Source organism: Enterobacter cloacae complex sp. 2024EL-00214, assembly GCF_043945575.1.
Lineage (GTDB): Bacteria > Pseudomonadota > Gammaproteobacteria > Enterobacterales > Enterobacteriaceae > Enterobacter > Enterobacter cloacae_P.
Map to the genome: position 1 here is coordinate 56,248 of NZ_JBIMRC010000009.1, position 55,983 is coordinate 112,230.

A 55,983-nucleotide genomic window follows, 5' to 3' on the forward strand; every position below is an offset into this window, starting at 1 on the left:
GCAGGAGAGTTATCGCGTGACGTTCTGGTGGCGCGACCCGGCCGGCACGCAAAAATCATCGGCGGTGAAGCGCGTCTGGCTCTATATCACTGGCGTGACCGATCACCATCAAAATGCCTGTCCGCAATCCCTTGAACGCATTCCCGATACTGACGTCTGGCAGTGGCAGGGTGAGTTCAGCCCGCGGTGGCGCGGCAGCTACTGTTTTATCCCTTCCGGGAATGAACATGATTTTGCCGATGCGGTCTTTCACGGTGAGCAGCCCGACCGCATGGCGCTACGCGAAGGCTGGGGCAGGCTGCTGTCACACGCGGTTTCCGACCCGCTGAATCCCCAAAGCTGGCGCGGCGGGCGCGGCCATGCGGTGTCGGCGCTGGAAATGCCTGAGGCACCGGTACAGCCTGGCTGGAACCGTCCTGATGCGCCGTACAGCCCACCGGCTTGTATTGAATGGAACAGCGATCGGCTGGGTAATCGTCGCTGCGTCTGGATTTTTACCACCGGCGATGCAAACCCGGATCGCCCACTGGCGGTGCTGCTCGACGGGCAGTTCTGGGCCGAAAGTATGCCCGTGTGGCCCGCGCTGACGGCGCTCACTGACGAAGGCAAACTGCCGCCTGCGGTTTATGTCTTAATCGACGCGATCGATATTGCGCACCGCAGCCGCGAGCTGACCTGTAACCCCGATTTCTGGCTGGCGGTGCAGGAAGAGCTTCTCCCACTTGTGAAAACGACCACGCCATTCAGTGACCGATCTGACCGGACGGTGGCTGCGGGCCAAAGCTTTGGCGGACTCTCTGCGCTCTATGCTGGCCTCAACTGGCCGCAGCGCTTTGGCTGTGTGCTCAGCCAGTCTGGTTCGTACTGGTGGCCACAGCGTGGCGCGCCGCAGGAGGGGGTGTTGATTGAACAACTTAAAGCGGGTGAAAAAACTGCACACGGGCTGCGCATTGTCCTTGAGGCCGGGCGCAATGAGCCGCTTATCTTCCGCGCAAATCAGGCGATTTACGCCGAACTACAACACACTCAGCAACCGGTTATCTGGCGTCAGGTTGACGGCGGACACGATGCACTTTGCTGGCGCGGTGGGCTGACGCAGGGGCTGATGACGCTCTGGCAGCCGCTTACTCAATAACGGAGTCTGTATGGAATTCAGTAATCCTTTCGATGATCCGCAAGGACAGTTTGCCATTTTGTGTAACGACCAGGCGCAGTACAGCCTGTGGCCGCAGCAGTGCGCGTTACCTGCGGGCTGGCGTGTGGTCTGTGAACCGCAATCCCAGGACGCGTGCCAGCAGTGGCTGACAGAACACTGGCAAACGCTTGAACCGTCTCATTTTGCGGGGGAGAACGCATGAGCCAACATCTTCCTCTTGTTGCCGCCCAGCCGGGGATCTGGATGGCGGAGCAACTTTCCATGTTGCCAAACGCCTGGAGTGTAGCGCACTACACTGAGCTGAAAGGTGACATAGACGCACCGTTGCTGGCAAAAGCCATTGCGGCGGGCATGATGCAGGCTGATACGCTGCGCATGCGCTTCATGGAAGATAACGGTGAAGTGTGGCAGTGGGTCGATGAATCTATGACGCTGCCGGAGCCGTCTGTTGTGAAGGCGGGCTCCCACGTTGCCGCTGTGGCGCTGATGGAAGCCGATCTCCGGCAAAACCTGCGCGTGGACAGCGGTCAGCCGCTGGCGTTTCACCAGTTGATTCAGGTGGGTGAACGCCACTGGTACTGGTATCAGCGTTATCACCACTTAGTGGTCGATGGCTTCAGTTTCCCGGCCATTACCCGTCAGATAGCCGCCATCTACACCGCATGGGAAAATGGCGAAACCCTGCCATCTTCTCCGTTTACCCCGTTTGCTGAGGTGGTGGAAGAGTACCAGCGCTACCGCAACAGCGAGGCGTATCCGCGTGACGGTGCCTTCTGGGCAGAGCAGCGTAAGCAGCTGCCTGCTCCGGTATCGCTCTCATCCGCACCGCTGCCGGGGCGTGCGGCAACGACTGATATTCTGCGCCTGAAAATTGCCGCCGACAGTCGTGCCTTTAGCCAGCTTACCCAGGCCGCCGGGCAAGTGCAGCGCACCGATCTGGCTCTCGCGCTGGTGGCGCTGTGGCTGGGTCGTCTGACCGGACGGCTGGACTACGCCGCCGGGTTTATCTTTATGCGTCGAATGGGGTCAGCCGCGCTGACGGCTACCGGTCCGGTGCTTAACGTACTGCCGCTGGCGGTCAACATCTCCCCGCAGGAAAGTCTGCCGGAGCTGGCGCTGCGCCTGGCAAACCAGCTCAAAAAAATGCGCCGTCATCAGCGCTACGATGCCGAGCAGATCGTCCGCGACAGCGGGCGCGCGGCCGGAGATGAAGCGCTGTTTGGCCCGGTGCTGAACGTTAAAGTGTTCGATTATCAGCTGGATATTGACGGCGTGGAGGCCACCACCCATACGCTGGCGACCGGCCCGGTAAACGATCTTGAACTGGCGCTGTTCCCGGACGAACAGGGCGGCCTGAGCATTGAGATCCTCGCCAGTCAGCAGCGTTACGATACCACCACGCTGACCCGTCACGCGGCGCGTCTGAATGCGATGCTGGCACAGTTTGCCGCCAACCCGGATCTGCGTTGTGGCGAGGTTGAAACGGTATCCGGAGATGAATACCAGCAGCTTGCGCGTATCAACGATACGGGCAAAGCATTGCCTGTCACCACGCTGGCCGGGCTGGTGGCGGAACAGGCGCATAAAACGCCGGATGCCCCGGCGCTGGCCGATGCGCACATTGAGCTGAACTATCGCCAGATGCGCGAGCAGGTGGTGGCGCTGGCAACCTTGCTGCGTGAACGCGGCGTGAAGCCGGGTGACAGCGTGGCGGTAGCACTGCCGCGCTCGGTATTTCTGACGCTGGCCCTGCACGGTATCGTGGAGGCGGGGGCCGCGTGGCTGCCGCTGGACACCGGCTACCCGGACGATCGTCTGCGCATGATGTTGGAAGATGCAAAACCGTCGCTGCTCATCACTACTGATGAACAACGCTCGCGCTTTCACGATCAGCCCGTAGAGATATTGAGTTACAACACACTCTTGCCTGCGACGGACGGTAAGCCGCTGAACCTGGCAAAACCAGAGCAGACGGCCTATATCATCTTCACGTCTGGCTCGACCGGTCGCCCGAAAGGGGTGATGGTAGGACATACCGCCATCGTTAACCGCCTGAAGTGGATGCAGGATCACTACCCGCTGGATACGCACGACGTGGTGGCGCAGAAAACGCCGTGCAGTTTTGACGTGTCGGTGTGGGAGTTCTGGTGGCCGTTTATCGCCGGGGCGAAACTGGTGATGGCCGGGCCGGATGCTCACCGCGATCCGCAGGCGATGCAGAGCTTCTTCGCGCAATACGGTGTCACCACTACCCACTTTGTGCCGTCGATGCTGGCAGCGTTTGTCGCCTCGCTGACGCCGGAAAATGCCGACTGCTGCAAAACGCTGAAACAGGTATTCTGCAGTGGGGAAGCGCTGCCCGCCGAACTGTGCCGCGAGTGGGAGCAACTGACCCGCGCGCCGCTGCATAACCTCTACGGCCCAACGGAAGCGGCGGTGGACGTGAGCTGGTATCCGGCGTTTGGCCCGGAACTGGCGGCGACAGAGGGTAACAGCGTGCCGATTGGCTTCCCGGTGTGGAACACGGGGCTGCGCATTCTGGATGCGATGATGCGCCCGGTGCCGTTTGGGGTGGCAGGCGATCTGTATCTCACAGGGGTCCAGCTTGCGCAGGGCTATCTCGGACGTCCGGATTTAACCGCCAGCCGTTTTATTGCCGATCCTTTTGCGCCAGGTGAGCGCATGTATCGCACCGGTGATGTGGCCCGCTGGCTGGATAACGGCGCGGTGGAGTATTTAGGGCGCAGTGACGATCAGCTGAAAATTCGCGGCCAGCGTATTGAGCTGGGTGAAATTGACCGGGCGATGCTTTCATTACCGGACGTGGCGCAGGCCGTGGCGCATGCCTGCGTGTTTAATCAGGCTGCGGCAACGGGCGGGGATGCGCGTCAGCTGGTGGGGTATGTGGTGTCTGAATCGGGATTACCTCTGGACAGGGCCGCGCTGCTTGAGTCGCTCAAAGCGCAACTGCCGCCGCACATGGTGCCGGTCGTGCTGCTGCAAATCAGTGCGTTGCCTTTAAGTGCGAACGGTAAGCTCGACCGAAAAGCATTGCCGCTGCCAGAGCTGACCAGCAAAACCTCCGGTCGTGCGCCACAGACGGAAACCGAAATGGCGGTGGCTCAGGCGTTTGCCGGGCTACTGGGCTGTGAGGTGAACGATATCGAAGCCGATTTCTTTGCCCTCGGCGGCCACTCGCTGCTGGCGATGCGTCTGGCCGCTCAGCTCAGCCGCGCATTCACCCGCAAGGTGACACCGGGGCAGATTATGGTGGCATCAACGGTCAGCAAACTCAGCACATTGCTGGACTCGCCGATAAGCGACGAGCAGGCGCAGCGTCTGGGTTATGAAACCATTCTGCCGCTGCGTGAAAGCCATGGCCCGACGCTGTTTTGCTTCCATCCGGCGTCCGGTTTTGCCTGGCAGTTTAGCGTGCTGGTGCGCTATCTCAGCCCGCGCTGGTCAATCACCGGCATCCAGTCTCCGCGACCAGAAGGGCCAATGCAGCAGTGCGCCGATCTGGATGGCGTGATTGGGCATCATCTGGCGACACTGCGCAGGGAGCAGCCGCGCGGGCCATATTATTTGTTGGGTTATTCTCTTGGCGGCACGCTGGCGCAGGGGGTTGCCGCGCGTCTGCGTGAGCAAGGTGAAACGGTCGCATTCCTCGGCCTGCTGGATACCTGGCCACCGGAAACGCAAAACTGGGCGGAGAAAGAGGCCAATGGTCTTGACCCGGCAGTGCTGGCGGAAATCGAACGTGAGCGCCAGGCGTTTATCGCCGCGCAGCAGGGGCAGGGTTCCGGCGAGTTGTTTAACGCCATCGAAGGCAACTACGCCGATGCGGTACGCTTGCTCACCACGGCACACAGTTCACGCTTTGACGGCAAAGCGACGCTGTTTGTTGCCGGGCGCACGCAAACGATGGATCCACAGGTCGCCTGGGCACCGTGGGTGGGTGGGCTTGAGGTTTACAGCCAGGATTGCGCCCACGTGGATATCATTTCGCCGCAGGCGTTTGAGAAGATTGGGCCGGTATTGAAGGACATATTGGGATAGTGTAAATCCTCCCCTCACTCTAACCCTCCCCCGATAGGGGCGAGGGGATAGTTTGCTCCCTCTTCCTGTGGGAGAGGGTTGGGGTGAGGGCATCAGACCGCACGTTTCCCTAGCGGAACCACCAGCGGCGTACCCGCCACCGGATCGTCAATAATCATGCAGCGCATGCCGTAGATCCGCTCGATCAGCTCCGGCGTCACAATCTCTTTTGGTGCGCCCTGCGCCACAATCTCGCCGTCGCGCAATGCAATCAAATGCGTGGCATAACGGCACGCCTGGTTCAAATCATGCAGTACTGCCGCCAGCGTGTAGCCCTGCGTACGGTTCAGGTCGCTCAGCAGTTCCAGCAGGTCAATCTGATGGCTGATATCCAGCCACGTGGTGGGCTCGTCCAGCAGCATAATGGCGGTTTCCTGCGCCAGCACCATTGCGATCCACGCCCGCTGACGCTGGCCCCCGGAAAGGGTATCCACGCTTTGTAATGCGAGGTCGGTGATGCCTGTCGCCTGCATCGCCCGGTTCACCGCGTCATCGTCCTCTTTGCGCCAGCGGGTAAACAATGGCTGGTGCGGGTAGCGCCCGCGGGAGACCAGCTCCTGCACGGTGATGTCTCCCGGCGTGGTGGCGTTTTGTGCCAGCAGCCCGATACGCCGCGCCACCTCTTTGCTGGCAAAGCGCTGGATCTGCTCGCCGTCGAGAAACACGCTGCCGTCAACCGGTGTCATCAGGCGGCTGAGGGTGCGCAACAGTGTCGATTTGCCGCAGCCGTTCGGGCCGATGATCGCCGTGAAATGGCCGTCAGGAATGGCGACGCTCAGGTTGTGGGCAATGATTTTTTTGCCATAGCCGAGGGTTAAGTTTTCGCCGCGCAAGCGGGTTACTGAGTCGGTCATTTCTTGCGTGACTCCTGAACTAACAAAACGATGAGGTAAATACCACCGAGGCTGACGGTCACCACGCCTACCGGTAGCTGATACGGCATAAACAGCTGTTGGGCGCAGAGGTCGGCAGCCAGCAATAACAGGGCACCGCACAATGCTGCCTGGGTTAACCCCCAGCGCGCCGTCCCGCTGAGGCGTCGCGCAATATGGGGAGCCACGAGGGCGATAAATGAGATCGGTCCGGCGATGGCGGTGGCGGCAGCGGTCAGTAAAACGGCCACCAGCATCAGCATCAGGCGCGAACGCTCAACGCCCACGCCGAGCGCGCAGGCGCTGTCGTCGCCCATCTCCAGCAGGCGCATGCGTCGCACCAGCAGGATCGCGCCAATAAACATCAGCAGGATCAGCGGCGCGGCGGGCCAGGTCTTGCTCCACGTCAGGCCGTTCAGCGAACCGGCGTACCACAGCCCGGCGGAGAGCGCGGTTTCCAGCGAAGCCTGCAGTAGTAGCCAGGTGTTGAAGGCCATCAGCATGGCGCGCACGCCGATACCGATAATGATCAGGCGGAAGGTGTCGATACCATTTCGCCACGCGAGCGCCCAGATGAGCAGGGAGGTCAAAATGCCGCCAGCCATCGCCGTAACGGTAATGGCCGTCAGGTGCTGACCAAACAGCACCATCGCCACCAGCACACCGCTCCATGCGCCAGTATTGAGGCCCATCACGTCCGGGCTGCCCAACGGGTTACGCATCAGCGACTGGAATATCGCACCACTGACGCCAAGCGCCGCGCCCACCAGAATGGCCATCGCCACGCGCGGCAGCCGCCATTCGGTGACCACCATCGTGATATTGCGTGGCGCACTGCCGAGCAGCGCGTGAAAGACCTGGGTAAAATCGAGCATCACCGCGCCGCTGCGCAGGCTCCAGACCGCCAGCAGTACAATGGCGAACGCCAGCAGGGAGACGCTGGTGACTAAACGACGGGATGGAGCCATCATGCGCCACCTCCGCGTTTACGTCGTACGAGGAAAATCAACACAGGGGCACCGATAAAGGCGCTGACCACCGAAACGCGCAATTCACCGGGAACCAAAAGACGACCGAGAATATCGGCAAACAGCAACAGAGCAGGCGTGGCAAGCAGCGTAACGGGCAAAGACCAGCGGTGATCTGCCCCCACCAGCCAGCGCGCCATATGCGGCATCATCAGGCCGATAAAGGCAATCGGGCCGACCACGGCGGTTGCACTGCCGCACAGAACGGTGATCGTCAGTAAACCTGTTAACTGCGTGCGCGCCACGCGGTTACCGAGTGCGGTGGCTGTGTCGCTGCCGAGGCTCAGGCTGTTCAGCGCCCGGCTTAAAAACAGCGCCACGGCGGCGGCGATAATCACCGGGATCATCACCACTTTTAAGGTGTCCAGCGTGCGGATATCCAGTGAGCCGGCCTGCCAGAAACGCAACTGATCGTAGACGTCCGGGTTGAGCAGGGCGATGCCGTTGGATAACCCTTCCAGCACGGCGGCAAGCGCCACGCCTGCCAGCGTTAAGCGTACCGGACTAAGTTGTCCGCCGCCCTGGCTGCCGGTAAAGGCGACGACCAGTGAGGCTGCCAGCGCACCGCAAAAGGCCATCATCAGCTGCTCCGACGGCGAACTAAACCCGAACAGCGCTGCGCCGAGCACAATCGCAAAGCTGGCTCCAGAGTTGACGCCGAGAATACCGGGGTCAGCCAGCGGGTTACGGGTGAGGGTTTGCATCAGGGCACCCGCCAGTCCCAGTGCGCCACCGGCCAGTAATCCGGCAAGCGTGCGGGGTAAACGGGCGTCCAGCACGATGGTGCAGTCGGCGCTCTGGCAGGTGCCGGAGAGTGCATCGACAATAACGGACGCGGGCAGCGGCTTCGCGCCAACCAGCAGACTGAGTGCAATCGCAAGGATCAACAGTAGCAATAAAACGGGCACCGCAACGGCGCGCACCGCAGAAGAGGAAAACGACATAGCAACATCCATGATTTGATAATGATAGTAATTATCGTTATCTATCTTATTTGGCTATGTTAGCATGTGCGCCCATGAAATTGGTAGATCGTTAGACCTCAGGGCCTTGTCATGAATCAAAAATCCTGGCTGATCAACCTCAGCCTGCTTAAAACGCATCCGGCGTATCGCGCTGTTTTTATCGCCCGTTTTATCTCCATTTTATCCCTCGGCCTGCTCGGCGTGGCCGTGCCGGTACAGATCCAGACCCTGACTCACTCCAGCTGGCTGGTGGGGTTATCCGTTACGTTAACGGGTGGGGCGATGTTTATCGGTCTGATGATTGGCGGCGTGCTGGCGGACAGGTACGAACGTAAAAAACTCATCCTGCTGGCGCGGGGTACCTGCGGCGTGGGGTTTGTCGGGTTGTGTCTGAACGCCATGTTGCCGGAGCCATCATTAATGGCGATTTATGCCCTGGGGTTGTGGGATGGCTTTTTCGCATCGTTAGGCGTGACGGCGCTGCTGGCGGCTACGCCTGCGCTGGTGGGGCGTGAAAACCTGATGCAGGCGGGAGCGATTACGATGCTCACCGTGCGCCTGGGATCGGTGATTTCACCGATGGTCGGTGGTTTATTGCTGGCAACCGGCGACGTGGCGTGGAACTACGGGCTGGCGGCGGCGGGAACCTTTATCACCACGCTCACGTTGCTGCGCTTACCGCTTCTGCCACCACCGCCGCAACAGCGCGAACATCCGCTGAAATCACTGATGGCGGCGATCCGTTTTCTGTTCAGCAACCCGCTGATTGGCGGCATTGCGTTGCTGGGTGGTTTGCTGACGATGGCGAGCGCCGTGCGCGTGCTCTATCCGGCGCTGGCGGGTGAGTGGCAGATGAGCGCCCCGCAGATTGGCGTGTTATATGCGGCAATCCCACTTGGCGCGGCGTGCGGCGCGCTCACCAGCGGTAAGCTGGCACAGAGTGCGCGTCCGGGGTTGATTATGCTGGTGGCGACGCTGGCCTCGTTTATCGCTATTGGCTTCTTCAGCCTGATGCCGGTGTGGGCGCTGGGCGTGCTCTGCTTGGCAATCTTTGGCTGGCTGAGTGCGATCAGTTCATTGTTGCAATACACCCTGATCCAGACCCAGACGCCGGAAGGGATGCTGGGGCGCATTAACGGTCTGTGGACGGCGCAGAACGTGACGGGTGATGCCATCGGCGCGGCGATCCTCGGCGGGCTGGGCGCGATGATGACGCCGGTGGCGTCAGCGAGCAGCAGTGGGTTTGCGCTGGCGGTTGTCGGGGGGATTTTGTTGCTGGTGTTGGCGGAGCTGCGACGGTTCAGGCAGGAAGTTGTGTTGAACGACAGTGCGGCCTGATGCCTTCATTCCCGTCCTCTCCCACAGGGAGAGGACGGGTTAATGCCCTACTTAAACAACGAATCCAGTCTGTCTAATACCCGCATCGCGCTGTAATAATCCAGGCGGAATGTCTCCGTTCCCAATGCCCAGACGCGCTTGTTCTGCACCGCAGGCAGGTGTGCCAGCAGCGGGTTGGCGTAAATTGCGTCCACATCCTTTTGGTCACCGGCAAACAGGAACAACCCTTCACCGTTCAGACCCGTCGCCAGGTTTTCGCCACCCAACTGGATGATGTCGTGGCGTTGGCCCTGGCTTTTGGAGGTATGTAACCCGGCGGGCAGCTCAGCCAGCGTAAAGCCCAGCTGGTGTAGCATCTGGCCCTGTGCTGATTCCGCCGTCCACAGGTTGGCGCTGTGCGCGGCGGCGGTGTAGACAATGGCGTTGACCGGCTGCGGTGGCAGCGTCATTTGCTGCTTCACCCGGGCGAGTTGCTTATCAAATTCCGCAATGCGTTCTGCGGCCTGTTTTTCCTGGCCGGTAATTGTACCCAGCTGTGTTAACAGTGCCTGCCAGCTTTTGTCGTCGTAATTGATAACCAGAACAGGTGCGATGGCGGAAAGCTGATCGTACAGCGCCAGCGCGGAATCTCCGCCGGTGGCGCTGATTAAAATCAGGTCCGGCATCCGGGCAGCGACGGCCTCGGCGCTCGGCTCACCAATATACAGCCGTGCAAGCTTGCGCTGTTTCGCAATATCACCCCACTGGCGCAGGAAGCCCTGTGCATCCGCCACGCGGTTATTTGGCGTTGTGGCTCCGCTGGCGATGACGGGGGCATCGATTGCCAGCAGGGAGCCGGTTAAGGTCACGCTGGTGGAGACAATGCGCAGCGGTTTGCTTTTCAGGGTGTGCGTACCGTGGCTGTCAGTCACCTGACGAGGCCAGTCGGCGGCGGTCGCTGAGGTTAGTCCTAAAACAAAAAGTCCGGTTAAAAGCAGGGCATTACGACAAATAGCGGGCAGTTTCACAAAGCGGCATCCTGTTTTTTATGAAGTTAATGATTCTCATTTTCACGATTGCAGCGAAGGGATGCAAGCGATAGTCGCACAAGTTGTTCTCTCTGTGGTTGACACCAGGACACTCTGCGATTAGGTTAGCCATCGAAAATATAAATGATAATCATTATTACTGCCTTTATCATTTCAGGAGGATGATATGGATACGTCCCTGGCTGAGGAAGTTCAGCACACCGCGACCACGCTGCAATCAGACAGCTTTTTCTTTATGTCGCCTTATCGCAGTTTTACCACGTCAGGTTGTTTTGCCCGTTTCTCCGAATCCGCCGTTGGCGGCGACGATCCGGCTGGCAATTTCCAGCAAAAATTAGCCCAGGCTTTCCGGAACGCGAAAGCCAGCGGCATTGCCCATCCTGTCATGGTGGGCGCTATTCCATTCGATACCCGCAAACCGTCGTCACTGTTTATTCCGCAAAGCTGGCAGACATTCTCTCGCCCGGCGCGTCAGCAGTCCGCCCGCTATTTCTCCGGCGCGCAGGCGCTGAATGTGGCAACACGGGCTGAGATCCCTCCGCAGTTGGTTTTCGAAGAGATGGTGGCACGTGCGGCGGCGCTTACCGCCACGCCGCAGGTGAACAAAGTGGTGTTGTCGCGCCTGATTGAGATTGCGACTGACGAGAAGATTGATAGCAGCGCCTTGCTGGAACGGCTGATTGCGCAGAACCCGGCCAGCTTTAATTTCCACGTGCCGCTGGAAGATGGCGGTGTGTTGCTCGGTGCAAGCCCGGAGCTACTGTTGCGCAAAGAGGGCGCGCGCTTTAGCTCGCTGCCACTGGCAGGCTCCGCACGCCGTCAGCCGGATGACATGCTGGATCGCGAAGCGGGCAACAAGCTGCTGGCGTCAGAAAAAGACCGTCACGAGCATGACCTGGTCACGCAGGCGATGAAAGCCATTCTGGAGCCGCGCAGCCATCATCTGAGCATGCCAGCTTCACCGCAGCTCATCACCACGCCGACGTTGTGGCATCTGGCAACACCGGTGGAAGGGGATGCGCGGGAAAACGAAAACGCGCTGACGCTGGCCTGTCTGCTGCACCCGACCCCTGCGTTGAGCGGTTTCCCTCACCAGGCAGCAAAACAGCTGATTGCCGAACTGGAACCGTTTGACCGTGAACTGTTTGGCGGCATCGTCGGCTGGTGCGACAGCGAAGGTAATGGCGAGTGGGTGGTGACCATCCGCTGCGCGCGTTTGCATGAGAAGTCCGTTCGCCTGTTTGCGGGCGCGGGTATTGTGCCAGCGTCCTCTCCGGTGGGGGAGTGGCGAGAAACCGGCGTGAAGCTCTCCACCATGCTGAATGTTTTTGGTTTGCATTAAGGAGCACTCATGACCATTCCCTTTACCCGCTGGCCTGAGGATTTTGCCCGGCGCTACCGTGAAAAAGGCTACTGGCAGGATCGGCCATTAACTCACATCCTGACCGATCGCGCAGACAGCGACACGGTCGCTATCATTGACGGCGACCGCCGCTTTACCTGGCGCGAATTCAACCAGGCAGTGAACAACCTGGCGTCAATGTTACAGGCACAGGGTCTGCAGCGCGGCGAGACGGCGCTGGTGCAGCTTGGCAACGTGGCCGAGTTCTACATCACTTTCTTCGCGCTGCTACAGGTGGGCGTGGCTCCGGTCAATGCGCTCTTTAGTCATCAGCGTAACGAACTGAACGCCTATGCCGCGCAGATCAAACCAGCACTGCTGATTGCCGATCGCGAGCATGCATTGTTTACGGGTGATAGCTTCCTCAATACCTTTACCGATGAATACCGCTCGGTGCGCGTCGTGCTACTGCGCGGTGATAAGGGGGATCATGCCCTGGAAGCCGCGATTGCGCGCCCGGCGGATCGTTTCATTCCCAACCCAACCCCAGCCGATGAAGTGGCGTTTTTCCAGCTATCCGGCGGCAGTACCGGCACGCCGAAGCTGATCCCACGCACGCATAACGACTACGACTACAGCATTCGTCGCAGCAACGAAATTTGCGGCATTACCGCGGATACCCGTTACCTGAATGCGCTGCCTGCGGCGCACAACTACGCCATGAGTTCGCCGGGTTCGCTGGGTGTCTTTACCGCAGGCGGCTGCGTGGTGCTGGCGAATGATCCGAGCGCCACGCTCTGTTTCCCGCTGATTGAACAGCACCAGATCAACGTCACCTCGCTGGTGCCGCCTGCGGTCAGCCTGTGGCTACAGGCGATTGCCGAAGGGGCGGGTAACGCCCGGCTTCAGTCGCTGAAGTTGCTGCAGGTGGGGGGGGCGCGTCTTTCCGCCACGCTTGCCGCGCGTATTCCGGTGGAGATGGGCTGCCAGCTGCAGCAGGTGTTTGGTATGGCGGAAGGGCTGGTGAACTACACCGCGCTCGACGATACGCCGGAACGCATTATCAACACTCAGGGCCGTCCGATGTGTCCTGATGATGAAGTGTGGGTGGCCGATGAGCACGGTAACCCGCTGCCACGCGGCGAGGTCGGGCGTCTGATGACCCGCGGGCCGTACACCTTCCGGGGTTATTTCAACAGCCCGGAACACAACGCCAGCGCCTTTGATGCCAACGGTTTTTACTGCTCCGGCGATCTGATCGCCATTGACGAGCAGGGCTATATCACCGTGCAGGGTCGCGAGAAAGATCAGATCAACCGGGGTGGCGAAAAGATTGCCGCTGAAGAGATCGAAAACCTGCTGCTGCGCCACGAGGCGGTGATCCACGCCGCGCTGGTGAGCATGGAAGACAGCCTGCTGGGTGAGAAAAGTTGCGCGTATCTGGTGGTGAAACAGCCGCTGCGCGCGGTCGAAGTGCGTCGCTTCCTGCGGGAACAGGGCGTTGCGGAATTTAAGCTACCGGATCGCGTGGAAAGCGTGGATGCACTCCCGTTAACGCCGGTCGGTAAAGTTGATAAGAAACAGTTGCGCCTGCGGCTTGCGGAACGCGCCCAGGGCTAAGGAACAGAATATGGCTATCCCAAAATTAACCGCTTACGCACTGCCAACCGTCGCAGACCTGCCGACCAACAAAGTGAACTGGGCGTTTGAGCCGGAGCGCGCGGCGCTGTTGATCCACGATATGCAGGAGTATTTCCTGAACTTCTGGGGCGAAAACAGCCCGATGATGGCGCAGGTGGTGGCAAACATCGCCAGACTGCGTGACTACTGCAAAGTGCACAACATTCCGGTCTACTACACCGCGCAGCCGAAAGAGCAGAGCGATGACGATCGCGCCCTGTTGAACGACATGTGGGGACCGGGTCTGACCCGTTCGCCCGAGCAGCAACGCATTGTGGCGGAGCTGACGCCGGACGAAGCCGACACCGTGCTGGTGAAGTGGCGTTACAGTGCGTTCCACCGTTCGCCGCTGGAACTCATGCTCAAAGAGACCGGGCGTAATCAGCTGCTGATCACCGGCGTTTATGCCCACATCGGCTGCATGACCACCGCCACCGACGCGTTTATGCGCGACATTAAACCGTTCTTCATCGCCGATGCGCTGGCGGATTTTACCCGCGATGAGCATCTGATGTCGCTCAACTATGTGGCAGGACGTTCCGGCCGCGTAGTGATGACTGATGAACTGCTGCCTTCTGTTCCTGCCTCAAAAGAGGCGCTACGTGAGCTGGTGTTGCCGTTGCTGGATGAGTCCGACGAGCCGATGAATGACGAAAACCTGATCGACTACGGTCTGGACTCGGTGCGCATGATGGCGCTGGCGGCGCGCTGGCGCAAAGTACACGGCGATATCGACTTCGTGATGCTGGCGAAAAACCCGACGATTGATGCCTGGTGGGCGCTGCTCTCTCGTGAGGTGAAATGATGGCGGGTTTCGATTTCGCCGGCAAAAACGTCTGGGTGACGGGGGCGGGCAAGGGTATCGGTTACGCTACTGCGCAGGCGTTTGTGGAGGCGGGCGCGCGGGTCACCGGGTTCGACCTGGCGTTTGGGCTGGAGGATTATCCGTTTACCACCGAAACGCTGGACGTGGCGGACTCTGCTCAGGTGAGCGACGTTTGCGGGCGCGTGCTCAGCACCATTGAGCGTCTGGATGTGCTGGTGAATGCGGCCGGGATCCTGCGTATGGGCGCGACGGATCAGATCTCTCAGGAAGACTGGCAGCAGACCTTCGCGGTCAACGTCGGTGGGGCGTTTAATCTGTTCCAGCAGACGATGGGCCAGTTTCGTCGTCAGCAGGGCGGGGCAATTGTGACCGTGGCGTCTGACGCCGCCCATACGCCGCGCATCGGCATGAGCGCCTACGGTGCGTCGAAGGCAGCGCTGAAAAGCCTGGCACTGACCGTCGGGCTGGAGCTGGCGGGCAGTGGCGTGCGTTGCAATCTGGTGTCGCCGGGCTCAACCGATACCGATATGCAGCGTACCCTGTGGAAGAGTGACGATGCCGAACAGTTGCGGATTCGTGGCTTTGGCGAACAGTTTAAGCTCGGCATTCCGCTGGGCAAAATTGCCCGTCCGCAGGAGGTCGCCAGCACTATTCTGTTCCTCGCATCAGATGCGGCCAGCCATATCACCCTGCAGGATATTGTGGTGGACGGCGGCTCCACGCTGGGGGCGTAGATGATCTGGAAGCGCCATTTATCGCTCGAAGCACTGAATGCCACCAGCCTGAATACTCTGGTGGCGCATCTGGGCATGGTCTATACCCGCATCGGCGATGACACCCTTGAGGCGGAAATGCCGGTGGATGCGCGTACCCATCAGCCGTTTGGTCTGCTGCACGGCGGTGCCTCAGCCGCGCTGGCGGAAACGCTGGGGTCGATGGCTGGTTTTCTGATGACCCGCGACGGGCAGAGCGTGGTGGGAACAGAGCTGAACGCCACTCATCATCGTGCGGTATCACAGGGGAAGGTGCGCGGCGTGTGTCAGCCGCTGCATCTGGGGCGCACCAGCCAGAGCTGGGAAATTGTGGTATTTGATGAGCAGGGACGACGGTGCTGTACTTGCCGGTTGAGTACAATGGTGTTGGGGTAATTAGTGCGGTCTGTTGCCCTCTCCCCACAGGGAGAGGGAATGGTTTGGTGCCAAATCAGAGCATTGAAACTACACGCCTGAGTAATCGAATTCGCGGTGCAATCGATGCCTTATCCAGCCACTCTGCCGGGCTGTGGAACCCGGCACCAATCGGCCCCAGGCCGTCGAGCGTCGGAACGCCCAGCGCAGCGGTGTGGTTGGCATCGCTGCCGCCGCCGACTGCCTGCCAGGTAATGGCAATACCTTCTTCTTTACCTGCGGCTTCAACCTGTTGCATCAACACCCGCGTGGCTTCGCTGGTTGCCATCGCTGGTTTGTGATTTACCCGCGTAATCGTGGTGGTCACGCCTTCTGAAAAGCCTGTTGCACATAACGCTTCCAGCGCCTGATTCACCCGGTCGTACTCGTCGTTTTCCCAGAAACGCACATCGAGTTCTGCAACGGCCTTGTCGGCCACTACGTTTGCTGCACTACCGCCCTGAATCACCCCCACGTTGAGCGTAGTACCGCGATCCCAGTCGGTTAGTGCATTGATGGCAATAATGCTGTTTGCCAGCGCGGTTATTGCCGAGCGGCCTTTTTCAGGGTCGTTACCCGCATGTGCTGCCACGCCGCTGAAGGTGAGGTGATAACCCGCCATGCCTTTACGTGCTTTCACCAGTGAACCATCAGCACGGGCAGCTTCGCACACCAGCACGCAGCGGGCACGTTTTGCCAGCTCGCCAATCCATGCGTGCGAGTACACCGAACCGGTTTCTTCGTCCGGGTTCATCGCAACGGCAATCGCCAGACGCTCTTTATCCCCGGCATTCAACTCGCGCATCGCCCACAAAATATTCAGCAGCCCACTTTTCATGTCTGACACGCCAGGGCCATACAGGCGGGTATCATCCTCGCTCATCGGGCGCTCAGCCACGGTTCCGGGGGCAAACACGGTGTCCAGATGGCCGACCAGCAGTACGTCGAATTGCTCCGCCTGTGGTTTATTGCTAACGAACACGCCGGGGCCAACTTTTTCGCCCAGATCCACCTGTTCGGTATACCAGCCTTCACGCTGCCAGAGTTTCCCGATAATGCCGGCCACGGTGGCGACGCCTGCGATGGTCTGGGTACCGCAGTCCACGTTCACCAGAGAGGTGAGTTCTTGTATGTAATTTTCGAGTTCCATTCTTCTGTATCTGCCATGTTGTCAGCTAATCGTTCAGGTATTTTGACCTGCCCGGAGAGAGAAAAAATGATGTAAATCATCGTTGCGGATCCCGCCTGGCTGAAAAAGATGAAAGTGTGATTTTTGGAACCATATCGAAAGTGATCGGCTTAACACTGTGGTGTAAATGTGTGGTTTGACCACGCATTATTGCGTTTCAAAGTTGTTAAATTTTGACTGTTGTTCTAGAAACAAAATGTAACATCTCACTGTTTCACTACAACGGACACCAATTATGAACAACTCAGGGAAATACCTTATATGGGCAGTGCTCTCCGTTGTGGGAGCACTTGCCCTGGGCTATATCGCCCTCAACCGGGGGGAACAGATCAATGCGCTCTGGATTGTTGTCGCTTCCGTCTGCATTTATCTGATCGCGTATCGTTTTTATGGCCGTTTTATCGCTACAAATGTGCTGGCGGTCGATGCCACGCGCATGACGCCCGCCGTGCGGCATAACGACGGTCTGGACTACGTTCCTACCGACAAAAAAGTGCTGTTTGGTCACCACTTTGCAGCCATCGCCGGGGCTGGCCCGCTGGTGGGGCCGGTACTGGCGGCGCAGATGGGCTATCTGCCGGGAATGATCTGGATCCTCGCAGGCGTAGTGCTGGCGGGTGCCGTGCAGGATTTTATGGTGCTGTTTGTCTCGACCCGCCGCGACGGGCGTTCGCTGGGTGATCTGGTGAAAGAGGAGATGGGCGCAACTGCCGGGGTGATTGCGCTGGTGGCGACCTTTATGATCATGGTTATCATCCTCGCGGTGCTGGCGATGATCGTGGTGAAAGCACTGACCCACAGCCCGTGGGGGACGTACACCGTCGCCTTTACCATTCCACTGGCTATTTTTATGGGGGTCTACATTCGCTATTTGCGCCCGGGGCGCATTGGTGAAGTGTCGGTGATTGGCCTGGTGTTCCTGGTGTTCGCTATTATCTCTGGCGGTTGGGTCGCCGAAAGCCCGACCTGGGCACCGTTCTTTGACTTTACCGGCGTACAGCTGACGTGGATGCTGGTGGGCTATGGCTTTGTGGCGGCAGTGCTACCGGTATGGCTGCTGTTAGCTCCGCGTGATTACCTCTCCACTTTCCTGAAAATCGGCACCATTGTGGGGCTGGCGATCGGCATTCTGATTATGCGCCCGACCCTGACCATGCCCGCGCTGACCAAATTCATTGACGGCACTGGCCCGGTCTGGACGGGTAACCTGTTCCCGTTCCTGTTTATCACTATCGCCTGTGGTGCCGTGTCTGGCTTCCACGCGCTGATTGCCTCTGGCACCACACCGAAGATGCTGGCGAATGAAAATCAGGCCTGCCTGATTGGCTACGGCGGCATGCTGATGGAGTCCTTCGTGGCGATCATGGCGCTGGTGTCGGCCTGTATTATCGACCCGGGTGTGTACTTTGCGATGAACAGCCCGATGGCGGTGCTGGCTCCGGCCGGAACCGTTGATGTGGTGGCTTCTGCCGCGCAGGTGGTGAGCGGCTGGGGCTTTGCCATTACCCCTGACACGTTAACCAGTATTGCGAATGAAGTGGGTGAGCAGTCGATCATCTCCCGTGCGGGCGGTGCGCCAACGCTGGCGGTAGGGATGGCTTACATTCTTCATGGCGCACTGGGCGGGCTGATGGATGTGTCGTTCTGGTATCACTTCGCCATTCTGTTTGAAGCGCTGTTCATCCTGACGGCGGTAGATGCCGGTACGCGTGCCGCGCGCTTTATGCTACAGGACTTGCTGGGGGTGATCTCCCCGAACCTGAAGCGCACCGATTCGTTACCGGCAAACCTGCTGGCAACCGCGCTGTGCGTGCTGGCGTGGGGCTACTTCCTGTATCAGGGAGTGGTGGATCCGCTGGGTGGGATTAACACCCTGTGGCCGCTGTTCGGTATCGCCAACCAGATGCTGGCCGGGATGGCGCTGATGCTGTGTGCCGTGGTGCTGTTCAGGATGAAACGCCAGCGTTATGCGTGGGTGGCGTTGCTGCCAACCGCCTGGCTGTTGATTTGTACCCTGACGGCAGGCTGGCAGAAAGCCTTCAGTCCGGATAATAAAGTCGGTTTCCTGGCGATTGCTAACAAGTTCCAGGCGATGATCGACAGCGGTAAGATCCCGGCGCAGTATACGGAATCACAGCTTTCGCAACTGGTGTTTAACAACCGTCTGGATGCCGGGTTGACCATCTTCTTTATGGTGGTGGTTGTGGTGCTGGCGTTGTATTCTCTGAAGACCGCGCTGGCGGCGCTGAAAGAAGACAAGCCGACGGCGAAAGAGACGCCGTACGAACCAATGCCTGAGAACCTGGAAGAGATTGTGACCCAGGCGAAAGGGGCGCATTGATCCCCCTCACCCTAACCCTCTCCCCACAGGGGAGAGGGGACAAAAACGAGAAACTGACTATGTTCGACACCCTCTCCAAAGCAGGCAAATACTTAGGCCAGGCCGCCAAAATGATGATTGGCGTGCCGGATTACGATAACTACGTCGAACATATGCGCGTCAATCATCCGGACCAGACGCCGATGACCTACGAAGAATTTTTCCGCGATCGCCAGGATGCCCGCTACGGCGGCAAGGGCGGTGCGAAGTGTTGTTAACCCTCTTTTGGTAAATAGAGGCTGATCTGTTCCTGCTTACAACCGTAGATTGCCGCCAGCTTTTCGCGGGTGCGCTTTTGTGGGCGAGAGTCGAGAGCTTCAAGCTGTGACACGGCAGACTGGCTGATGCCGAGTTTATCGGCCACTTCCTGCTGGGATAAACCGCGCAGGATACGCCAGGCGGCCTGCAGGCTGACGTCCTGCCAGGTCATGATACTGCAGACCTCCCCAGGCAATTCAACGTCATCCAAACTATCGTGTTCGACTTCAATATCCTCCAGATCGTCGTCGGTTTCGTCGTCGATCTCTGCCATCTGTAAGCACATACGAAAGTATTCGTCATAGGGAATAACCACATACTGCGTTTTCCCTTCATCGTCCTTAATTAGCTGAACAGCCATAGGGAGTATTCTCCTCGTGCAGGTAAGTTTTTGATGTTCTAAGTTTAACGGCCAAAACATAGCAATCGTTATTGGGATCACCTCGAAGCGTAATCACAATGCGGTAATCACCCACGCGTAACCGAAAAAGATTTTCTGAAACCGATATTTTTTTGATATCGGATCGGGGAGCCGAACGGTCATCCAGCTCTGCGAGCTTAACCTCAATGCGCCGATGATAACGGCCATCGATTTTGGTAAGCGCTTTCTTTGCACCATTTGACCAGACAATCTTCATCCGTACCTCCACTGTACGCCCACACAAAATATAAGGAAATAATAAGACTATTAGATAAATTCTGAATTTCTTATGGGGCACTGTAGAGCGGAGAAACTGCGGGGGGTAGAGGCAAAATGCGAACCTTCGTGACGGCTCGAAAACACCTCCGCCAGGCGACAGAGGTGTGCAGTAAATTTGCGATCAGGCGTTCAACCCCCCGTCCACGTCCAGCCCCGTGCCGGAGATCTGTCCGGCAGCCGGGCTTGCGAGGAAGGTGACGGCGGCAGCGATGTCTTCCGGCTGGCCGTAATGACCCACGGCAATCATCTGACGCTGCGCTTCAGCCTGTTCACCGTCTTCCGGGTTCATATCACTGTTTGTTGGGCCAGGATGCACAAGGTTAACGGTAATGCCGCGTGGCCCCAGATCGCGAGCCAGGCCACGGGTGAAGGAGTTAAGTGCAGATTTGGTCATCGAATAGACTGAAATGCCAGGCATTGCCACGCGGTTTGCCAGACAGCTGCCGATGTTGATAATGCGCCCGCCGTCGGACATATGCACCAGCGCTTCCTGGGTGGTTAGCACCACGCCGCGAATATTGACGTTGATCAGGGCGTCAATGTCTGCCAGCGTCATGGACTCCAGCGGGCCGCCGCGCGCAATCCCGGCGTTGTTGACCAAAATATCCAGCCCACCGAGGGAGCGTGCAGCATTCGTGACGGCATCCTGAATGGCCCGTGCGCTGGCACTGTCAGCCTGAATGGCCTCGCTATGCCGCCCGAGCGCCTTTATCTCATCGGCGACTGCATGGGCTTTATCGACGGATTTTTCATACGTAATAATCACATCGGCACCGGCGCGCGCCAGCGATAGGGCAATCGCACGACCCAGCCCACGGCTGGCACCGGTAACCAGCGCCTTTTTACCTGTTAAATCGATCTGCATGATGACCTCGTTGAGAAAGTGGTGAGAATCATCATTAGGTATAGACGGTCGACGCTATTAACGGTTGAAGGATTCTACCTTCTCAAACGCAGCGCGCAGAACGTCAGGGGTTAGCTCAACCGGTAAAAAGTGAATCGACTCTACCGGGCGCAGGGTATGGGCAATGACCTTGTCCAGTTCGTCGCGGTTGTTGATATCGACATCCAGCTCACGAAGCCGGGTCGGCAGGTTAAAGCGCTGATATGCCGCCACCAGCTGTGCCAGTACGTCGTCCTGGCCGAGCAGGGCGCTTTGCACCAGGATCCCGTAGGCCACTTTGGTACCGTGCAGGTATTGTTCCGTCTGCGGCAACACGGTTAAACCGTTATGTACCGCATGTGCAGCCGCCACGCGGGTATAGCGTTCACCCAGACCGCCGACCATACCGCCACCGGCAATAATCGCGTCCACCACATCCCTGAACGCCTGCGTCGGTTCGCCACGCTGCTGGTCGGCCAGGGCTTCTTCACTGTGCTCCAGCAGGACATCGCGGATAGTCAGCGCACCGTTGATCCCCAGACGTACGGTCAGCGGCAGCTTTTCAGGCTGAGGAGCCAGGACCACCGCTTCGTACCACTTCGCCAGCGTATCGCCGATGCCCGCCAGCAGGTATTCCGCCGGGGCGTTAAGAATGATGTGCGGCTCCACCAGCACCAGGAAATTGGCATCGTCGAAAATCTCAAACTGTAGCGCCTGACCGGCGTCGTTATACCACACGGAAAGTGGCGTCCACGCGGCGCAGGTGGCAGCGATGGTCGGAATGGCGACAACCGGCACACCCAGACGGCGTGCCACCGCTTTGGCGGTATCGAGCAGTGCGCCGCCGCCAACGCCAATCACCACACTGGCATCACCGCCGGAGCGATTCACCAGGTGGGTGACGTCACGCTCGCTGCAGTGACCTTTAAACAGCAGATGTTTTGCACCTGGTGCGTTAAAGCTCTCCGGCAGGAAGGGGCGGGCACCTTCGATTGCGCGTTCGCCGTAGATCCACACCGCGCGGGAAAGCTGTTCCGGGGTAAAGAAATCATTCAGATGCGCAAAGCTTCCGGGGTGAGAGAAGTAGTTTGCCGGGCCGGGTACGACACGGATATAGGTATTGCTCATGTGGTTTTCCTTTTTTAGGGCGCGCTAACCCGATGTTATGTCTGGACATCTAGATGGCTAATAATATTTGGCTTTATCTTATGCCTTTTCCGTCGTTGTCAGTCAACCGGAGCTGTGAAAAATTCAATAAATCAAAATATTAATGAAGGATTTTACGCGGATGGTTTCCAGTCGCCTTGAGATGCGCGGTATCAGCCTGGCCTTTTCCGGTTTTCAGGCGTTGTCGCGCGTGGACTTCACGTTAACCGGCGGTTCCGTGCATGCGCTGACCGGAGCAAACGGTGCGGGGAAATCGACGCTGATGGCGGTGTTGTGCGGGACTCACGATCATTATGAAGGAGAGATCTGCATTAACAACCAGCCGGTGACGATCCGTGAGCCTCTCGATGCAAAACGGCTGGGGGTCCACCTGGTACAGCAGGAAGTGGACGTCGCGCTGATCCCGGGGTTGAGCATTGCCGAAAATATCATGCTCGACCAGCTGGCGCAGCCGGGACACCGCTATAACTGGCGCGCTATCCGCCAGCAGGCGAGACAGGCACTGGCTCAGCTGGATGTTTCCCTTGATGTTCGCCGCGCTATCGACAGCTGCACGCTGGCTGAAAAGCAGCAGATTTTGCTGGCGCGGGCGCTGTCGCACCACTGCCGTTTTTTAATTCTGGATGAGCCTACTGCGCCGCTGGATAGCCACGAGAGCGAACGCCTGTTTGCCGTGGTAAGACGCCTGCAACAGCAGGGCATTGGCGTGGTGTTTATCTCCCACCGTATTCATGAGCTGAAAGCCATCTGCGACACCCTGACGGTACTGCGCGACGGCAGGCTGATTGAGTCCGGCCCGATGGCGGATCTCAGCGGTGAAGACATTGTTGAGAAGATGCTCGGCCACGTGCTGAGCGATATCTATCCGCCTGCGCGTCCGCCTCACAGCGAAGAGACATTGCTGCGGGTGGAAGGGCTACACGACGACGCGTTGCTGAAGGATATCTCTCTGCATCTGCGTAAAGGGGAGATCCTCGGCATTGCCGGGCTGGCGGGGGCGGGTAAAACCGAACTCTGTAAAGCGCTGTTTGGTGCCACGAAAAGCCGCGTGGCGCGCGGTGAACTGAACCATCAGCCCTGGCAGCCGCGCGACCCGGCAGACTCGGTGCTGCGCGGTCTGGCGCTGGTGCCTGAAGAACGGCGTAAAGAGGGCATCTTTATTGATGAGCCGGTGAGCGTGAATCTGGCGGTGACGGCGGATAACAGCTTCTCGCGCTGGAGTCTGTTCGGTCATCGCCAGGCGTGGCGCTGGGCGGAAGAGGTCATTGCCCGCATAGGGATACGGGCGCGAGGGCCGGGGCAGGTACTGCGGCGTCTTTCCGGTGGCAACCAGCAGAAGGTCGCTATCGGAAAATGGCTGCGTAACGATGCCAGCGTTTTAATGTTTGACGAGCCGACGAAAGGCGTGGATGTGAAAGCCAAAACCGATCTGTTCAGGCTTATCGACGGCCTGGCACGCGAGGGCAAAGGGGTGATTTACGCCTCCGGTGAATTCGCTGAACTGGTGGGGCTGTGCGACCGCATTTGTGTGCTGTGGGATGGACGCATCGTGGCGGAAATTGCCGGGGCTGAGGCCCGTGAAGAGACACTACTTTACTATTCAACCGGAGGAACGGCGTCGTGAGCAAAGCCCTTTCAGTAACGGCGGCGGCATCTGGCCGTCAGCAAATTTTTGATTTTCTCTATAAGTGGGGCATGTTGCTGACCGTCGTCGCGCTGGTGGCCGTCTTTGGCCTGGCATCGGACAACTTCCTCGATCCGAACAACATCATCAATATTCTGCGCTCGATTGCCATTGTAACGGTGATCGCCATTGGCGTGTCGGTTTCGCTGACCATCGGTGGGTTTGATCTCTCTGTGGGATCAACCGCATCGCTGGCTAACGCATTGGTGATTTCGCTGTTCGTCTGGCACGGCTTCGGCACCACCGAATCGATTCTGATCACCCTTGCGCTCTGTACGCTGGTAGGGCTGTTCAATGCGTTTCTGATCGTCATCCTGCGTATTCCGGACATGCTGGCCACGCTGGCCAGCCTGTTTGTGATTCAGGGTGTGGCGATGACCTACAGCTATGGTGGTTCGATTACCGAGAACATGGTGCTGCCGGGCGGCGATATGGCCGAAGGAACCATTCCGGCGACGTTCAGCCTGCTGGGGCAGGTACCGACCATCGTGATTATCATGCTGGTGGTGACAGTGCTGGCACAGCTCGCTCTGTCGCTGACCACCCACGGCCGCCGTATGTATGCCATTGGCGGCAACCCGGAGGCGGCACGCCTCTCCGGTATTCGCACCACGCGCTACAAAGTGGCGGCCTACGTGATTGCCTCTCTGCTGGCAGGGTTGGGCGGCATTTTGCTGGCCTCGCGCATTGGCTCGTCGCAGGTGAATGCCGGTGGCGGTTATCTGATGGATGCGGTGGCGGCAGCGTGGATTGGTTTCTCACTGGCCGGGTCAGGTAAACCGAACGCGCTCGGGACGCTGGTGGGAGCGGTCATTCTTGGCGTGCTGTCGAACGGTCTGGTGATGCTTTCGGTGCCGTACTACGCAATGGACATTATAAAAGGGCTGGTGCTCGCCGTGGCGCTGGCGATTACCTACATACAAAAACGTTAACGATTTATAACAACACAACGGGATAACAGAATGAAAAAAATCGCACTCTCATTGGTGGCATTAGGGTTATTGACTTCTCTGCCGGGTTTCGCGGCGACATCTGCGGCGGTTCCGGCCGCGATTGCAAACCACGAAGGCCCGATCCGCATTGCGGTGATCCGTAATCTTGGCTCTGATGACAACACCACGCAGTTTGTTGCCGGGGCGGTTCAGGAAGGGAAGAAGCTCGGCTTTAAAGTCAGCACCTTTTTAAGTAACGGTGATGACGCCAAATTCCAGGACTTCGTCAACCAGGCGATCAGCCAGAAATATGACGGGATTATTCTCTCTCAGGGGCGTGATCCGTATGCGACCGCGCTGGTGAAAAAAGCGGTGGATGCGGGCATCAAAGTCTCGGTGTTTGATACTGCCGTCAACGGCGAAATCCCGGGTGTGACGGTCACCCGGCAGGACGACGCGTCCCTGACCAACCTCTCCTTCGGCCAGTTAGCGAAAGATTTCAACGGCAAAGCCAATATCGTGAAGCTGTGGGTAGCAGGCTTCCCGCCGATGGAACGTCGCCTGACGGCGTATAAAGCACTGCAAAAGCAATACCCGGGCATCAAAGAGCTGGAATCTATCGGTGCGGTGTCTTCTGACGTGCAGGGCGATACTGCCAACAAAGTGGGGGCGATTCTGGCGAAATACCCGAAAGGCAAAATCGACGCCATCTGGGGAACCTGGGATGCCTTCAGCCAGGGCGCTTACAAAGCCCTGAAAGAGAACGGCCGTACCGAAATCAAACTCTACAGTATCGACATTTCCAACCAGGATCTGCAGCTGATGCGTGAATCCGGTAGCCCGTGGAAAGTGAGTGTGGCGGTGGATCCGAAGCTGATTGGTGCCACCAACGTGCGTCTGATTGCCAACAAGATTGCCGGTGAAACCACGCCTGCGACCTACGATTTTAAAGCGGCTGCTATTCCTCAGGCGCTGCTGACCGCGCAGCCAGGCGCGGTGAACGTGGCGTCGCTGGGTAAAATCATTCCGGGCTGGGGTCAGACCGAAGATTTTATCGCGCCGTGGTTTGCGACGCTGGAAGCGAAAAATAAATGAGCGTGCTTCCAGCGCCCGAATACAGCCGCAATATGCGGCTGATTGGCCATAGTGACCAGGGTGGTCGACCGGATGGCGTACAGCTGATGGTACATCGCGGTTTTGCGTACATCGGTCATATGGTGTCGCAAGGCTTTTCGATTGTGGACGTGCGCGACCCGAAAAATCCCAAAGCCGCAGGTTATGTGCCTGCGCCGCCTGGCACCTGGAATGTGCATCTTCAGGCGCACGACGACCTGCTGCTGGTGATTAACGCCCGGGATCTGTTTGCCGATGCCCGTTTCGCGGATGAGAAGGTTTACTACACCCGTCAGGTGGGGGAAACCGTTAGTGATGTCCTGGACCAGGGCTGGAGCGCCGGGCTGCGCGTATTTGATATCTCCACGCCGGATAAGCCGCGTGAAATTGGTTTTCTGTCGCTTAACGGCATTGGCATTCACCGCATCTGGTACGTCGGTGGGCGCTGGGCGTACGTTTCAGCGCTGATCGACGGATTTACTGATTACATTTTCCTGACCATCGATCTGGCCGATCCGCGTAAACCTGAAGTGGCGGGGCGCTGGTGGCTGCCGGGGATGCACCAGGCCGAAGGTGAACAGCCGGACTGGCCGGAAGGTAAACGCTATGCGCTGCACCACGCGATTATCGCCGGTGATACCGCCTATGGGAGCTGGCGCGATGGTGGGCTAACATTGCTGGACGTAAAAGACAGAACCCGGCCGAAGCTGATTAGTCATCGCAACTGGAGCCCACCGTTTGGTGGCGGCACGCATACCGCGCTGCCGTTACCGGACCGCGACCTGCTGGTGGTGCTGGATGAAGCGGTACTCGATAACCAGGAAGATGGCGAGAAGCTGATCTGGCTGTTTGATATTCGTGAGCCGTCCAACCCGGTCAGTATCTCTACTTTCCCGCAGCCGGAGGAAATCGACTACGTGGCAAAAGGCGCGCATTTTGGCCCGCATAATCTTCACGAGAATCGACCCGGAAGCTTTGTCAGCTCAACGCTGATTTTCGCGACATATCAGAATGCAGGCGTGCGCGCGTACGATATTTCGAACCCGTATCGTCCCGTTGAAACCGGTGCGCTGGTACCTGCAGCGCCGGAGAGGATGATGGATACGCGTCCGAATCGCCCGCAGGTGATCCAGTCGTGTGATGTATTTGTGGATGCACAGGGGATTATCTACAGCACGGATTATAACGGCGGGTTGTCGGTGATTGAGTATTTGGGATGAGAGCGGTCAGATGCCCTCACCCGAACCCTCTCCCACAGGGCTGAGGGTTCCCCAGTAATTTTGTTCTTCTTAAGCAATTAAACTATTTCATTGAAATATAAGACTTATAGCGACTCCATGGTCCGGCTGAAAATCGCCGAAGCGTTTCCGTAAGGCCGGGGCGAGGCGCAGGGATGCCCGACCCGAAGCCTGAAGGAATAAGCTGAGGGTACCGCGCAGCGGCGATTTTCCTGCCGGGAGCCCGGGTTGCCAGGGCGGTGGCGGTGAACCGCCCTGGCACGTTCACTTGTATCGTCGTTACAGAGTAGCAATCAACATAAAGTGAACGGAATAACCACTACTGCTTTATATTCCCCCTCACCCCAGCCCTCTCCCTCAAGGGAGAGGGGGTATTCTGTGCCAACCTGTAATTTGTGGGGATCACTCAACCCACAGGGAGAGGGAGAAAATCAGCTGTACTGACGCACCCGCGCCACCAGTTCTTCCACGCTGTCGATGCGTCCGGCAATCACAATCAGTGCTTTGCCAAGCGTAATGGCGTGGCGCAGGCATTCGTGGCGCATGGCATCGTCCTGAATGGTATCGATATCCGCCACGTGGGAAAGCCCCACGCTGCGGCGGATCAGTTCGGTACCGCAGAAACCAATCGCGTCCTTCCACACCTTTTTCAGATATTCAGAGGCATATCCCGGTGCGCTAAGCGCGGCATCACGGGTTTTCTCGTTTGCCAGCGCCAGGAAGCGTTCCGCGAAAGTATTCCACAGTACCTGAATATCGGTCAGACGCTGTTCACGGGCGGCCGCGGCATCGCGAATGCCCAGATGCCCCGGCAGGCCGCAGAAGTTCAGCAGCAGGTTACCGATGGCGGTGCCCACGTCAAAACCGATCGGGCCGAAGTAACCGAACTCGGCGTCGATAGCTTTCAGACTGCCATCCGCCACGAAAATTGAGCCGCTGTGAATGTCCCCGTGCAGCAACGCTTCAGCCTGGGAGAAGAAGCGGTGCTTCAGGGACGCCACGGCAATTTTCAGCTGGGCGTCATCGCGCAGGGTAGCGACGTCATTTTCCAGCCCGGCCGGGTAATTGTTGCGCTCGTGGAGCTGGTACGGATCGTTGAAGAACAGATCTTCGGTGATCTCGCACATCTCCGGGTTAATGAATTTCGCGACCTGCGCTTTTTTCTCGTGCGGATGCAGATAAAAGTCGCTGGTGTGGAACAGCGTCTGGGCGAGATATTCACCCAGCTGGCGTGCAGCCTGCGGGTAGTCGTTGTTGTTGATCAACTCCCCGCGCCAGATGCGATGGCTGGAAAGATCTTCCATCACCATTACCGCCAGTGCCGGGTCATAGTGGTGAATTTTAACGGTGTACTGCGGGCAGTGCTGATAGTGCTCGACCAGGGTTTGCGCTTCCAGACGAGCGCGATCCAGCGTCAGCGGCCAGGATTCACCCACGCAGCGCACATAGGGCAGTGCCTGCTTGACGATGATGCGGCTTACACCGTCATTATCGAAAATTTTGAACACCAGATTGAGGTTGCCGTCGCCCACTTCCTGCGCCTCTACCAGCGATGATGGGTTATCGAGGCCGCCAAACTGCCTGGCATACTCCACGGCGTCCTGGGCGGTAAAGGTGTGATATTGCGACATTGCCGGTTCCTCATTGGTTTTGCTGATAAAGACATTTAGACGTCTATACATCTGGACTTCATCCTGACACAATGTGCTACAACAACGCAACAGGGAATTAACGACATGCAGACATTACAGACGACCAGCCTGCGGGTGGTGGATAATCAGCTATTTATTCTTGATCAACAGGCACTTCCGCAGGAGAAACGCTGGCTGGATGCCTCCACGACAGCGGCGCTGGTCGGCCATATTCATGCCCTGCGTGTGCGTGGTGCGCCACTGATTGGTCTTTCTGCAAGCGTGCTTCTGGCCCTGTTGGCGGAAAAGGGCAACAACCGCGACGCGCTGGCGGCAGCGCTGGAGACGCTGCGCGCTGCGCGTCCGACGGCGGTGAATCTGATGAACAACCTCGACCGTATGAAGCAAGCGCTGTGGCGAGAAGATTTCGTTCCTGCCCTGGTGGCTGAAGCACTGCGCCTGATCGACGAAGACAGGCAGCTTTGCGATGCCATCGCGAAAGCCGGTAGCACACTGGTGAAGCCCGGCAGTCAGTTGCTGACGCACTGTAATACTGGCGGGCTGGCAACGGCAGGTGTGGGGACGGCGCTGGGAGTGATTGCCCGCGCGCATCAGCAAGGCAACGTCAACAACGTCTGGGTAGATGAAACCCGTCCATTGCTGCAGGGTGGCAGACTGACCGCCTGGGAACTGGGTGAACTGGGCGTGCCGTATCAGCTGATTACCGATTCGATGGCCGCCAGCCTGATGGCAAAAGGGCTGGTGGACGCCGTGTGGGTGGGCGCTGACCGCATTGCCGCCAACGGCGACGTGGCGAACAAAATCGGTACCTATTCGCTGGCGGTGCTGGCGAAATTCCACGGTATCCCGTTCTACGTGGCTGCTCCGCATACCACGCTTGACCCGGATTGCCCGAACGGTGAAGCGATCCCCATTGAACAGCGTGCGGCCAGTGAAGTGACGGGCGTGGCCGGGAGCTTCGGTTCGGTGCAGTGGGCACCGGAAAACGCGCCGGTGTATAACCCGGCATTTGACGTTACGCCTGCGTCGCTCATCAGCGCCTGGGTGCTGGATACGGGCGTCGTTACGCCAGAAGAGGTTGCGAAAGGGAAATTTGCCTGAGTCCGGCTATCCTTTAAGGGTTTCCCTAAAAAAGAGGAGCCAAACGTGACTCTTGATCCCAGTACTGACTTAAAACTGGAACGCGTGGTGGATGCACCACGCGACCTGCTGTGGCTCTGCTGGACGACGCCAGAGCACATCAAAAACTTCTTTATTCCTGTTCCCCATAAGGTGACCGAATGTGACCTCGACCTGCGTGTGGGTGGGCGGTTCAACACCGTGTTTGAGGTGGATGGTCAGCGGATGGACAACAAGGGCGTTTTCCTCGAAATTGACCCAGGCAGGAAACTGGTCTTTACCGACGGTTACACCGAAGACTGGAAACCGGCGGAGAAACCGTTTATGACGGCAATCCTGCTGCTCGAAGATGCGGGTGAAGGCAAAACCCGCTATACGGCGATTGCGCGCCATCCATCGGCAGAAATTCGTGAACAGCATGAACAAATGGGCTTCCACGAAGGGTGGGGGATTGTGCTGGATCAGCTGGTGGCGTATGTGAAGGGGCTGAAACGGTAGTGCTTCTGGACGCCCTCTCCCACTGGGAGAGGGCGCTAAAGCGTCATGCGAGTTTCGGATACCCATCCGCAATATCATCCCCGGTAAACTGCGCAATCCAGCCCTCGGGGTTATCGAAAATACGAATGGCGGTAAAGTTCGGCTCTGAACCCATATCAAACCAGTGCGGCGTGCCTGCAGGCACCGAGATCAGGTCGTTTTTCTCGCACAGCACCTGATACACCTCATCGCCGATGTGCAGGCAGAACAAGCCTGCGCCTTCAACGAAGAAGCGCACTTCGTCTTCGCCGTGGGTGTGCTCGCTCAGGAACTTCGCGCGCAATGCTTCTTTCTGCGGGTTATCGGCCCGCAGGCTGATCACGTCCCAGCTCTGGTAACCTTTTTCCGTCACCAGTTTGTCGATCGCATGCTGATAGGCATTGATCACCGTTTCGGGCGCAGGATCGCGGCCTAAATCACGATCCGCGGCCCAGCGTTCAAAACGCACACCTTTGGCGTTGAGCTGTTGGGCGATCTCTGCGGCATTGGTGCTGTGCCACTGGTGCTTGCTGGCGTCTTTATCGGAATAAATGGTTAATGCGCTCATGAAGGGATCTGCTCCGGATTAATCTCGTCAAACTGGTGTACCTGATGATGATGACTTGCGCCGTCATCATCACCGCGAATCAGCTGCAGGGTGCGAAAACCTGCCTGCTCAGCGGCGTCCAGCTCCTGATGAATATCAGACAGGAACAGGATCTGCGACGGGGGGATCCCTGTTTGCGTTGCAATAGTCTGGTAAGACTGGACGTCGCGCTTGGCACCAATGTGGGTATCAAAGTAACCGCTGAACAGATGAGTAATATCACCTTCGTCACTGTAGCCAAATAACAGTTTCTGCGCCGCGACGGAGCCAGAGGAATAAACATAGAGATCAATGCCTTGTGCCTTCCATTTTTCCAGCGCAGGGAGCACATCCGGATAGAGATGGCCGGTAAAGTCGCCGTTGACGTAGCCGTCATGCCAGATGATCCCCTGCAGGGCCTTCAGTGCGGTCGATTTACGGTCTTCATCCATAAAGGCAAACAGCGCGTCGGTAAGCTCGCTGGCGCTGGCATGCGGATTGCTGATTTCATCACGCAGGTTGTCCAGAATCGATTTGACCGGTTCGGCGTATTGCTGGGCGGTCACGAAGGCCGCCAGTCGCTCACGCGCATAAGGGAACAAAACATCATGGACAAAACGGATATCGCTGGTCGTCCCTTCAATATCCGTCACAATCGCGCGAATCATACTCTCTCCAGTTGTCGTAAACGCATTTCACATTCAAATAAGAATTCTAATCCTTCCAGATGACGGCGGGCTTCTGCCACGTCACGTCCCCAGCAGGTTAAGCCATGACCGCGCAGAAGAAAACCATAATTAAGTGGGCGTTCCTGTGCGTAATGAGCGATTCGAGAGGCGAGGGCGTCAATATCCTGGTCGTTATCAAACACCGGGATGGCAACCGTATCCAGATGGGTGGTTTGCCCGGTGAGGGATTTTTGCATTTCAAAACCGCTAATTTTTAGCTCTGTTTCTTTGACCAGCCTGGAGAGTACCGTGGCGTTAACGGTGTGGACGTGCAGAACGGCGTTGGCCTCCGGGAACAGACGGTAGATCAGCGTATGTAGCCCGGTTTCTGCCGACGGCTTACGGCCAGACGGTGCGCGGTTGGTGGCGATCTCCACCTGCAGAAAATCTCCGGTTGTGAGGCTGCCTTTGTCTTTGCCGGATTCGCTGAGCCAGCACAGGTGTTCGTCCTGGCGTACTGACATGTTGCCGCCGGTTGCCGGAGCCCAGCCTTTTGCGCCAATCCAGCGGCAGGCGTCAACCAGGTGTGTGAGTTGCAGGTTGTCTGTCATGTTCCTTTTACCCCTTTCGGTCAGGAATATTTATAGCATATAGACGTCTAAGCGTCTTGATTGCCAAAGACTAACATCGTGTTATAGTGGCAGCAACATAAGTATTACAGGCAGGCACGACACAATGAGCAATAACGCATTGATTCCGCAGAGTAAGCTTCCCAACCTGGGGACGACCATCTTTACGCAAATGAGTGCGCTGGCACAGCAGCATAACGCCATTAACCTCTCGCAGGGGTTCCCGGATTTTGACGGCCCGAAATACTTGCAGGAGCGCCTGGCATACCACGTTGCACAGGGCGCAAACCAGTATGCACCAATGACGGGGGCACAGGTGCTGCGCGACGCCATTGCTGATAAAACCGCGGAGCTGTATGGCTATAAGCCAGACGCGAACAGCGACATCACGGTGACCGCAGGGGCGACCGAAGCACTGTATGCAGCCATTACGGCCCTGGTGCGTCAGGGTGACGAAGTGATCTGCTTTGAACCATGTTACGACAGCTATGCGCCCGCCGTTGCGCTGTCCGGCGGCGTGGTGAAACGCGTGGCGCTGCAGCCGCCGCATTTCCGCCCGGACTGGCAGGCTTTTGCCGCATTACTGAGTGAGAAAACCCGTCTGGTGATCCTTAATACGCCGCACAACCCGTCCGCGACGGTATGGCAAAAAGCGGATTTCACCGCGTTATGGCAAGCCATTGCTGAACGTGAAATCTTTGTGCTGAGCGATGAAGTGTATGAGCACATCTGCTTTGCCTCTGAAGGACATGTCAGTGTGCTGGCACATCCGCAGCTGCGGGAGCGCGCCATTGCCGTTTCGTCCTTTGGTAAAACCTACCACATGACCGGCTGGAAAGTGGGGTACTGCGTGGCTCCGGCCGCAATTAGCGCAGAACTGCGTAAAGTGCACCAGTACCTGACGTTTGCTGTGAACACGCCTGCTCAGCTGGCGCTGGCCGATATGCTGCGCGCTGAGCCAGCGCATTATCGTGACTTGTCCGGGTTTTACCGCACGCGCCGGGATCGGTTTGTGAATGCGCTCAGCCAAAGTCGCCTGGAGATTTTGCCCTGTGAAGGGACGTATTTCCTGCTGGCGGACTACAGCGCCATTTCGGATCTGGATGATGTGAGCTTCTGTCAGTGGCTGACTAAAGAGGTGGGCGTGGCGGCTATTCCGCTGTCGGTTTTCAGCGCCGACCCCTTCCCGCATAAACTGATCCGTCTCTGTTTTGCGAAACAGGAGTCGACGCTTCTCGCGGCGGCAGAGCGTCTGAATACGCTCTGATTATTTCACCGTCCAGGCTTCTGAGTAGCGACGGTCTGCAAACAGTTCCAGCAGGCCGTTGATCTGCTTCAGGCGCAGGACTTCGTCGCAGTCCATACCAAGCTCTTTCCCGATTTTCTCATCGCTCCAGCCCAACAGCGCCAGCTCACGCACAATGTCAGACATGGCGTTTATCTGGTGGCGACCGCGCGCACGGTTGTGGCGAATGGTCGCAGCCATCCGGTCAATCCTCTCCTGTCGTTCTTTACGCAGACAGGTTACCGGAAGATACCCTTTAAGCTGCTTTTTAAGCGTTGTTTTCTTTTTGCCAATTTCATGACGATGAAAACCATCGACAATTTCATAATGCTGCGGTTGATCTTCTGTCACCACGATAGGCTGCGTGAAACCGTCCAGCTCCAGCGACTGGCTGAGCAGCCGTTTTTCCGGGGGCGCAACGTTGTTGGGATTGTAATCATTGGCGGTGATATCTTCCTGTTTAATCCACAAAACACAGTCAACGGGCTGATCGCGAAAAGGGCTATTTTCATGTAGCGCCTTGCGAAAGGTATTGAGCGCGTCAATGCGCTGCTCTTCCGGAAGAGACTGTAGATAGCTATTCATTTCGTTGATTAATCGTTGTTGCATAAGATCCCCCATTCCATACGTTTTGATTTTATCCGGTCGCTGTATCGCTGATAGTGCTTTGGTTTATTGGGGCTAAAAGACAATGCCCGGCACCAGTAGTCATTATTCAGAAGTACCTTGCAGATGCGCCGCCACGAGGGAATATCCTTTGAGCCAATATCCCCTTCCTGCGTTTCGGGAATATCGGGCATGCCTTTTTTGCGGTACCAGTGCAAATACACGGCAATTTTGTTGCGGTAATGTTCTGATGTGTGTTGTGGCATGCTGTCGAGCAGCAAAAGGGCGTATTCCTGCCAGCTAAGGTGGGCCGGTTTGAGAATTTTGCGGTGGCCATAGAAATGATTGTCGTGACCGGCATAGATACCTCCGCTCCTGACACCGCTGACGCGTTCGCACATGGCTGCCCACCGCTCGGGTTCGACAACATGATAGAGCCATAGCCCCTGGCGTTGCTCGGGGCCAAAAGGTTCACAAATGCGCATGTAGCGCAGGGGGACCCCAGCCTGATACATCAGGTCGTACAATGTGTTATAGCTCGAACCGGTTTTTGCAAACCATGTCCAGATATCCGCGGTTTTCCAGTCATAGATCGGGTAGACATACCAGGCGTGCCCGCCGGGTGCCACCGTGGTCCAGGGTTTATCATCGGCAAAGCGCAGCTTGCGCGCGTTAGCGATGGCCAGGAAGCGGTTGTAGGATTCATCAGCACGGATACCGATCATAACGGCGGCAGGGCGGTTTTGAGAGAACCATTCGGAAAATGCACGGACAAAGGCTTCAAACGTCATCCCCTGCTGGTAGAAATCGAAATAGCCAGGATCGGTAATGGCATCGGACGGTGGCTGCCGGACCCAGTTTGTACCCGCTTCCCAGCACTGCCATTCCGGCTGAAACTGAGACAGGGAGTTTTGTGTTGTCAGGGGAAGAGCCACCCACCAGAAATTATCTATTACATCGTGAAAGTGGGTTCGCATATTTTCAATATGCTGGATGGTAGAGGTAAATTGTGCTTCCCAGTCAATGAACAGGACGTCAATTTTTCGCCGCATCCGGCGAGCGCATTCACAGGCAAGGTAAAGCATAACAGTCGAGTCCTTTCCTCCAGAAAATGAAATACACACTCTGGCAAAATTTTCGAGAGTCCAGGTCATTCGTTCCTGCGTCGCATTGAGGACATTCTGGTTAAGCGAGAGTTTATATAATGACATTTTCATCCTCTTCCTGAGTTATGTACGCTGGGCCAACGCTGTCTATTAACAGAGGTGGATAATATCATTTATTTTTTCAATGGGTTAGAGGATGTGTGAAAGAGTCTGGAACGATAAGTTGGAGTGATATATTGGGTACCCGGCCACCACAGCTAAGTGACCGGGTAAGAGGTCACAACATATTTATGTCTTCAATGAAATTAGAAAATACCGTGCTGTTAAGTGCCGAGCGATTGTACATAATATAAATATCAATTGACGGAATGGAAATGTCTGACTCAATCATCTTCAGGCCTAAGGCTTCACCATATTGTTTGAACGCCGTAGCGGGAACAATACCAATCAGGTTTGAGACACTGAGTACGGATAATATAGAAAGATAAGAATCACTCCGATAGCCGATATCTCTTTCGGGCAATAAACGTTCAATGTCGTCCCGGTATGTTTTGGCACCCTGTTCATCGCTGATGTAGGCCGTGAATTTCTCGTTTAACAGCTCCTCCCGCGTTGCGGCCGTACCGATTCGCGGGTGATCCTGGCGGCAGACGAGGTTCATTTGCAGCTTATGGAACACGTTGCAGGAGATTGAGCGGTTGTTCAGAGGGTAAAACGAAAAGACCAAATCCGCCTTACGATAGGCCAGGAGGTCTTCCGCTGAGTCCTGTGAAACCAAAACATCCCGCAGTTCAATCTCATTGTTATGTTTTTCCATAAGCAGCTTTATGGGAGGAAGAAGGACTTCTGGTGTCAAAAATTGTGGGCAATAAATCACAAAAGTCTTCTTCATCCCGCTGTGGTGCATGATGCTGATTGTCTGCTCAAGCTGGTTAAGGTTCTGTTCAAGATGATGATGCAGGTTTACGCCGACGGTTGTTGGCGTGATCCCCTTACCTGAACGAATAAAAAGTGGGTCATTGAGTTGATTGCGCAAACGTTGCAGAGACTGGCTCACAGCTGAAGGGGTAATGTAGAGCGTTTCAGCAGCCTTACTAATGCTAAGATGTTGATAAATACACTCAAAAATGACTAAAAGATTGAGGTCAAACTTTTTAAGATCATATAGGTTAGCCATGTTTCTTCCTGATATTGATTCGTTGTCGTGTTGTTGTCACATTTGTATTAACTATAGATTGAAGCGAATCATTTACAATCCTTGTGATTAGCCTGCTTAATAATAGTTTAAAACATACTTAATGTATCATGCCGACAGATAAATAAAATAGTTCTGAAAAAGAAGTTAAGATAAATTTATCTTTAAAAGGGTGTCTGGTTTTAAATAATGATATTGAGGTTGTTTTTCGGCTGCTTATTTACTTTTTAATTTAATTAGAATTGTACTGGAAATGTCTCTCATTATTCATTTGATGAATAATGTAATGTCACGCAACCGGGTATTCGGCCTTACCTATCACAATCATAGGCAGGAACGCGGGGGAGATGGATTGCCCTGAGTGTGTACGGGTGTTGTAATCAACGCGCTATTACGGCCTGAGTACCGGGTAAGTAGAGCGCAACGCAATGCCAGCTTTGGCTGGCACTGAATGTACCTACGGGGAGTTCAGGTATCAGGGCCGCCCATTGAGGCGGCCTTTTTACGTTTGGCTTTCCTGAAACTCCTTTCACCCTATCTTCCCACCCGGGTTGTTAGGTATGGCTGATTGATTTGATAAAGCAAACGCATTAGCCCACTCAGGGAAAGTTCGTTACCTTACATCTCAACGAAAACACGGAGGAAGTACAGATGTCTTTGATTAACACCAAAATTAAACCTTTCAAAAACCAGGCGTTCAAAAACGGTGAATTCGTGGAAGTCACCGAGAAAGATACCGAAGGCCGCTGGAGCGTGTTCTTCTTCTACCCGGCTGACTTCACCTTCGTTTGCCCGACCGAACTGGGCGACGTAGCAGATCACTACGAAGAACTGCAGAAGCTGGGTGTGGACGTTTACTCTGTGTCTACCGATACCCACTTCACCCACAAAGCATGGCACGGCAGCTCTGAAACCATCGCTAAAATCAAATACGCGATGATCGGTGACCCGACGGGTGCTCTGACCCGTAACTTCGACAATATGCGTGAAGATGAAGGTCTGGCCGATCGTGCCACCTTCGTTGTTGACCCGCAGGGCATTATCCAGGCTATCGAAGTGACCGCTGAAGGTATCGGCCGTGATGCGTCTGACCTGCTGCGTAAAGTGAAAGCGGCTCAGTATGTGGCTTCTCACCCTGGCGAAGTATGCCCGGCGAAATGGAAAGAAGGCGAAGCGACCTTAGCACCATCCCTGGACCTGGTCGGTAAAATCTAAATTTCCGTCGTCTTTCGCGCCACAGCCGCGTTGGCGTCGCGTGCTCACCCCGGTCACTTACTGATGTAAGCTCCCGGGGACTCGCCCACTCGCCGCTTTGCTGTGACACGAAATACTCAGGAAATAATCCCCTTTAAAAACGGGTGCATTAGCACCCGAATTTCTTACTAGCGTCCATGATGCAAGCGCATTCAGGCAGCCGCGTGAGGCCGCTTGCATGATGATGTTTTAAGCCCAGGAGATAACAATGCTCGACACCAACATGAAAACCCAGCTCAGGGCCTACCTTGAGAAACTGACCAAACCTGTTGAGCTGATTGCCACGCTGGACGACAGCGCGAAATCGGCAGAGATCAAGGAACTGTTGGCTGAAATCGCTGAACTGTCTGACAAAGTCACCTTCAAAGAAGACAACAGTCTGGCGGTGCGTAAGCCGTCGTTCCTGATCACCAATCCGGGTTCTGACCAGGGGCCGCGTTTTGCCGGTTCTCCGCTGGGCCACGAGTTTACCTCGCTGGTGCTGGCGCTGCTGTGGACCGGTGGTCATCCGTCAAAAGAGGCGCAGGCGCTGCTGGAGCAGATCCGCGATATCGACGGTGATTTTGAGTTTGAAACCTATTACTCGCTCTCCTGCCACAACTGCCCGGATGTGGTGCAGGCGCTGAACCTGATGTCAGTCCTGAACCCTCGCATTAAACACACGGCGATTGATGGTGGTACGTTCCAGAATGAAATTACCGACCGCAACGTGATGGGTGTTCCGGCGGTGTATATGAACGGTAACGCATTCGGCCAGGGCCGTATGACGCTGACCGAGATCGTGGCCAAAGTAGATACCGGTGCAGAAAAACGTGCGGCAGACGAGCTGAATAAGCGTGATGCTTACGACGTGCTGATTGTCGGTTCCGGTCCGGCAGGGGCGGCGGCGGCGGTGTACTCCGCACGTAAAGGTATTCGTACTGGTCTGATGGGGGAACGTTTTGGTGGTCAGGTGCTGGATACCGTGGACATCGAAAACTATATCTCCGTGCCGAAAACGGAAGGTCAGAAACTGGCCGGCGCACTGAAAGCACACGTCAGCGACTATGAAGTGGATGTGATAGACAGCCAGAGCGCCAGTAAACTGGTTCCGGCAGCGGTTGAAGGCGGTTTGCACCAGATTGAAACCGCGTCCGGTGCAGTGCTGAAAGCCCGCAGCATCATCATTGCCACCGGCGCGAAATGGCGCAACATGAACGTGCCGGGCGAAGATCAGTATCGCACGAAAGGCGTAACCTACTGCCCGCACTGCGACGGTCCGCTGTTTAAAGGTAAGCGCGTGGCGGTGATCGGCGGCGGTAACTCCGGTGTAGAAGCGGCTATCGACCTGGCGGGGATTGTTGAACACGTCACCCTGCTGGAGTTTGCGCCAGAGATGAAAGCGGACCAGGTGCTGCAGGATAAAGTCCGCAGCCTGAAAAACGTCGACATCGTACTGAATGCGCAGACGACGGAAGTGAAAGGCGACGGCAGCAAAGTGACCGGCCTGGCGTATCGCGATCGGGTGAGCGGTGATGTGCATAGCGTGGCGCTGTCGGGTATTTTCGTTCAGATTGGTCTGCTGCCAAATACCACCTGGCTGGAAGGTGCTGTCGAACGCAACCGGATGGGCGAAATCATCATTGACGCGAAATGCGAAACCAGTGTGAAGGGCATATTTGCGGCGGGTGACTGCACAACCGTACCGTACAAACAGATTATTATCGCGACAGGTGAGGGGGCGAAAGCGTCGCTGAGTGCCTTTGACTATCTGATCCGCACCAAAACAGCATAATAAAAGAAAGTAAGGCTATACCTGCAATAGCAAGAGGCCACCGAAAGTGGCCTCTTTTTTTATCTGACCACCATCACCGGAATGTGCGTATGACGGATCACGCTGGAGGCGTTGGAGCCAAGCAGGTGAGTGGTAATGGAAGGATTACGTGAACCGATAACAACCACATCGGCCTTCAGCTCATTAGCCAGTTCATTAACGGCATCACGCACGCTGCCGAACCTGACGTGCGTTTTAATGCGAGAGGGATCGATGGTGAAGTGTCCTGCCATGGTTTGCAGACGTGTTTCAGCTTCGTGCTGCAGATGTTCTTCAAAGCGACGCACATCGGCGGCAAAACGGTGCAGGTTCAGGCTGGCGGAACCCGGTAACACGTGCAAAAGATGAATAACACCGTCCTGCTGTGCAAGGAACTCGGCGTGGCGTACGGCCTTGTCGCTCAGCTCCATTTCGAAAACATCAACCGGCATAATGATTCTCTGATACATACCCGTTTCTCCTTGTTTATAAACGCTAAAACCATTCAAGCACAAAATGATATTGGTTTCTGATATCTGTCTGGCACTTTTTCATACGATGACATTTTTTGTTTTTGCGAGGCAGGAAGAGAAAATGAATTACCAGTGATGCTCAAGATAAAGCACAGCCATGACGATAATCGCCATAAAAATGATGAAAAACAGTGTGATAACCATTGCATCACTCATGACCGTCCCCACGGCACCAAAACAGGTTAAGCGTGGATTAAGCGGATTTTGTGCGGTATAGGAAAATTGGGTGAATTACCGGAAAGAGGATGCAGAAGCATCCTCTGTACAATGCGGGTTGGCGCGTGTTCAGCCGGGATTAACGGAGGTAATCGCCTGCGGCTTCTGGCTGGTAGAGCAGTTCCAGCACTTCCAGATGGGTTGAGGCCCCGCCGGGTAATTCCCAGTGAATGGTATCGCCGGTGTGCAGCCCAAGCAATGCTGCACCCACCGGTGCCAGAACGGAAAGCTGCGTGCTGCTGTCGGTCATCTGAGCCGGGTAGACCAGCGTTCGGGTCAGCTCTTCGCCGGTGGCCAGGTTACGGAATTTCACCTGGCTGTTCATGGTCACCACGTCATGCGGCATGGACTCAGGCGTACACATTTGCGCCCGGTCGAGTTCTTCATTCAGCGCGTTGGCCACCGGGAGAGAAGCGAATTCTGCTTTTTCCAGAAGCCTGTCGATACGTTCTGCGTCGAGTTCATTAATGATAATTGTGGGTCTGGACATTTATTACTCCATGTCGTTAATGCTGCGTGTAACGCAGAAACCAATCCAAAAGAAAACCCTCGCCGTCTGGCAGCGAGGGTTTAACTCTCCCGATGATACTGGCTGAGCACGTAAGTTTGAAGTGATGAAGGTCACATTCATGGGTCATATGAATTTTTGGCGAAAAACGTGATCCCTCGCAAATTTGCATTATCCTTTTTAAGCGCCCTTTGTAGGCGACTATCCGCATTCAGTGTCCCTTAATCAGGAGATCTCATGAGCGATTACGACAAACTTACCTTGAAAGACGGCAGTTATTTGCATTTTAAGGACTGGGGAAGCGGGCAACCCATCGTGTTCAGTCACGGCTGGCCGCTGACGGCTGATGCCTTTGAAGATCAAATGTTGTTTCTGGGGTCAAAAGGATTTCGTGTGATTGCGCATGACCGGCGTGGGCATGGCCGTTCTGCACAGCCGTGGGACGGGCATAATATGGATCAGTACGCTGACGACCTGGCTGAACTAACGGCGCATCTGAATCTGAAAGATGCCGTACATGTCGGCCATTCGACGGGCGGTGGTGAAGTGGCGCGCTATATTGGTCGCCACGGCACGCAGCGCGTGGCCAAAGCGGTGCTGATTGGTGCAGTGACGCCGATTATGATCAAAACCGATTTCAACCCGAACGGGGTACCGAAAGAGGTGTTTGATGGTATTCGGGAGGGGGTGATTAACGATCGTGCGGCCTTTTTCTATGAGCTGACCGCCGCGTTTTATGGCTATAACCGCCCGGGGACGAAAGAGTCCAGTGCCGTGCGGGAGAGCTTTGTCGGGCAGGGGCTACAGGGATCGATCAAGGCATTGTATGACTGCATCAACGCTTTTTCGGAAACTGACCTGCGCGCAGATCTGAAAAAGATGACTATCCCTACGCTTGTGATCCACGGTGATGACGATCAAATTGTCCCGATTGATACCTGTGGCCGTGTGGCTGCGGAGATCCTGCCTGATGCCCAGCTGAAAGTCTATGCGGGTGGCTCTCACGGTATCTGCACCACCCATAAGCATCAGATTAATGACGATTTGCTGAAATTTATTCGTTCCTGATCCCTGACGGATTGCGTTACGCTGATCGTCCTGAATCAGGGCCATGAGCGAAGCGTAATTCGTGTCTGCCCTACCAATGAGAGAGCAACATGTACTTCTACCAACCTTCTCAGGGGCACGGCCTGCCGCATGACCCGCTGAACGCCATTATTGGCCCGCGTCCGATTGGCTGGATCTCTTCCTGTGATCAAGACGGTCAGCTGAACCTTGCCCCGTATAGCTTCTTTAACTGTTTCAACTACCGCCCACCGATCATCGGTTTTTCCAGCAATGGCTGGAAAGACAGCGTGCGTAATATTACTGAAACAGGCGAATTTGTCTGGAATCTGGCAACGCGCGATTTGGCCGAAGCGATGAATGAAACCTCTGCCACGCTGCCTCACGGTGAAGATGAATTCACCTTTGCCGGGCTGACGCCGGTTGCCAGCCAGCTGGTGAATGCACCACGCGTGGCGGAAAGCCCGGTGAACTTTGAGTGCCGCCTGTCGCAGTGCATCCAGCTGACGGGGGCCGATGGTACGCCGGTCGACACCTGGCTGGTATTGGGGGAAGTGGTTGGCATTCATATTGCCGAAACGTTGCTGGAAGAGGGGATTTACCAGACAGCGAAAGCGCAGCCCATTTTGCGTGCGGGTGGGCCGACGGCCTACTACTCCATCAGCGACACCCATCGGTTTGATCTGGTTCGCCCGGATGCACGCAGGGGGTAAGATGGCCGGGCGGCAGTTTTTACTGATTTGCTCAGGGGGCGAGTCTGGCGTACTCACTCACCAGCCGCAATGCCCGGCGGGTGATCAGTAACCGGCTTTATCAATAACAAACTGTTTGCCGCAGTTACCCGGATGTGGCTGTGGGGCAAAAGAGGCCGCAGAGAGCGGTGCGTTAATGGTGTCGGCTTTTAGCGAGATCTGCATTTCAGTCAGATACGCAGGGTTACCGTCGCAGCTAAGCTTAATGGCTTTCACATTCTCCTTGCCCCAGCTTTTGGCCACCGCGTCATCAAAGTCGCTACGGCTCACGGTTTTGCCGTAGTTATCCGCAAGGAATTTCCCCACGGCGCTGCTTTTAACGTCCTGATTCATGCGTACCATCGTGCCGAAATAAGCGTCGGGATCAAAACCAAAGCAGACCCCATGCTTGGCATATTCGTAACGTTCCAGGCAGGAGTTACCACCTGCGCCGGGCATGACGCTGTTCAGTTTTGCGGCACCCGAAAGCGACAGTCCGGTTTCGGCGGCTGAACATTTGCGGCCGGCTTTGACTTCCGGCATATTCGGAGCTGGCCGCGTGGCACAGCCAAAACGCATCCAGCGGCGTTCATCCACGCCAAGTGCGGCAATAGATTTAGGTAAACCCGGCCATAGCCCGTGAACGGTCAGAAAATCGGTTTTGTTATCGCTCTCTTTCTGCAGACGACACTCGTCAGGGGCGTTGCGGTTACGATCAACCATGCTCTGACAGAACCCGGTTTGCCAGGAAAGCGCCAGCACATAGCGATCGAAATCGCCGTATTGCGTTGCCTTGAGATCGTCTGCCTGTGCGGAGAATACACAGAGTGCGAGCGCCATCGCGCCAGACGGAATAACGATATCCTTCCTGAGCATTTAATTTCCTGAACGATTGAATACGATTGATTTCTGGAAATTATTAAAGCACAAAAAGCGCCCGCAGGCGCTTTTTGGTTACAACGGATTTAACTTACGGCTGTTCCTGGTACCAGGACTTCCGTTGCGATGATCACAATGATCAGGCCAACGAGTACGGGGACCGAGGTGCGTTTTACAACTTCAAACGGCGATATTTTTGCCATCCCGGCGACGGCAACGACCACGCCCGATACCGGAGAAATGGTACGACCCAGGTTTGATGCCTGCAGCATCGGAATGGAGAGGTAAGCCGGGTTAATTCCGGAGGAGTGGGCCAGTTTCGGGATCATCTCAACGAACGCGTAGAACGGTGCGTTACCGGAACCGGTGGTCATTGCTGCCAGCATGGTCAGCACCACCAGCACCAGCATCAGAATAATACTGGCAGAACCGAACGACGTGGCGATGGAAATCAGGCTCTGGATAAAGCCGATGGTGCTCAGCCCCTGGGCGAAGACGCCCGCCGCAACTAACAGCATCACGACGCCCGCGAAGGCGTCCGCCATGCCGCGGTAAGCGACTTCCAGGCCAGAAAATACCTTCTTCGTGTCGAAGCCACGCACAAACTCCAGCACGGCAGCCAGCAGCATGCAGATGACCAGAATGGTGATGATATGCAGCTGCGGACCCCATTTACCGTCAAACACCAGCACGCCGATAATCGGGGTAAATGGCAGAATGGAATAGAATGCCGGAGCAGTGGTGGTGATTTCACTCACATCCATCATCTCATGGCTGATGTTCTCTTTTTTATCGAGATAGCGCTGCCAGAAGAAGTGCGCAATTGCCATACCGATAATTGCGACAATGGAGATAGGCAGGGTGGTTTTAAAGGCGAAATCGATCAGCGACATTTCCGCTGCTTTTGCGGCCAGTACCACGTCGCCTGACGTTGGAGAAAGAATAATGGCTGCCGGAGAGGCACAGATTGCCGCCGCTGCGCCACGGCTGATGCCGACGTTGACCATTACCGGGAACAGGGTGGCCATTAACAGTACGCCAAGTCCGGTTGCAGACGAAACGGCCAGCGACATCAGGCAGGCGAGGAAATAGGCTGCAACCATCAGCAGATAGGGGGAGTTAATGTACTGAAGAGGTTTTGAGGCCAGCTTAACAACCATATCGTTGGCACCGATATGAGTCATATAAGCGGCAAAACCGCACAGCATCATGATCATCATGCCCAGGTCGCCACCACGGCTCATGAGCAGAATTTTAATATATTCAACAATATCAGTGGCGGTATAACCGGTGCTGGTTTCGCTGGCGGGTAAGACTTTATGACCCATCAGAGCGCTCACGATCAGCAGCGTCAGGCCACCGACAAATAATACCCCAGTGGCTGAATACCCTTTAATGATGTAGCGTGCTACACCGACAATGACGATGACTCCGATAAGGAGCTCGATAAACGTAAGCATGGTGTCCCCTGTATCCTTGCTGCCCGAGAGCACAAATAATTAATAAGAAAAGCAGGATGAAATGTGCCGAATTAATGGCCAGTCCTTGCTGATTAAAATCAATAAAGATACTACTAAAAGAGATATTGACGATATTTTTGCCATTGCGGTGGCATTTATGTCATGTCGATATTGACCGACTGAAACACAATTATATGTCATTAAATTGATGGTGAATTGTTAATATATTTGGTGCGATTTCTCAGCCAGTTGATAAAGAACGTAAAACTCTTTAAAAGCACTTTTCTTTCATTCTTTTGCCTGCATATACTCAGGCTACTTTTTTCAACCTGACGATACCGATATGCACGCCAACTGGACTTATCGCCTGCGTTTCCTCAAAAAACATCTTCTGATGTTTTTGATGGCGTTTGGCTGGCTGTTGCTCCAGAGTCAGGTTGCTGTTGCATCTCATCACTGCACCATTGATTTGCGTGGCGAGATGGCTGCTATCCAGCATATGGATATGATGGCAAAACCTGGCCTGCATAACGCTGTTGATGCTTCTCCGCTGTGTGAGAAACACTGCGTACCCGATCAGGTACAAAAAGATCCCGCTCAGTTGCATCTGGTGGCGCTTCCTGCCGCCATGACGCTCACCCTGAATACACCAGAATGCGCTTCTGCGAGCGATTCTGTGTGGTCTGTTACCCCTCCAGCCGTGGGGCCTCCGGCAACGATCCGCTATTGCCGGTTCAGAGAATAAAAAGACCTGTTAATCCGTTGTTTTTATTTAATTAACGTTTAACAGGAGTTTTATCATGCGTGCTTTATTCCTTTCCGCGCTGCTTGGCGCGTCCGTCTCTTTCGCTTCTTTTGCCGTTCAGGCCAATGAGGTTTCTTCTCCGTCTGCACAACGCTGGCAAGGTCACGGGGTGGTTCAGTCGTTTTCTGCTCAATCCGTCATGCTCCGGCATGATGCCATTCCCGAACTGAAATGGCCGGCCATGACCATGCCATTTACCTTATCTGCCGGTGCAGTGCTGAATGGCGCTAAACCCGGCGATGAGGTGACCTTCACGCTTGAACGTGCGGGTGCCGGCTTCCAGATTGTCTCGCTGACGCCGCAGCGCTAAGCGAGGACACCATGAAACAACACACACTGGGCCTGTGGCTCGGTGGGGTGCTGTTCGGTCTTTTCAGCTCCGTCGTACAGGCGGAGTCGTGGACGCTCGAACAAACCCTGACCGAAGCACAGCGCTATTCAGCCGAGTTATCAGCCAGCCGCAACGAAGCGCAGGCGCTGGACGCTATGGCGGATTCCGCCACCCAATTACCTGACCCGAAGCTAAAGTTCGGCATTGAAAACGTGCCGGTGCAGGGCAATAACGACAGACGACTGACGCGTGAAGGCATGACCATGCAGAAGATAGGCATCATGCAGAGTTACATCAGTTCAGAAAAACGTGAGCGTAAGGCGCAGACCTTCCAGGCGCAGGCGCGCGGAGTATTGGCAAAGTCAGAGGCCATTCGCGCCGTTCTTCAGCGTGATACCGCGCAGGCATGGCTGGATTTGGCGCTTGCACAGCAGGCGTTAAACGCGGCCAGAACGCTGGTCAGCGAAACAGAGCATCAGCGCGGCGTGCAGAAGGCGAGCGTCGGGGCGGGAAGCTCAACCCCGGACAGCGTGCTGGCGCTGCAGATGACCCTGAGTGCAATGCGCGATAAAGAGACGCTGGCTCAGCGGGATGTGCAACTGGCGCAAAGCCGCCTGCTACAGCTGACGGGGCAAGCTATTCCTGATGTACGCGGGCCGTTGCCGCGTTATCAACGTTTGCCCGCCGATGAAAAAACGCTGGAAGAGGGGATTACCCGCCACCCTGAAGTGGAGGCGGCTCGTCGCGAAGCAGAAACGGCCAAAGCCCGTTCAGCGCAATCGGAAGTAGCCGCGATCCCTGATGTGGATGTGGAGGTGTTTTATGCCCATCGTGCCGAGGGATATGACGATATGGCAGGGGTGATGTTCAGCGTGGATCTGCCCATTTTCCAGTCTAAACGACAGGACAAAGATTATGCCGCCGATGTCTCCCGTTCGATGCAGGCCGTCGATCAGTTAACGCTTATCAAACGTGAGCATATTGCGCAGGTTCAAACCCTGGTTGCGCAATATCAGGCGGCGCAGATCTTGTGGCAGCGCCAGCGGGATGAGGTGTTGCCTTTGCAGCGTCAGCGGCTGGACGTGCTGACGGCGCAGTATCGTTCCGGACAGTCGGATCTTCCGACACTTCTGGAGGCACGTCGTGGCGTGCTGGACACGGAACTGGCGGTGAATCAGGCCGAGCGCGAGATGGCGCGTACCTGGGCTGCCGTGAACTGGCTGATACCGCAGGAGCTGGCACAATGAAAAAAACAACCTTAACTGCCGTCGCGATTGCCGTCGTTGTGGCCGCCAGCGGTGGTTATTTCGTGGGGAAAAAACAGTCCAGGCAACCGGCGACGACTGCGCAACCCACCGAACGTAAAGTGCTTTACTGGTACGACCCAATGATGCCCGGCCAGCGTTTCGATAAGCCGGGTAAATCTCCCTTTATGGATATGGATCTGGTGGCACGCTACGCCGATGAAGAGAAAGCGGCGACCGGCGTCGGGATCAGTACACAGCAGCAGCAAAACCTGGGGATGAAAACAGCCAAAGCACAGATGCGCCAGCTGGTTTCACCGTTCTCCGCCTTTGCCACGGTATCAACGGATGAGCGTAGCGTGTCGGTGGTTTCGGCCCCGGCCAACGGTGTGGTGTCGCGGCTGTTTGTTAACGCCCCTCAGCAGCAGGTGAAAGCCGGGGAACCTCTGGCACAGCTGTGGATCCCCCAGTGGACGACGGCCCAGCAGGAGTATCTGGCCGTACGCCAGTTGGGTGATGCCGGGCTGACTCGCGCAGCACGTGAGCGGCTGGCGCTACAGTTTATGCCGGAAGAGGTGATTCGGGCGCTTGAGCGCAGCGGTAAACCCCAGACAACATTGACGCTGCGCGCCGCCAGGGCCGGATATGTGGTGAAGCTTGACGTGCGGGAAGGCGCACAAATTACGGCCACGGCACCGCTCTTTGAGATAGCGAGCCTCGATCCCGTCTGGCTGGTGGTTGATTATCCGCAGACGCAGGCGCAGTCCCTGACGGTGGGGAGCAAAATGGTCGCCACGACGGAAAGCTGGCCTGGAGAGCGGTTCCACGGCACGGTCAGCGAGCTACTGCCGCAGATGGAAACGACGACGCGAACGCTAAAAGCGCGCATTGTGCTGGAAAATAACGGCCAGAAGCTGAAACCGGGGATGTATCTCACCGTATCCCGTGCCGAAGAGTCAAAACGTCCGCCGGTGCTGGCCGTACCGGAAGAGGCGGTGATCAGGAGTGGTAATGCCGCGCGTCTGTTGATTGCAACAGGAGAGGGCTATTTCCATCCGGTGAATGTGGAGACCGGGCTGACGGCACAAGGGTGGACGGAGATCCGCTCCGGGCTGAAAGAGGGGGATGACGTGGTGACCTCCGGTCAGTTCCTGATCGACTCAGAAGCCAGCCTTCGTAGCGTGATGCCGGAGGTGACACCATGATCGCGGCAGTGATTCGGGCTTCATTGCGCAACCGGCTGCTGGTGATCCTGGCTGCCCTGATGATGGCAGGCTGGGGCTGGTGGTCGGTGCAGCGCGCACCGCTGGATGCGCTTCCTGATTTGTCGGATGTGCAGGTGATCGTCAAGGCGAGTTATCCGGGTAAAGCGCCACAGGTGATTGAAGATCAGGTGACCTGGCCGCTGACAACCTCGATGTTGTCCGTGCCGGGAGCGAAAACGGTGCGCGGCTTTTCCATGTTTGGCGATGCCTACGTCTACGTACTGTTTGAGGATGGTACTGATCTCTACTGGGCGCGTTCCAGGGTACTGGAGTATTTAAGCCAGGTGCAGGCGCAATTTCCTGCCGGGGTGAAAGTATCGCTGGGGCCAGATGCAACGGGCGTCGGCTGGATTTACGAATATGCGTTGGTCGATCGCAGCGGTAAACACAGCCTGGCGGACCTGCGTGCCCTTCAGGACTGGACGCTGAAATTTGAGCTTAAAACGGTGCCTAACGTCTCTGAGGTCGCCAGCATCGGCGGGATGGTTCGTCAGTATCAGATTGTGGCCGATCCGGCGAAGATGCGTGCGCTGAATATTACCCATAACCAGCTTTCCAGTGCTGTTCAGGCCGCGAATAAGGAGAGCGGCGGTGCGTTGCTGGAGATGGGCGAAGCGGAATATATGGTGCGCACGACGGGTTACCTGCGCTCGCTGGATGATTTTCGCAACGTAGTGATTACCAGCCGTGATGGGGTGCCGGTTCTGCTCAAAGATGTCGCCACGATTGGCTTCGGTCCGGAGATCCGCCGGGGTGTCGCGGAGCTGAACGGTGAGGGGGAGGTTGCCGGTGGCGTGGTGGTGATGCGTTACGGGCAGAATGCGCTGGAGACGATCCATGCGGTGAAGGCAAAACTGCATGAATTGCAGAAAACGCTGCCGCAGGGTGTTGAAATTGTCCCCGTGTATGACCGCTCGACCCTGATTGAAGAGTCGGTCAAAACGCTGACCCATAAGCTGCTTGAAGAGTTTGCCGTGGTGGTGGTGGTCTGCGCGCTGTTTCTGTTCCATTTTCGTTCGGCGCTGGTGGCGATTGTCTCCCTGCCGCTGGGCATTCTGGGCGCATTTGTGGTGATGCATTATCAGGGTATCAACGCGAACATTATGTCGCTGGGTGGTATTGCCATCGCCATTGGGGCAATGGTGGATGCGGCGATCGTGATGATTGAAAACATGCACAAAGTGCTGGAGCAGTGGCGGCACGATAATCCTGGCAAAACACCGTCGTCGGGGGACTACTGGCATCTGGCCGAACGTGCAGCGGTGGAGGTGGGGCCGGCGCTCTTCTGCAGCCTGCTGATCATCACCCTGTCGTTTATTCCGGTCTTCTCGCTTGAAGCGCAGGAGGGGAGGATGTTCTCGCCGCTGGCGTTCACCAAAACCTGGTCGATGGCTGTGGCGGCAGGGCTTGGGATCACGCTGGTGCCGGTGTTAATGGGGTATTTCATTCGCGGGAAAATTCCTGACGAAAAGGCCAACCCGATCAACCGTGTGCTGATCCGCCTGTATGAACCGCTGCTGGATAAGGTGCTGACGTTCCCGAAAACCACGCTGGTGCTGGCATTTGCACTGTTACTCGCCACGCTCTGGCCACTAAGTCGTCTGGGCAGTGAGTTTATGCCGCCACTGGACGAAGGTGATTTGCTGTATATGCCATCAACATTGCCGGGGATTTCTGCCCGGGAGGCATCACGGCTACTACAGCAAACGGACAGGCTGATCAAAAGTGTACCGGAAGTGGCGAGCGTGTTTGGTAAAGCCGGACGAGCCGAGTCCGCAACCGATCCTGCACCGTTAACCATGCTGGAAACAACCATCCATTTTAAACCCCGCGACCAGTGGCGGCCGGGAATGACACCGCAAAAACTGGTAGAGGAGCTGGATAAAACCGTGTCGGTACCGGGGATCGCCAACGTGTGGGTTCCGCCGATTCGCAACCGTCTGGATATGCTGGCAACCGGGATTAAAAGCCCGGTAGGTATTAAGGTCAACGGCAATAACATTGCTGATATTGAGCGAGTTGCGCAGCAAATCGAGCAGGTTGTAAAGCAGGTTCCCGGTGTCACGTCAGCCCTGGCTGAGCGGCTGGCGGGCGGTCGTTATGTGGATATCCGTATCGACAGGCAAAAAGCGGCACGCTATGGCGTTTCCGTCGATGAGCTGCAAAGTATGGTTTCTACGCTGGTGGGTGGCGATAACATCAGCGAGGTGCTCAACGGACGCGAACGTTATCCGGTTAATCTGCGTTATCCCCGCGATCTGCGCGACAATGTCGATAAATTGCGGGTCTTACCGGTCGTTGCCGCAAACGGTAGCCAGGTGGCGCTCGGTGAACTGGCTGATATCATCGTCACCGAAGGCCCGCCAATGCTAAAAAGCGAAAATGCGCGCTTGTCTGACTGGATCTACGTGGATTTACGCGGGCGCGATCTGAAGTCTGCCGTGGATGAAATGCAGAAGCGTGTCGCTGAAAATGTGGTTTTACCGCAGGGGGTTTCTCTCTCCTGGTCAGGGCAGTTTGAATATCTTGAGCGGGCGACGGCAAAGCTGAAAATAGTTTTGCCGGTGACGTTAATGATCATATTTATACTGCTATGGCTAACCTTTAAGCGAGTGACAGATGTCCTGGTAATAATGGGGACTTTACCTTTCGCACTTATTGGCGGGGTATGGTTGTTGTGGTTACTGGAATATAATCTCTCCGTTGCAGGGGCGGTGGGTTTTATCGCCCTCTCAGGCGTTGCCGCGGAATTTGGCGTAATTATGGTTCTCTATTTAAATCATGCACTGGATAAATACCGCAGCCGTGAACCGGACGGTGGGAACGCGACACTGATGCGCGCTATTCATGAAGGTGCTGTGCTACGCGTGCGGCCGAAGGTGATGACGGTTGCGACCATCATGGCGGGATTACTGCCGATCATGTGGGGGGGTGGCAGTGGTTCCGAAGTGATGCAACGCATTGCAGCCCCGATGGTGGGTGGGATGGTGACGGCACCTCTGTTGTCGATGCTGGTTATTCCCGCGCTCTATAAATTGTTACATCAACGCTAAAGATGCATCCTGCATGCGCTTATTCAGACATGCAGGAACGCTTTTCGGAATATTCCAGGGAAAGGTATTATTAATTAGGAATAACGTAGTTGTCTGTTGAGACACGATTCAACTATTTTATGGTAAACTTTGCGCCGAATACTAAGAATGGTAATTGCATTGTGATCGTACGTAATAAATTATTTCTGATTTTATTGTTTATTTTTGGACAGTTAATGTTCTCTTCTGTTGTGCAGGCAGAAGACAACGCGACGGATAAAGGCTGGTTCACCACCTTTAAGGATAACGTTTCACAGACCTGGAAAGAGCCGGAACACTATGATCTCTATATTCCGGCAATAACGTGGCACGCACGCTTTGCGTATGACAAAGAAAAAACAGACGACTACAACGAGCGTCCCTGGGGGGCTGGTTTTGGTCAGTCACGCTGGGATGACAAAGGGAACTGGCACGGTATCTATCTGATGGCGTTTAAAGACTCCTTCAATAAATGGGAACCGATTGGCGGTTATGGCTGGGAGAAAACCTGGCGTCCGTTAGCGGACGATAACTTCCACGTTGGGCTGGGTTACACCGCCGGGGTTACCGCGCGCGACAACTGGAAGTACATCCCGCTCCCGATAGTGCTGCCGTTAGCCTCTATTGGCTATGGTCCCGCAACGTTCCAGATGACGTATATTCCGGGGACATACAACAACGGTAACGTTTACTTTGCGTGGATGCGCTTTCAGTTTTAACTGAAAAAACTTTACATGTTGGTGAAAAAACGCACTGTTGTTGAATCATAAAGGATAAAAAACGTCCGACAAAAATTAACGCGACTTTTGTCACTTTTTATCAAAGAAGCGCTGGACAAAACGTCCCACAATTGATGTACTGATACCCGACACAGCATTTGTGTCGTTTTTTAATGTAAAGGTAATTTTGATGTCTAAGATTAAAGGTAACGTTAAGTGGTTTAATGAGTCCAAAGGATTCGGTTTCATTACTCCTGAAGATGGCAGCAAAGACGTGTTCGTACACTTCTCTGCAATCCAGTCTAATGGTTTCAAAACTCTGGCTGAAGGTCAGCGCGTTGAGTTCGAAATCACTAACGGTGCCAAAGGCCCTTCTGCTGCTAACGTAATCGCTCTGTAATTCAGACGCGTCAGCAAGAATTTCAAAACCCGCTCACTGAGCGGGTTTTTTTCGTTCTGAGTCAACCAATCAGATACATTTTCAGGAAGCTGGCGATGATCAGCACGCTCAACAGCACCATTCCTGCGCTCATCAAACTCTCTTTCATTCTGTCACCCTCATTCTGTATGACACCCAGAGTGACAGAGAAAAATTAAGCCAACATTAACGCTTCGTCAGTCATTGCGCACTGGCAGAGGAAAATAACCAGAATGCGATCCCGGTCATCGCAAAAGAGCCGAGCATGTTGATCGCAATGTTCATCAGCGCCCAGCCGACGCGGCCTTCCTGAAACAGAAAAACGACTTCGGCAGAGAAGGTTGAAAAGGTGGTCAAACCGCCGCAGAACCCGGTGGTAATCAATACCTTCCACACCGGGTCGATGTGCGTCATACGGTTAAACCAGGCCAGCCCCATGCCAATGATAAATGCCCCAATCAGGTTTGCGGCCAGCGTTCCCATTGGAATAACCTGATGCAGGGGATTAAACCGCATACTCAAGAACCACCGTGCAACGCTACCTGTGCCCCCACCAATAAAAACGGCTAAAAGTAGTTGAAACACTGTAAATACCTGCTATTTGATGTGTAAGAGCGTCGAGTGTAACGCTGTTTATGTTTAGGGGACAAATATGTATGTTGCGGTAGGGCAGTTCGCGGTGACGCCAGAGTGGGAGGTGAATGCACGAAAATGTCTCTCCCTGATGGCTGAAGCACGGCAGAAGGGCGCATCGTTACTGGTGCTCCCCGAGGCGCTGCTGGCGCGGGATGACAATGACCCCGATCTCTCGGTGAAGTCGGCACAGTCGCTGGAGGGGCCGTTTTTGAACATGCTATGCCAGGAGAGTGCGGGTAATACCATGACGACTGTTTTGGCGGTACACGTCCCTTCAACACCGGGGCGCGCCATCAATACGCTCGTGGTATTGCGTGATGGTGCCATCATCGCACGCTATGCGAAGCTACATCTCTACGATGCGTTCAGCATTCAGGAATCGCGGCTTGTTGACCCAGGCGATGTCATTCCACCGTTGCTTGAAATTGATGGACTTAAGATTGGGTTGATGACTTGTTATGATGTGCGCTTTCCCGATCTGGCTCTGAACCTCGCCTTGCAGGGGGCGGATGTTCTGGTATTGCCCGCTGCGTGGGTGAAGGGGCCGTTAAAAGAGCATCACTGGGCGACGTTGCTTACAGCACGTGCGCTGGATACCACCTGTTATGTGGTGGCGGCAGGGGAGTGCGGCAATAAAAATATCGGCCAAAGCAGAGTGGTTGACCCCCTGGGTATCACCATTGCGGCAGCAGCGGAAGCGCCGGTGTTGCTGCTGACGGAAATCATTTCAGAAAGGATTGCGCTTGCGCGCCAGCAATTACCTGTTCTTCGCAACCGTCGGTTTGCGCCACCGCAATTATTGTGATGTTTTTTTCAACAACGCTTGATTCACCTTGTTACAGATTGCTATTGTGTGCTCGCGCTAAATGACCGTTAATACAATCAGGTTTTTGGCGCTGAATGCAGCCTGTTTTATGTAAAGAAGGTATCTATGGGTGAGATTAGTATTACCAAACTGCTGGTGGTTGCCGCACTGGTCGTCCTGCTGTTTGGTACCAAGAAGTTACGCACGCTGGGTGGCGACCTGGGTGCCGCCATTAAAGGCTTTAAGAAAGCGATGAACGACGACGATGCAGCGGCGAAGAAAAGCGCCGAAGATGACGTCCCGGCAGAGAAGCTTTCTCACAAAGAGTAACAGCAATGCCTGAGGGCTTGCGAAAAAAAACCGGCTCAGATGGCCGGTTTTTTTGCATTACTGTAAGTAAATATTACAGAATTATTTAACTTCTTCGCCTTTTGCCTGCATGTCGGCATGGTAAGAAGAGCGAACAAACGGGCCACAGGCTGCATGGGTAAAGCCCATTGCCATGGCTTCGGCTTTCATCTCATCAAACTCATCCGGGCTAACGTAACGCTGTACCGGCAGGTGATGGCGGCTTGGCTGCAGATACTGGCCCAGCGTCAGCATGGTCACACCGTGGCGGCGCAGGTCGCGCATAACTTCAATGATTTCAGCATTGGTTTCGCCGAGACCAACCATCAGGCCGGACTTCGTCGGGATATCCGGGTGCGCTTCTTTAAAACGTTCCAGCAGCTTCAGGGACCAGTTATAGTCAGCGCCCGGGCGCACCTGGCGATAAAGGCGCGGTACGTTTTCCAGGTTGTGGTTGAACACGTCTGGTGGCGTCGCTGTCAGGATATCCAGCGCACGATCCATACGGCCACGGAAGTCTGGAACCAAAGTTTCAATCTTGATGTTTGGGCTTTTTTCGCGGATAGCCGTAATGCAGTCAGCAAAATGCTGAGCACCGCCATCACGCAGGTCGTCACGGTCAACGGACGTGATCACCACATAGCGCAGCGCCATGTCGGCGATGGTCTGTGCCAGTTTTTGTGGTTCATTAGCATCAGGTGCAACAGGGCGACCATGAGCAACGTCGCAGAACGGGCAACGGCGGGTACAGATTGCACCCAGAATCATAAACGTCGCAGTGCCGTGATTGAAACATTCAGCAAGGTTCGGGCAAGAGGCTTCTTCACAGACAGAGTGAAGGCCATTTTTACGCATCGCCGCTTTGATCCCCTGGATACGCGAAGAGTCGGCCGGAAGTTTAATTTTCATCCATTCCGGTTTTCTTAACAGCGCCTCGCGCTCTGTAGCCACGTTTTTAACCGGGATAAGGGCCATTTTATCGGCATCGCGGTATTTAACACCGCGTTCCATCACAATGGGTTTACTCATAGCGTGCGTGTTCCAGTTGCGAATATCGAAGGAAAGCGTTTCAATTCAAGGGAATGTTGTATTTATCAACTATTTTTGAACGAACGACAGGCAGTATATCATTGAAACGGTCGATAAAGCAGCCTGCCAGATCGCCAATTTGTAAAATAGTTGTTGTTTTGTGCCTTTTGCCCTGCATGTGGCAGGGGCTTGTGCTGCGCCAGCCTGTCAGAAAGCCTGGCAGATGATATTGATAACGTTTTCCAGTACCGGATCGCGCAGACTGAGTTTGTTGTAATGCAGTGAAATTTCAATGGATTCTGCATTGAGCTGGCTGAGCGGAATCTCCTCCAGTGGCCAGCATTTACGTAGCAAGTGATACAGCCGGGAGGGCATGATGCAGAGCATGTCGCTACTGCCAATCAGGGACGCGGTGGTAAACATATTGTAACTGCTAAAACTTATCTGGCGTTCCGGGAAGATTTCATCA

55 protein-coding genes (2 of these 55 cut by a window edge) are annotated in these 55,983 nt (G+C 55.8%); 31 read left to right on the forward strand and 24 right to left on the reverse strand.

Annotated features, from left to right (window positions below):
* The 3 genes in view from fes to entF are tightly spaced (at most 10 nt apart) and all read left to right on the forward strand, a layout consistent with a single transcriptional unit that may run on beyond the window.
* Nucleotides 1–1,135, forward strand: the 3' portion of a protein-coding gene (gene fes, locus ACHHZ6_RS12095) for an enterochelin esterase (protein WP_182919559.1). It extends 68 nt beyond the left edge of the window; the window shows 1,135 of its 1,203 coding nt (coding positions 69–1,203); its start codon lies beyond the left edge, outside the window; the stop codon is at nt 1,133–1,135.
* 10 nt (nt 1,136–1,145) lie between these two features.
* Complete coding sequence (locus ACHHZ6_RS12100; RefSeq protein ID WP_182919560.1) at nt 1,146–1,358, forward strand: MbtH family NRPS accessory protein; 213 nt, start codon at nt 1,146–1,148, stop codon at nt 1,356–1,358.
* Nucleotides 1,355–5,215 (forward strand): enterobactin non-ribosomal peptide synthetase EntF, encoded by a 3,861-nt coding sequence (gene entF, locus ACHHZ6_RS12105; protein ID WP_395122266.1) that lies wholly within the window; start codon nt 1,355–1,357, stop codon nt 5,213–5,215. Before ACHHZ6_RS12100 ends, entF begins: the two co-directional genes overlap by 4 nt.
* A gap of 92 nt (nt 5,216–5,307) precedes the next feature.
* On the opposite strand, the gene fepC is transcribed toward entF, so the two are convergent.
* From fepC to fepD, 3 genes are read right to left on the reverse strand one after another with little or no spacing between them, the layout of a single operon-like run.
* Nucleotides 5,308–6,108, reverse strand: coding sequence for an iron-enterobactin ABC transporter ATP-binding protein (gene fepC, locus ACHHZ6_RS12110; protein ID WP_395122267.1), 801 nt, complete (start codon nt 6,106–6,108; stop codon nt 5,308–5,310).
* Entirely contained in the window at nt 6,105–7,094 is a 990-nt protein-coding gene (gene fepG, locus ACHHZ6_RS12115) for an iron-enterobactin ABC transporter permease (RefSeq protein WP_182920007.1), read from the reverse strand. The genes fepC and fepG overlap by 4 nt, the downstream gene beginning before the upstream one ends.
* Nucleotides 7,094–8,098, reverse strand: a complete 1,005-nt coding sequence (gene fepD, locus ACHHZ6_RS12120; RefSeq protein WP_395122268.1) for a Fe(3+)-siderophore ABC transporter permease — start codon at nt 8,096–8,098, stop codon at nt 7,094–7,096. Before fepD ends, fepG begins: the two co-directional genes overlap by 1 nt.
* A gap of 111 nt (nt 8,099–8,209) precedes the next feature.
* Between fepD and entS the strand changes: the two genes are divergently transcribed.
* Nucleotides 8,210–9,457, forward strand: coding sequence for an enterobactin transporter EntS (entS, locus tag ACHHZ6_RS12125; RefSeq protein WP_182274061.1), 1,248 nt, complete (start codon nt 8,210–8,212; stop codon nt 9,455–9,457).
* A 47-nt stretch (nt 9,458–9,504) separates the two neighbouring features.
* Here entS and fepB read toward each other — a convergent pair whose 3' ends face one another.
* Nucleotides 9,505–10,464, reverse strand: coding sequence for a Fe2+-enterobactin ABC transporter substrate-binding protein (fepB, locus tag ACHHZ6_RS12130; RefSeq protein WP_395122269.1), 960 nt, complete (start codon nt 10,462–10,464; stop codon nt 9,505–9,507).
* A gap of 187 nt (nt 10,465–10,651) precedes the next feature.
* On the opposite strand from fepB, the gene entC reads away from it, so the two are divergent.
* From entC to entH, 5 genes are read left to right on the forward strand one after another with little or no spacing between them, the layout of a single operon-like run.
* Entirely contained in the window at nt 10,652–11,827 is a 1,176-nt protein-coding gene (entC, locus tag ACHHZ6_RS12135; RefSeq protein ID WP_182919565.1) for an isochorismate synthase EntC, read from the forward strand.
* Nucleotides 11,828–11,836: 9 nt separating this feature from the next.
* Nucleotides 11,837–13,447 carry a (2,3-dihydroxybenzoyl)adenylate synthase EntE gene (gene entE / locus ACHHZ6_RS12140; protein WP_395122270.1) on the forward strand — a complete coding sequence of 537 codons (1,611 nt, stop codon included), beginning with the start codon at nt 11,837–11,839 and terminating at the stop codon, nt 13,445–13,447.
* A gap of 10 nt (nt 13,448–13,457) precedes the next feature.
* On the forward strand, nt 13,458–14,312 hold the full coding sequence (locus ACHHZ6_RS12145) for an isochorismatase (RefSeq protein WP_196390965.1): 855 nt from the start codon (nt 13,458–13,460) through the stop codon (nt 14,310–14,312).
* A complete protein-coding gene (entA, locus tag ACHHZ6_RS12150; RefSeq protein WP_182274066.1) occupies nt 14,312–15,067 on the forward strand; it encodes a 2,3-dihydro-2,3-dihydroxybenzoate dehydrogenase EntA in 756 nt (251 codons plus the stop codon). Before ACHHZ6_RS12145 ends, entA begins: the two co-directional genes overlap by 1 nt.
* Entirely contained in the window at nt 15,068–15,481 is a 414-nt protein-coding gene (entH, locus tag ACHHZ6_RS12155; protein ID WP_182919567.1) for a proofreading thioesterase EntH, read from the forward strand.
* A gap of 55 nt (nt 15,482–15,536) precedes the next feature.
* Here the strand turns inward: entH and ACHHZ6_RS12160 are convergent, their stop codons facing one another.
* A complete protein-coding gene (locus tag ACHHZ6_RS12160; RefSeq protein ID WP_182274067.1) occupies nt 15,537–16,649 on the reverse strand; it encodes a M20 family metallopeptidase in 1,113 nt (370 codons plus the stop codon).
* Between the two features lie 274 nt (nt 16,650–16,923).
* On the opposite strand from ACHHZ6_RS12160, the gene cstA reads away from it, so the two are divergent.
* Both cstA and ACHHZ6_RS12170 read left to right on the forward strand, forming a co-directional pair.
* Nucleotides 16,924–19,029, forward strand: a complete 2,106-nt coding sequence (cstA, locus tag ACHHZ6_RS12165; protein ID WP_182919568.1) for a pyruvate/proton symporter CstA — start codon at nt 16,924–16,926, stop codon at nt 19,027–19,029.
* Between the two features lie 59 nt (nt 19,030–19,088).
* On the forward strand, nt 19,089–19,286 hold the full coding sequence (locus tag ACHHZ6_RS12170; RefSeq protein WP_006809671.1) for a YbdD/YjiX family protein: 198 nt from the start codon (nt 19,089–19,091) through the stop codon (nt 19,284–19,286).
* On the opposite strand, the gene ACHHZ6_RS12175 is transcribed toward ACHHZ6_RS12170, so the two are convergent.
* From ACHHZ6_RS12175 to ACHHZ6_RS12190, 4 genes are all read right to left on the reverse strand, one after another.
* Nucleotides 19,283–19,687 (reverse strand): helix-turn-helix domain-containing protein, encoded by a 405-nt coding sequence (locus tag ACHHZ6_RS12175; RefSeq protein ID WP_182274069.1) that lies wholly within the window; start codon nt 19,685–19,687, stop codon nt 19,283–19,285. The two genes, ACHHZ6_RS12170 and ACHHZ6_RS12175, sit on opposite strands and share 4 nt — an antisense overlap.
* Nucleotides 19,668–19,964 carry a type II toxin-antitoxin system RelE/ParE family toxin gene (locus ACHHZ6_RS12180; RefSeq protein WP_395122271.1) on the reverse strand — a complete coding sequence of 99 codons (297 nt, stop codon included), beginning with the start codon at nt 19,962–19,964 and terminating at the stop codon, nt 19,668–19,670. Before ACHHZ6_RS12180 ends, ACHHZ6_RS12175 begins: the two co-directional genes overlap by 20 nt.
* A 183-nt stretch (nt 19,965–20,147) precedes the next feature.
* The gene (locus ACHHZ6_RS12185) at nt 20,148–20,891 is read right to left on the reverse strand and encodes an SDR family NAD(P)-dependent oxidoreductase (RefSeq protein ID WP_182919570.1); all 744 of its coding nucleotides are present in this window, start codon (nt 20,889–20,891) and stop codon (nt 20,148–20,150) included.
* Between the two features lie 57 nt (nt 20,892–20,948).
* Nucleotides 20,949–22,037, reverse strand: a complete 1,089-nt coding sequence (locus tag ACHHZ6_RS12190; RefSeq protein ID WP_395122272.1) for an oxidoreductase — start codon at nt 22,035–22,037, stop codon at nt 20,949–20,951.
* Nucleotides 22,038–22,197: 160 nt separating this feature from the next.
* Between ACHHZ6_RS12190 and ACHHZ6_RS12195 the strand changes: the two genes are divergently transcribed.
* Genes ACHHZ6_RS12195 through ACHHZ6_RS12210 form a run of 4 tightly spaced genes read left to right on the forward strand, consistent with a single transcriptional unit; the run spans nt 22,198 to nt 27,025 of the window.
* Entirely contained in the window at nt 22,198–23,700 is a 1,503-nt protein-coding gene (locus ACHHZ6_RS12195) for a sugar ABC transporter ATP-binding protein (RefSeq protein ID WP_395122273.1), read from the forward strand.
* Nucleotides 23,697–24,692, forward strand: coding sequence for an ABC transporter permease (locus ACHHZ6_RS12200; protein ID WP_182274074.1), 996 nt, complete (start codon nt 23,697–23,699; stop codon nt 24,690–24,692). The genes ACHHZ6_RS12195 and ACHHZ6_RS12200 overlap by 4 nt, the downstream gene beginning before the upstream one ends.
* A 30-nt stretch (nt 24,693–24,722) precedes the next feature.
* Nucleotides 24,723–25,787, forward strand: a complete 1,065-nt coding sequence (locus ACHHZ6_RS12205; protein ID WP_182274075.1) for a sugar ABC transporter substrate-binding protein — start codon at nt 24,723–24,725, stop codon at nt 25,785–25,787.
* Nucleotides 25,784–27,025, forward strand: coding sequence for an LVIVD repeat-containing protein (locus ACHHZ6_RS12210; RefSeq protein ID WP_395122274.1), 1,242 nt, complete (start codon nt 25,784–25,786; stop codon nt 27,023–27,025). Before ACHHZ6_RS12205 ends, ACHHZ6_RS12210 begins: the two co-directional genes overlap by 4 nt.
* Nucleotides 27,026–27,474: 449 nt before the next feature.
* On the opposite strand, the gene mtnK is transcribed toward ACHHZ6_RS12210, so the two are convergent.
* Nucleotides 27,475–28,674, reverse strand: coding sequence for an S-methyl-5-thioribose kinase (mtnK, locus tag ACHHZ6_RS12215; protein ID WP_395122275.1), 1,200 nt, complete (start codon nt 28,672–28,674; stop codon nt 27,475–27,477).
* A gap of 105 nt (nt 28,675–28,779) precedes the next feature.
* On the opposite strand from mtnK, the gene mtnA reads away from it, so the two are divergent.
* Both mtnA and ACHHZ6_RS12225 read left to right on the forward strand, forming a co-directional pair.
* On the forward strand, nt 28,780–29,796 hold the full coding sequence (mtnA, locus tag ACHHZ6_RS12220) for an S-methyl-5-thioribose-1-phosphate isomerase (protein WP_395122276.1): 1,017 nt from the start codon (nt 28,780–28,782) through the stop codon (nt 29,794–29,796).
* A 45-nt stretch (nt 29,797–29,841) separates the two neighbouring features.
* Entirely contained in the window at nt 29,842–30,312 is a 471-nt protein-coding gene (locus ACHHZ6_RS12225; protein WP_182274079.1) for an SRPBCC family protein, read from the forward strand.
* 43 nt (nt 30,313–30,355) lie between these two features.
* On the opposite strand, the gene ACHHZ6_RS12230 is transcribed toward ACHHZ6_RS12225, so the two are convergent.
* Genes ACHHZ6_RS12230 through ACHHZ6_RS12240 form a run of 3 tightly spaced genes read right to left on the reverse strand, consistent with a single transcriptional unit; the run spans nt 30,356 to nt 32,195 of the window.
* Nucleotides 30,356–30,898 carry an acireductone dioxygenase gene (locus ACHHZ6_RS12230; protein WP_196390972.1) on the reverse strand — a complete coding sequence of 181 codons (543 nt, stop codon included), beginning with the start codon at nt 30,896–30,898 and terminating at the stop codon, nt 30,356–30,358.
* Complete coding sequence (mtnC, locus tag ACHHZ6_RS12235; protein ID WP_182274081.1) at nt 30,895–31,584, reverse strand: acireductone synthase; 690 nt, start codon at nt 31,582–31,584, stop codon at nt 30,895–30,897. Before mtnC ends, ACHHZ6_RS12230 begins: the two co-directional genes overlap by 4 nt.
* On the reverse strand, nt 31,581–32,195 hold the full coding sequence (locus ACHHZ6_RS12240) for a methylthioribulose 1-phosphate dehydratase (RefSeq protein ID WP_182274082.1): 615 nt from the start codon (nt 32,193–32,195) through the stop codon (nt 31,581–31,583). Before ACHHZ6_RS12240 ends, mtnC begins: the two co-directional genes overlap by 4 nt.
* 124 nt (nt 32,196–32,319) lie before the next feature.
* Here ACHHZ6_RS12240 and ACHHZ6_RS12245 point away from each other — a divergent pair, with 124 nt between their 5' ends.
* Nucleotides 32,320–33,480 (forward strand): pyridoxal phosphate-dependent aminotransferase, encoded by a 1,161-nt coding sequence (locus ACHHZ6_RS12245; RefSeq protein ID WP_395122277.1) that lies wholly within the window; start codon nt 32,320–32,322, stop codon nt 33,478–33,480.
* Here the strand turns inward: ACHHZ6_RS12245 and ACHHZ6_RS12250 are convergent, their stop codons facing one another.
* The 3 genes from ACHHZ6_RS12250 to ACHHZ6_RS12260 form a co-directional block, all read right to left on the reverse strand.
* A complete protein-coding gene (locus tag ACHHZ6_RS12250) occupies nt 33,481–34,107 on the reverse strand; it encodes a ParB/RepB/Spo0J family partition protein (protein ID WP_182274084.1) in 627 nt (208 codons plus the stop codon). It lies immediately after the preceding gene.
* Complete coding sequence (locus tag ACHHZ6_RS12255) at nt 34,092–35,315, reverse strand: phosphoadenosine phosphosulfate reductase (protein ID WP_182274638.1); 1,224 nt, start codon at nt 35,313–35,315, stop codon at nt 34,092–34,094. The genes ACHHZ6_RS12250 and ACHHZ6_RS12255 overlap by 16 nt, the downstream gene beginning before the upstream one ends.
* A 172-nt stretch (nt 35,316–35,487) precedes the next feature.
* A complete protein-coding gene (locus tag ACHHZ6_RS12260) occupies nt 35,488–36,387 on the reverse strand; it encodes a LysR family transcriptional regulator (protein WP_395122278.1) in 900 nt (299 codons plus the stop codon).
* A 669-nt stretch (nt 36,388–37,056) separates the two neighbouring features.
* On the opposite strand from ACHHZ6_RS12260, the gene ahpC reads away from it, so the two are divergent.
* Nucleotides 37,057–37,620, forward strand: a complete 564-nt coding sequence (ahpC, locus tag ACHHZ6_RS12265; protein WP_182919577.1) for an alkyl hydroperoxide reductase subunit C — start codon at nt 37,057–37,059, stop codon at nt 37,618–37,620.
* A gap of 247 nt (nt 37,621–37,867) precedes the next feature.
* On the forward strand, nt 37,868–39,433 hold the full coding sequence (ahpF, locus tag ACHHZ6_RS12270) for an alkyl hydroperoxide reductase subunit F (RefSeq protein WP_182274087.1): 1,566 nt from the start codon (nt 37,868–37,870) through the stop codon (nt 39,431–39,433).
* A 59-nt stretch (nt 39,434–39,492) separates the two neighbouring features.
* On the opposite strand, the gene uspG is transcribed toward ahpF, so the two are convergent.
* From uspG to rnk, 3 genes are all read right to left on the reverse strand, one after another.
* Entirely contained in the window at nt 39,493–39,921 is a 429-nt protein-coding gene (gene uspG / locus ACHHZ6_RS12275) for a universal stress protein UspG (RefSeq protein WP_182274088.1), read from the reverse strand.
* 129 nt (nt 39,922–40,050) lie between these two features.
* A complete protein-coding gene (yldA, locus tag ACHHZ6_RS12280; RefSeq protein WP_275943685.1) occupies nt 40,051–40,140 on the reverse strand; it encodes a small membrane protein YldA in 90 nt (29 codons plus the stop codon).
* A gap of 139 nt (nt 40,141–40,279) precedes the next feature.
* Nucleotides 40,280–40,690 carry a nucleoside diphosphate kinase regulator gene (gene rnk, locus ACHHZ6_RS12285; protein WP_182274089.1) on the reverse strand — a complete coding sequence of 137 codons (411 nt, stop codon included), beginning with the start codon at nt 40,688–40,690 and terminating at the stop codon, nt 40,280–40,282.
* Nucleotides 40,691–40,945: 255 nt separating this feature from the next.
* Here rnk and ACHHZ6_RS12290 point away from each other — a divergent pair, with 255 nt between their 5' ends.
* Both ACHHZ6_RS12290 and ACHHZ6_RS12295 read left to right on the forward strand, forming a co-directional pair.
* On the forward strand, nt 40,946–41,776 hold the full coding sequence (locus tag ACHHZ6_RS12290; RefSeq protein WP_395122279.1) for an alpha/beta fold hydrolase: 831 nt from the start codon (nt 40,946–40,948) through the stop codon (nt 41,774–41,776).
* A gap of 89 nt (nt 41,777–41,865) precedes the next feature.
* On the forward strand, nt 41,866–42,486 hold the full coding sequence (locus tag ACHHZ6_RS12295; protein WP_182274091.1) for a flavin reductase family protein: 621 nt from the start codon (nt 41,866–41,868) through the stop codon (nt 42,484–42,486).
* Between the two features lie 84 nt (nt 42,487–42,570).
* Here ACHHZ6_RS12295 and rna read toward each other — a convergent pair whose 3' ends face one another.
* Together rna and dcuC are read right to left on the reverse strand one after the other, a co-directional pair.
* Nucleotides 42,571–43,380, reverse strand: a complete 810-nt coding sequence (gene rna / locus ACHHZ6_RS12300; RefSeq protein WP_182274092.1) for a ribonuclease I — start codon at nt 43,378–43,380, stop codon at nt 42,571–42,573.
* A gap of 89 nt (nt 43,381–43,469) precedes the next feature.
* On the reverse strand, nt 43,470–44,843 hold the full coding sequence (dcuC, locus tag ACHHZ6_RS12305) for an anaerobic C4-dicarboxylate transporter DcuC (RefSeq protein WP_196390979.1): 1,374 nt from the start codon (nt 44,841–44,843) through the stop codon (nt 43,470–43,472).
* Between the two features lie 343 nt (nt 44,844–45,186).
* Here dcuC and ACHHZ6_RS12310 point away from each other — a divergent pair, with 343 nt between their 5' ends.
* The 7 genes from ACHHZ6_RS12310 to cspE all read left to right on the forward strand — a co-directional run bounded on the left by ACHHZ6_RS12310 (nt 45,187) and on the right by cspE (nt 52,678).
* Nucleotides 45,187–45,588 (forward strand): hypothetical protein, encoded by a 402-nt coding sequence (locus ACHHZ6_RS12310; protein WP_182919582.1) that lies wholly within the window; start codon nt 45,187–45,189, stop codon nt 45,586–45,588.
* A 55-nt stretch (nt 45,589–45,643) separates the two neighbouring features.
* Entirely contained in the window at nt 45,644–45,958 is a 315-nt protein-coding gene (locus ACHHZ6_RS12315) for a copper-binding protein (protein WP_395122280.1), read from the forward strand.
* Nucleotides 45,959–45,969: 11 nt separating this feature from the next.
* A complete protein-coding gene (locus ACHHZ6_RS12320; RefSeq protein WP_395122281.1) occupies nt 45,970–47,226 on the forward strand; it encodes a TolC family protein in 1,257 nt (418 codons plus the stop codon).
* The gene (locus ACHHZ6_RS12325) at nt 47,223–48,428 is read left to right on the forward strand and encodes an efflux RND transporter periplasmic adaptor subunit (protein ID WP_182919585.1); all 1,206 of its coding nucleotides are present in this window, start codon (nt 47,223–47,225) and stop codon (nt 48,426–48,428) included. The genes ACHHZ6_RS12320 and ACHHZ6_RS12325 overlap by 4 nt, the downstream gene beginning before the upstream one ends.
* A complete protein-coding gene (locus ACHHZ6_RS12330) occupies nt 48,425–51,541 on the forward strand; it encodes an efflux RND transporter permease subunit (protein ID WP_196390983.1) in 3,117 nt (1,038 codons plus the stop codon). The genes ACHHZ6_RS12325 and ACHHZ6_RS12330 overlap by 4 nt, the downstream gene beginning before the upstream one ends.
* Before the next feature lie 119 nt (nt 51,542–51,660).
* Nucleotides 51,661–52,278, forward strand: a complete 618-nt coding sequence (gene pagP / locus ACHHZ6_RS12335) for a lipid IV(A) palmitoyltransferase PagP (protein ID WP_182274095.1) — start codon at nt 51,661–51,663, stop codon at nt 52,276–52,278.
* 190 nt (nt 52,279–52,468) lie between these two features.
* Nucleotides 52,469–52,678 (forward strand): transcription antiterminator/RNA stability regulator CspE, encoded by a 210-nt coding sequence (gene cspE, locus ACHHZ6_RS12340; RefSeq protein WP_002439184.1) that lies wholly within the window; start codon nt 52,469–52,471, stop codon nt 52,676–52,678.
* Between the two features lie 219 nt (nt 52,679–52,897).
* Here the strand turns inward: cspE and crcB are convergent, their stop codons facing one another.
* Nucleotides 52,898–53,281 (reverse strand): fluoride efflux transporter CrcB, encoded by a 384-nt coding sequence (gene crcB, locus ACHHZ6_RS12345; protein ID WP_182274096.1) that lies wholly within the window; start codon nt 53,279–53,281, stop codon nt 52,898–52,900.
* 67 nt (nt 53,282–53,348) lie between these two features.
* Here crcB and ACHHZ6_RS12350 point away from each other — a divergent pair, with 67 nt between their 5' ends.
* Both ACHHZ6_RS12350 and tatE read left to right on the forward strand, forming a co-directional pair.
* On the forward strand, nt 53,349–54,137 hold the full coding sequence (locus ACHHZ6_RS12350; protein ID WP_395122282.1) for a deaminated glutathione amidase: 789 nt from the start codon (nt 53,349–53,351) through the stop codon (nt 54,135–54,137).
* 126 nt (nt 54,138–54,263) lie between these two features.
* A complete protein-coding gene (gene tatE / locus ACHHZ6_RS12355; RefSeq protein WP_014069320.1) occupies nt 54,264–54,467 on the forward strand; it encodes a twin-arginine translocase subunit TatE in 204 nt (67 codons plus the stop codon).
* A gap of 81 nt (nt 54,468–54,548) precedes the next feature.
* On the opposite strand, the gene lipA is transcribed toward tatE, so the two are convergent.
* Both lipA and ACHHZ6_RS12365 read right to left on the reverse strand, forming a co-directional pair.
* Entirely contained in the window at nt 54,549–55,514 is a 966-nt protein-coding gene (gene lipA, locus ACHHZ6_RS12360) for a lipoyl synthase (RefSeq protein WP_182274098.1), read from the reverse strand.
* Nucleotides 55,515–55,721: 207 nt separating this feature from the next.
* Nucleotides 55,722–55,983 carry the 3' end of a YbeF family transcriptional regulator gene (locus tag ACHHZ6_RS12365; RefSeq protein ID WP_182274099.1) on the reverse strand. 692 nt of this gene lie beyond the right edge of the window, so the window shows 262 of its 954 coding nt (coding positions 693–954); its start codon lies beyond the right edge, outside the window; its stop codon occupies nt 55,722–55,724.

What these genes read in the sequence shown, in the direction of transcription:
- ACHHZ6_RS12100 (WP_182919560.1), top strand. Translation starts at nt 1,146, where the DNA reads ATGGAATTCAGTAATCCTTTCGATGATCCGCAAGGACAGTTTGCCATT.
- entF (WP_395122266.1), top strand. Translation starts at nt 1,355, where the DNA reads ATGAGCCAACATCTTCCTCTTGTTGCCGCCCAGCCGGGGATCTGGATG.
- fepC (WP_395122267.1), bottom strand. Translation starts at nt 6,108, where the DNA reads ATGACCGACTCAGTAACCCGCTTGCGCGGCGAAAACTTAACCCTCGGC.
- fepG (WP_182920007.1), bottom strand. Translation starts at nt 7,094, where the DNA reads ATGGCTCCATCCCGTCGTTTAGTCACCAGCGTCTCCCTGCTGGCGTTC.
- fepD (WP_395122268.1), bottom strand. Translation starts at nt 8,098, where the DNA reads ATGTCGTTTTCCTCTTCTGCGGTGCGCGCCGTTGCGGTGCCCGTTTTA.
- entS (WP_182274061.1), top strand. Translation starts at nt 8,210, where the DNA reads ATGAATCAAAAATCCTGGCTGATCAACCTCAGCCTGCTTAAAACGCAT.
- entC (WP_182919565.1), top strand. Translation starts at nt 10,652, where the DNA reads ATGGATACGTCCCTGGCTGAGGAAGTTCAGCACACCGCGACCACGCTG.
- entE (WP_395122270.1), top strand. Translation starts at nt 11,837, where the DNA reads ATGACCATTCCCTTTACCCGCTGGCCTGAGGATTTTGCCCGGCGCTAC.
- ACHHZ6_RS12145 (WP_196390965.1), top strand. Translation starts at nt 13,458, where the DNA reads ATGGCTATCCCAAAATTAACCGCTTACGCACTGCCAACCGTCGCAGAC.
- entA (WP_182274066.1), top strand. Translation starts at nt 14,312, where the DNA reads ATGGCGGGTTTCGATTTCGCCGGCAAAAACGTCTGGGTGACGGGGGCG.
- entH (WP_182919567.1), top strand. Translation starts at nt 15,068, where the DNA reads ATGATCTGGAAGCGCCATTTATCGCTCGAAGCACTGAATGCCACCAGC.
- ACHHZ6_RS12160 (WP_182274067.1), bottom strand. Translation starts at nt 16,649, where the DNA reads ATGGAACTCGAAAATTACATACAAGAACTCACCTCTCTGGTGAACGTG.
- cstA (WP_182919568.1), top strand. Translation starts at nt 16,924, where the DNA reads ATGAACAACTCAGGGAAATACCTTATATGGGCAGTGCTCTCCGTTGTG.
- ACHHZ6_RS12170 (WP_006809671.1), top strand. Translation starts at nt 19,089, where the DNA reads ATGTTCGACACCCTCTCCAAAGCAGGCAAATACTTAGGCCAGGCCGCC.
- ACHHZ6_RS12175 (WP_182274069.1), bottom strand. Translation starts at nt 19,687, where the DNA reads ATGGCTGTTCAGCTAATTAAGGACGATGAAGGGAAAACGCAGTATGTG.
- ACHHZ6_RS12180 (WP_395122271.1), bottom strand. Translation starts at nt 19,964, where the DNA reads ATGAAGATTGTCTGGTCAAATGGTGCAAAGAAAGCGCTTACCAAAATC.
- ACHHZ6_RS12185 (WP_182919570.1), bottom strand. Translation starts at nt 20,891, where the DNA reads ATGCAGATCGATTTAACAGGTAAAAAGGCGCTGGTTACCGGTGCCAGC.
- ACHHZ6_RS12190 (WP_395122272.1), bottom strand. Translation starts at nt 22,037, where the DNA reads ATGAGCAATACCTATATCCGTGTCGTACCCGGCCCGGCAAACTACTTC.
- ACHHZ6_RS12195 (WP_395122273.1), top strand. Translation starts at nt 22,198, where the DNA reads ATGGTTTCCAGTCGCCTTGAGATGCGCGGTATCAGCCTGGCCTTTTCC.
- ACHHZ6_RS12205 (WP_182274075.1), top strand. Translation starts at nt 24,723, where the DNA reads ATGAAAAAAATCGCACTCTCATTGGTGGCATTAGGGTTATTGACTTCT.
- ACHHZ6_RS12210 (WP_395122274.1), top strand. Translation starts at nt 25,784, where the DNA reads ATGAGCGTGCTTCCAGCGCCCGAATACAGCCGCAATATGCGGCTGATT.
- mtnK (WP_395122275.1), bottom strand. Translation starts at nt 28,674, where the DNA reads ATGTCGCAATATCACACCTTTACCGCCCAGGACGCCGTGGAGTATGCC.
- mtnA (WP_395122276.1), top strand. Translation starts at nt 28,780, where the DNA reads ATGCAGACATTACAGACGACCAGCCTGCGGGTGGTGGATAATCAGCTA.
- ACHHZ6_RS12230 (WP_196390972.1), bottom strand. Translation starts at nt 30,898, where the DNA reads ATGAGCGCATTAACCATTTATTCCGATAAAGACGCCAGCAAGCACCAG.
- mtnC (WP_182274081.1), bottom strand. Translation starts at nt 31,584, where the DNA reads ATGATTCGCGCGATTGTGACGGATATTGAAGGGACGACCAGCGATATC.
- ACHHZ6_RS12240 (WP_182274082.1), bottom strand. Translation starts at nt 32,195, where the DNA reads ATGACAGACAACCTGCAACTCACACACCTGGTTGACGCCTGCCGCTGG.
- ACHHZ6_RS12245 (WP_395122277.1), top strand. Translation starts at nt 32,320, where the DNA reads ATGAGCAATAACGCATTGATTCCGCAGAGTAAGCTTCCCAACCTGGGG.
- ACHHZ6_RS12250 (WP_182274084.1), bottom strand. Translation starts at nt 34,107, where the DNA reads ATGCAACAACGATTAATCAACGAAATGAATAGCTATCTACAGTCTCTT.
- ACHHZ6_RS12255 (WP_182274638.1), bottom strand. Translation starts at nt 35,315, where the DNA reads ATGTCATTATATAAACTCTCGCTTAACCAGAATGTCCTCAATGCGACG.
- ACHHZ6_RS12260 (WP_395122278.1), bottom strand. Translation starts at nt 36,387, where the DNA reads ATGGCTAACCTATATGATCTTAAAAAGTTTGACCTCAATCTTTTAGTC.
- ahpC (WP_182919577.1), top strand. Translation starts at nt 37,057, where the DNA reads ATGTCTTTGATTAACACCAAAATTAAACCTTTCAAAAACCAGGCGTTC.
- ahpF (WP_182274087.1), top strand. Translation starts at nt 37,868, where the DNA reads ATGCTCGACACCAACATGAAAACCCAGCTCAGGGCCTACCTTGAGAAA.
- uspG (WP_182274088.1), bottom strand. Translation starts at nt 39,921, where the DNA reads ATGTATCAGAGAATCATTATGCCGGTTGATGTTTTCGAAATGGAGCTG.
- yldA (WP_275943685.1), bottom strand. Translation starts at nt 40,140, where the DNA reads ATGAGTGATGCAATGGTTATCACACTGTTTTTCATCATTTTTATGGCG.
- rnk (WP_182274089.1), bottom strand. Translation starts at nt 40,690, where the DNA reads ATGTCCAGACCCACAATTATCATTAATGAACTCGACGCAGAACGTATC.
- ACHHZ6_RS12290 (WP_395122279.1), top strand. Translation starts at nt 40,946, where the DNA reads ATGAGCGATTACGACAAACTTACCTTGAAAGACGGCAGTTATTTGCAT.
- ACHHZ6_RS12295 (WP_182274091.1), top strand. Translation starts at nt 41,866, where the DNA reads ATGTACTTCTACCAACCTTCTCAGGGGCACGGCCTGCCGCATGACCCG.
- rna (WP_182274092.1), bottom strand. Translation starts at nt 43,380, where the DNA reads ATGCTCAGGAAGGATATCGTTATTCCGTCTGGCGCGATGGCGCTCGCA.
- dcuC (WP_196390979.1), bottom strand. Translation starts at nt 44,843, where the DNA reads ATGCTTACGTTTATCGAGCTCCTTATCGGAGTCATCGTCATTGTCGGT.
- ACHHZ6_RS12310 (WP_182919582.1), top strand. Translation starts at nt 45,187, where the DNA reads ATGCACGCCAACTGGACTTATCGCCTGCGTTTCCTCAAAAAACATCTT.
- ACHHZ6_RS12315 (WP_395122280.1), top strand. Translation starts at nt 45,644, where the DNA reads ATGCGTGCTTTATTCCTTTCCGCGCTGCTTGGCGCGTCCGTCTCTTTC.
- ACHHZ6_RS12320 (WP_395122281.1), top strand. Translation starts at nt 45,970, where the DNA reads ATGAAACAACACACACTGGGCCTGTGGCTCGGTGGGGTGCTGTTCGGT.
- ACHHZ6_RS12325 (WP_182919585.1), top strand. Translation starts at nt 47,223, where the DNA reads ATGAAAAAAACAACCTTAACTGCCGTCGCGATTGCCGTCGTTGTGGCC.
- ACHHZ6_RS12330 (WP_196390983.1), top strand. Translation starts at nt 48,425, where the DNA reads ATGATCGCGGCAGTGATTCGGGCTTCATTGCGCAACCGGCTGCTGGTG.
- pagP (WP_182274095.1), top strand. Translation starts at nt 51,661, where the DNA reads ATGGTAAACTTTGCGCCGAATACTAAGAATGGTAATTGCATTGTGATC.
- cspE (WP_002439184.1), top strand. Translation starts at nt 52,469, where the DNA reads ATGTCTAAGATTAAAGGTAACGTTAAGTGGTTTAATGAGTCCAAAGGA.
- ACHHZ6_RS12350 (WP_395122282.1), top strand. Translation starts at nt 53,349, where the DNA reads ATGTATGTTGCGGTAGGGCAGTTCGCGGTGACGCCAGAGTGGGAGGTG.
- tatE (WP_014069320.1), top strand. Translation starts at nt 54,264, where the DNA reads ATGGGTGAGATTAGTATTACCAAACTGCTGGTGGTTGCCGCACTGGTC.
- lipA (WP_182274098.1), bottom strand. Translation starts at nt 55,514, where the DNA reads ATGAGTAAACCCATTGTGATGGAACGCGGTGTTAAATACCGCGATGCC.